The sequence below is a fragment of the Pseudomonas fildesensis genome, assembly GCF_001050345.1.
GTDB lineage: Bacteria > Pseudomonadota > Gammaproteobacteria > Pseudomonadales > Pseudomonadaceae > Aquipseudomonas > Aquipseudomonas fildesensis.
On sequence record NZ_LFMW01000009.1, the window covers coordinates 114,243 to 171,471 of the forward strand.

General features: G+C 53.7%; 54 protein-coding genes, 1 tRNA gene and 3 pseudogenes (1 of these 58 running past the window's edge). 18 read left to right on the top strand and 40 right to left on the bottom strand.

The window, feature by feature from the left end; genetic code table 11:
* Positions 1-91 precede the first annotated feature (91 nt).
* Positions 92-1,093: a GGDEF domain-containing protein gene (locus ACR52_RS14955; RefSeq protein WP_048725441.1), complete on the top strand. Its 1,002-nt coding sequence runs from the start codon at positions 92-94 to the stop codon at positions 1,091-1,093.
* Between the two features lie 97 nt (positions 1,094-1,190).
* Here the strand turns inward: ACR52_RS14955 and ACR52_RS14960 are convergent.
* From ACR52_RS14960 to gabD, 3 genes and pseudogenes are all read right to left on the bottom strand, one after another.
* Positions 1,191-1,811, bottom strand: a pseudogene (locus ACR52_RS14960) (HDOD domain-containing protein); the annotation flags it as partial.
* Between the two features lie 148 nt (positions 1,812-1,959).
* Entirely contained in the window at positions 1,960-3,237 is a 1,278-nt protein-coding gene (gene gabT, locus ACR52_RS14965; RefSeq protein WP_048725443.1) for a 4-aminobutyrate--2-oxoglutarate transaminase, read from the bottom strand.
* A 198-nt stretch (positions 3,238-3,435) separates the two neighbouring features.
* A complete protein-coding gene (gene gabD / locus ACR52_RS14970) occupies positions 3,436-4,878 on the bottom strand; it encodes an NADP-dependent succinate-semialdehyde dehydrogenase (protein ID WP_048725445.1) in 1,443 nt (480 codons plus the stop codon).
* A 371-nt stretch (positions 4,879-5,249) separates the two neighbouring features.
* Between gabD and ACR52_RS14975 the strand changes: the two genes are divergently transcribed.
* The 6 genes from ACR52_RS14975 (at position 5,250) to ACR52_RS15000 (ending at position 9,579) form a co-directional block, all read left to right on the top strand.
* Positions 5,250-5,326: transfer RNA gene (locus tag ACR52_RS14975), tRNA-Arg, on the top strand.
* Between the two features lie 105 nt (positions 5,327-5,431).
* Positions 5,432-6,514, top strand: a complete 1,083-nt coding sequence (locus ACR52_RS14980) for a site-specific integrase (RefSeq protein ID WP_236692146.1) — start codon at positions 5,432-5,434, stop codon at positions 6,512-6,514.
* Between the two features lie 255 nt (positions 6,515-6,769).
* Entirely contained in the window at positions 6,770-7,087 is a 318-nt protein-coding gene (locus ACR52_RS14985; protein WP_048725448.1) for a hypothetical protein, read from the top strand.
* Positions 7,088-7,107: 20 nt separating this feature from the next.
* On the top strand, positions 7,108-8,319 hold the full coding sequence (locus tag ACR52_RS14990) for a PfkB family carbohydrate kinase (protein WP_048725449.1): 1,212 nt from the start codon (positions 7,108-7,110) through the stop codon (positions 8,317-8,319).
* On the top strand, positions 8,316-8,921 hold the full coding sequence (locus ACR52_RS14995; protein ID WP_048725452.1) for a 7-cyano-7-deazaguanine synthase: 606 nt from the start codon (positions 8,316-8,318) through the stop codon (positions 8,919-8,921). The genes ACR52_RS14990 and ACR52_RS14995 overlap by 4 nt, the downstream gene beginning before the upstream one ends.
* Entirely contained in the window at positions 8,899-9,579 is a 681-nt protein-coding gene (locus tag ACR52_RS15000; RefSeq protein WP_048725454.1) for a nitroreductase family protein, read from the top strand. The genes ACR52_RS14995 and ACR52_RS15000 overlap by 23 nt, the downstream gene beginning before the upstream one ends.
* On the opposite strand, the gene ACR52_RS15005 is transcribed toward ACR52_RS15000, so the two are convergent.
* Positions 9,514-10,347 (bottom strand): 8-oxoguanine DNA glycosylase, encoded by an 834-nt coding sequence (locus tag ACR52_RS15005; protein ID WP_048725456.1) that lies wholly within the window; start codon positions 10,345-10,347, stop codon positions 9,514-9,516. The two genes, ACR52_RS15000 and ACR52_RS15005, sit on opposite strands and share 66 nt — an antisense overlap.
* On the bottom strand, positions 10,347-11,024 hold the full coding sequence (locus tag ACR52_RS15010; RefSeq protein ID WP_048725459.1) for a DNA adenine methylase: 678 nt from the start codon (positions 11,022-11,024) through the stop codon (positions 10,347-10,349). The genes ACR52_RS15005 and ACR52_RS15010 overlap by 1 nt, the downstream gene beginning before the upstream one ends.
* A 670-nt stretch (positions 11,025-11,694) precedes the next feature.
* Here ACR52_RS15010 and ACR52_RS15015 point away from each other — a divergent pair.
* Positions 11,695-12,477: a hypothetical protein gene (locus ACR52_RS15015; RefSeq protein WP_048725460.1), complete on the top strand. Its 783-nt coding sequence runs from the start codon at positions 11,695-11,697 to the stop codon at positions 12,475-12,477.
* A gap of 507 nt (positions 12,478-12,984) precedes the next feature.
* Here ACR52_RS15015 and ACR52_RS15025 read toward each other — a convergent pair.
* Both ACR52_RS15025 and ACR52_RS15030 read right to left on the bottom strand, forming a co-directional pair.
* Positions 12,985-13,914, bottom strand: a complete 930-nt coding sequence (locus ACR52_RS15025) for a restriction endonuclease (protein ID WP_048725465.1) — start codon at positions 13,912-13,914, stop codon at positions 12,985-12,987.
* Between the two features lie 331 nt (positions 13,915-14,245).
* Positions 14,246-14,821, bottom strand: coding sequence for a hypothetical protein (locus tag ACR52_RS15030; RefSeq protein WP_048725466.1), 576 nt, complete (start codon positions 14,819-14,821; stop codon positions 14,246-14,248).
* Between the two features lie 190 nt (positions 14,822-15,011).
* Between ACR52_RS15030 and ACR52_RS15035 the strand changes: the two genes are divergently transcribed.
* Positions 15,012-15,284 carry a hypothetical protein gene (locus ACR52_RS15035; protein WP_048725468.1) on the top strand — a complete coding sequence of 91 codons (273 nt, stop codon included), beginning with the start codon at positions 15,012-15,014 and terminating at the stop codon, positions 15,282-15,284.
* Positions 15,285-15,366: 82 nt separating this feature from the next.
* On the opposite strand, the gene ACR52_RS15040 is transcribed toward ACR52_RS15035, so the two are convergent.
* The 4 genes from ACR52_RS15040 to ACR52_RS15055 form a co-directional block, all read right to left on the bottom strand.
* Positions 15,367-15,558 (bottom strand): hypothetical protein, encoded by a 192-nt coding sequence (locus ACR52_RS15040; protein WP_048725470.1) that lies wholly within the window; start codon positions 15,556-15,558, stop codon positions 15,367-15,369.
* Positions 15,559-16,168: 610 nt separating this feature from the next.
* Positions 16,169-16,477 (bottom strand): hypothetical protein, encoded by a 309-nt coding sequence (locus ACR52_RS15045; RefSeq protein ID WP_048725472.1) that lies wholly within the window; start codon positions 16,475-16,477, stop codon positions 16,169-16,171.
* Positions 16,467-16,715 (bottom strand): hypothetical protein, encoded by a 249-nt coding sequence (locus ACR52_RS15050; RefSeq protein ID WP_082143158.1) that lies wholly within the window; start codon positions 16,713-16,715, stop codon positions 16,467-16,469. The genes ACR52_RS15045 and ACR52_RS15050 overlap by 11 nt, the downstream gene beginning before the upstream one ends.
* 41 nt (positions 16,716-16,756) lie before the next feature.
* Positions 16,757-17,296 (bottom strand): hypothetical protein, encoded by a 540-nt coding sequence (locus ACR52_RS15055; RefSeq protein ID WP_048725475.1) that lies wholly within the window; start codon positions 17,294-17,296, stop codon positions 16,757-16,759.
* A 100-nt stretch (positions 17,297-17,396) separates the two neighbouring features.
* On the opposite strand from ACR52_RS15055, the gene ACR52_RS15060 reads away from it, so the two are divergent.
* A complete protein-coding gene (locus ACR52_RS15060) occupies positions 17,397-17,642 on the top strand; it encodes a helix-turn-helix domain-containing protein (RefSeq protein ID WP_048725477.1) in 246 nt (81 codons plus the stop codon).
* 137 nt (positions 17,643-17,779) lie between these two features.
* Here ACR52_RS15060 and ACR52_RS15065 read toward each other — a convergent pair whose 3' ends face one another.
* From ACR52_RS15065 to ACR52_RS15090, 6 genes are all read right to left on the bottom strand, one after another.
* Entirely contained in the window at positions 17,780-20,878 is a 3,099-nt protein-coding gene (locus ACR52_RS15065) for a type I restriction endonuclease subunit R (protein WP_048725480.1), read from the bottom strand.
* A gap of 19 nt (positions 20,879-20,897) precedes the next feature.
* Entirely contained in the window at positions 20,898-21,236 is a 339-nt protein-coding gene (locus ACR52_RS15070; RefSeq protein WP_201778996.1) for a PDDEXK nuclease domain-containing protein, read from the bottom strand.
* Positions 21,237-21,281: 45 nt separating this feature from the next.
* A complete protein-coding gene (locus tag ACR52_RS15075; protein WP_048725482.1) occupies positions 21,282-22,436 on the bottom strand; it encodes an AAA family ATPase in 1,155 nt (384 codons plus the stop codon).
* Between the two features lies 1 nt (position 22,437).
* Entirely contained in the window at positions 22,438-23,706 is a 1,269-nt protein-coding gene (locus ACR52_RS15080; protein ID WP_048725483.1) for a restriction endonuclease subunit S, read from the bottom strand.
* Positions 23,703-25,262, bottom strand: a complete 1,560-nt coding sequence (locus ACR52_RS15085) for a type I restriction-modification system subunit M (RefSeq protein ID WP_048725485.1) — start codon at positions 25,260-25,262, stop codon at positions 23,703-23,705. The genes ACR52_RS15080 and ACR52_RS15085 overlap by 4 nt, the downstream gene beginning before the upstream one ends.
* A 204-nt stretch (positions 25,263-25,466) precedes the next feature.
* On the bottom strand, positions 25,467-25,790 hold the full coding sequence (locus tag ACR52_RS15090; RefSeq protein ID WP_048725488.1) for an HVO_A0114 family putative DNA-binding protein: 324 nt from the start codon (positions 25,788-25,790) through the stop codon (positions 25,467-25,469).
* Between the two features lie 388 nt (positions 25,791-26,178).
* On the opposite strand from ACR52_RS15090, the pseudogene ACR52_RS15095 reads away from it, so the two are divergent.
* The 3 genes and pseudogenes from ACR52_RS15095 to ACR52_RS15105 form a co-directional block, all read left to right on the top strand.
* A pseudogene (locus ACR52_RS15095) lies at positions 26,179-27,531 on the top strand (DUF927 domain-containing protein); the annotation flags it as partial.
* Between the two features lie 72 nt (positions 27,532-27,603).
* Complete coding sequence (locus ACR52_RS15100; RefSeq protein ID WP_048725493.1) at positions 27,604-28,239, top strand: hypothetical protein; 636 nt, start codon at positions 27,604-27,606, stop codon at positions 28,237-28,239.
* A 1,660-nt stretch (positions 28,240-29,899) separates the two neighbouring features.
* Positions 29,900-33,166, top strand: coding sequence for a hypothetical protein (locus ACR52_RS15105; protein ID WP_236692148.1), 3,267 nt, complete (start codon positions 29,900-29,902; stop codon positions 33,164-33,166).
* A gap of 86 nt (positions 33,167-33,252) precedes the next feature.
* Here the strand turns inward: ACR52_RS15105 and ACR52_RS15110 are convergent, their stop codons facing one another.
* The 7 genes from ACR52_RS15110 to ACR52_RS15135 all read right to left on the bottom strand — a co-directional run bounded on the left by ACR52_RS15110 (position 33,253) and on the right by ACR52_RS15135 (position 39,835).
* Positions 33,253-33,729, bottom strand: a complete 477-nt coding sequence (locus ACR52_RS15110; protein WP_048725496.1) for a hypothetical protein — start codon at positions 33,727-33,729, stop codon at positions 33,253-33,255.
* 175 nt (positions 33,730-33,904) lie between these two features.
* On the bottom strand, positions 33,905-35,119 hold the full coding sequence (locus ACR52_RS15115) for an AAA family ATPase (RefSeq protein WP_201778997.1): 1,215 nt from the start codon (positions 35,117-35,119) through the stop codon (positions 33,905-33,907).
* Between the two features lie 14 nt (positions 35,120-35,133).
* Positions 35,134-35,496 (bottom strand): AAA family ATPase, encoded by a 363-nt coding sequence (locus ACR52_RS31745; protein WP_408003341.1) that lies wholly within the window; start codon positions 35,494-35,496, stop codon positions 35,134-35,136.
* A gap of 654 nt (positions 35,497-36,150) precedes the next feature.
* A complete protein-coding gene (locus tag ACR52_RS15120) occupies positions 36,151-36,759 on the bottom strand; it encodes a hypothetical protein (protein ID WP_048725498.1) in 609 nt (202 codons plus the stop codon).
* Positions 36,756-37,328 (bottom strand): RNA polymerase sigma factor, encoded by a 573-nt coding sequence (locus ACR52_RS15125; RefSeq protein ID WP_048725500.1) that lies wholly within the window; start codon positions 37,326-37,328, stop codon positions 36,756-36,758. Before ACR52_RS15125 ends, ACR52_RS15120 begins: the two co-directional genes overlap by 4 nt.
* Before the next feature lie 166 nt (positions 37,329-37,494).
* On the bottom strand, positions 37,495-39,126 hold the full coding sequence (locus tag ACR52_RS15130) for a vWA domain-containing protein (protein WP_048725502.1): 1,632 nt from the start codon (positions 39,124-39,126) through the stop codon (positions 37,495-37,497).
* Between the two features lie 82 nt (positions 39,127-39,208).
* Complete coding sequence (locus ACR52_RS15135) at positions 39,209-39,835, bottom strand: hypothetical protein (protein WP_048725504.1); 627 nt, start codon at positions 39,833-39,835, stop codon at positions 39,209-39,211.
* Positions 39,836-39,984: 149 nt separating this feature from the next.
* Between ACR52_RS15135 and ACR52_RS15140 the strand changes: the two genes are divergently transcribed.
* Complete coding sequence (locus ACR52_RS15140; RefSeq protein WP_048725505.1) at positions 39,985-40,596, top strand: hypothetical protein; 612 nt, start codon at positions 39,985-39,987, stop codon at positions 40,594-40,596.
* Positions 40,597-40,612: 16 nt separating this feature from the next.
* On the top strand, positions 40,613-41,200 hold the full coding sequence (locus ACR52_RS15145) for a hypothetical protein (RefSeq protein ID WP_048725507.1): 588 nt from the start codon (positions 40,613-40,615) through the stop codon (positions 41,198-41,200).
* Between the two features lie 168 nt (positions 41,201-41,368).
* On the opposite strand, the gene ACR52_RS15150 is transcribed toward ACR52_RS15145, so the two are convergent.
* Positions 41,369-43,957, bottom strand: a complete 2,589-nt coding sequence (locus ACR52_RS15150; RefSeq protein ID WP_048725509.1) for an autotransporter family protein — start codon at positions 43,955-43,957, stop codon at positions 41,369-41,371.
* A gap of 640 nt (positions 43,958-44,597) precedes the next feature.
* Between ACR52_RS15150 and ACR52_RS15155 the strand changes: the two genes are divergently transcribed.
* The gene (locus ACR52_RS15155) at positions 44,598-44,855 is read left to right on the top strand and encodes a hypothetical protein (RefSeq protein WP_048725511.1); all 258 of its coding nucleotides are present in this window, start codon (positions 44,598-44,600) and stop codon (positions 44,853-44,855) included.
* 609 nt (positions 44,856-45,464) lie between these two features.
* Here ACR52_RS15155 and ACR52_RS15165 read toward each other — a convergent pair.
* The 9 genes and pseudogenes from ACR52_RS15165 to ACR52_RS31265 form a co-directional block, all read right to left on the bottom strand.
* Entirely contained in the window at positions 45,465-46,103 is a 639-nt protein-coding gene (locus tag ACR52_RS15165) for a hypothetical protein (RefSeq protein ID WP_048725515.1), read from the bottom strand.
* Positions 46,104-46,112: 9 nt separating this feature from the next.
* Positions 46,113-46,589 carry a hypothetical protein gene (locus ACR52_RS31260; protein ID WP_236692149.1) on the bottom strand — a complete coding sequence of 159 codons (477 nt, stop codon included), beginning with the start codon at positions 46,587-46,589 and terminating at the stop codon, positions 46,113-46,115.
* Between the two features lie 609 nt (positions 46,590-47,198).
* On the bottom strand, positions 47,199-47,729 hold the full coding sequence (locus ACR52_RS30390) for a hypothetical protein (protein WP_152687625.1): 531 nt from the start codon (positions 47,727-47,729) through the stop codon (positions 47,199-47,201).
* 397 nt (positions 47,730-48,126) lie between these two features.
* Positions 48,127-48,489, bottom strand: coding sequence for a hypothetical protein (locus tag ACR52_RS15175; protein WP_048725518.1), 363 nt, complete (start codon positions 48,487-48,489; stop codon positions 48,127-48,129).
* A 191-nt stretch (positions 48,490-48,680) separates the two neighbouring features.
* Positions 48,681-49,136 carry an SMI1/KNR4 family protein gene (locus tag ACR52_RS29470; RefSeq protein ID WP_082143160.1) on the bottom strand — a complete coding sequence of 152 codons (456 nt, stop codon included), beginning with the start codon at positions 49,134-49,136 and terminating at the stop codon, positions 48,681-48,683.
* Positions 49,137-49,149: 13 nt separating this feature from the next.
* The gene (locus ACR52_RS29475; protein ID WP_161799301.1) at positions 49,150-49,569 is read right to left on the bottom strand and encodes an HNH endonuclease; all 420 of its coding nucleotides are present in this window, start codon (positions 49,567-49,569) and stop codon (positions 49,150-49,152) included.
* A 110-nt stretch (positions 49,570-49,679) separates the two neighbouring features.
* Positions 49,680-50,027, bottom strand: a complete 348-nt coding sequence (locus ACR52_RS29480) for a hypothetical protein (RefSeq protein ID WP_236692150.1) — start codon at positions 50,025-50,027, stop codon at positions 49,680-49,682.
* 489 nt (positions 50,028-50,516) lie between these two features.
* A complete protein-coding gene (locus ACR52_RS15185; RefSeq protein ID WP_048725522.1) occupies positions 50,517-50,921 on the bottom strand; it encodes a hypothetical protein in 405 nt (134 codons plus the stop codon).
* Positions 50,918-53,650: pseudogene (locus ACR52_RS31265) on the bottom strand (hemagglutinin repeat-containing protein); the annotation flags it as partial. The pseudogene ACR52_RS31265 and the gene ACR52_RS15185, both read right to left, overlap by 4 nt.
* 300 nt (positions 53,651-53,950) lie before the next feature.
* Here ACR52_RS31265 and ACR52_RS15195 point away from each other — a divergent pair.
* On the top strand, positions 53,951-54,220 hold the full coding sequence (locus ACR52_RS15195) for a hypothetical protein (RefSeq protein ID WP_082143168.1): 270 nt from the start codon (positions 53,951-53,953) through the stop codon (positions 54,218-54,220).
* Positions 54,221-54,422: 202 nt separating this feature from the next.
* Complete coding sequence (locus tag ACR52_RS30395; RefSeq protein WP_152687626.1) at positions 54,423-54,602, top strand: hypothetical protein; 180 nt, start codon at positions 54,423-54,425, stop codon at positions 54,600-54,602.
* Between the two features lie 362 nt (positions 54,603-54,964).
* On the opposite strand, the gene ACR52_RS29485 is transcribed toward ACR52_RS30395, so the two are convergent.
* The 6 genes from ACR52_RS29485 to ACR52_RS15220 all read right to left on the bottom strand — a co-directional run.
* Positions 54,965-55,423, bottom strand: a complete 459-nt coding sequence (locus ACR52_RS29485) for a hypothetical protein (RefSeq protein ID WP_082143163.1) — start codon at positions 55,421-55,423, stop codon at positions 54,965-54,967.
* Positions 55,424-55,711 (bottom strand): hypothetical protein, encoded by a 288-nt coding sequence (locus tag ACR52_RS30400; protein ID WP_152687627.1) that lies wholly within the window; start codon positions 55,709-55,711, stop codon positions 55,424-55,426. It abuts the gene before it with no gap.
* 74 nt (positions 55,712-55,785) lie between these two features.
* Entirely contained in the window at positions 55,786-56,016 is a 231-nt protein-coding gene (locus ACR52_RS15205; RefSeq protein WP_048725526.1) for a hypothetical protein, read from the bottom strand.
* 358 nt (positions 56,017-56,374) lie between these two features.
* Complete coding sequence (locus tag ACR52_RS15215) at positions 56,375-56,659, bottom strand: hypothetical protein (protein WP_048725530.1); 285 nt, start codon at positions 56,657-56,659, stop codon at positions 56,375-56,377.
* Complete coding sequence (locus tag ACR52_RS32005; RefSeq protein ID WP_455430632.1) at positions 56,656-57,003, bottom strand: TreTu family toxin; 348 nt, start codon at positions 57,001-57,003, stop codon at positions 56,656-56,658. The genes ACR52_RS15215 and ACR52_RS32005 overlap by 4 nt, the downstream gene beginning before the upstream one ends.
* Before the next feature lie 102 nt (positions 57,004-57,105).
* Positions 57,106-57,229, bottom strand: partial view of a DUF6911 family protein gene (locus tag ACR52_RS15220; protein ID WP_048725531.1) — the 3' end only. Its footprint extends 281 nt past the window's final position; only the last 124 of its 405 coding nucleotides appear in the window; the start codon falls outside the window, past its right edge; its stop codon occupies positions 57,106-57,108.

A 57,229-nucleotide genomic window follows, 5' to 3' on the forward strand; every position in this document is an offset into this window, starting at 1 on the left:
TCGCCCCTCTCAAACAACACTTCGCCATCATGGTGACCCCTTGTTGTGACCGCCGCTGAACCCTGCGGCGCGCCCAGAGAGAGTTGTGCCGATGGTCCACGAAAAGCCCTTCCTGTCCGATCCCCCTAAGGCTGAGCAGCCACGGCCTGCAGCTGCGGCAACGTTGCTGGCGTTGATGCACGCCCAAGGCGAAGTCGAACGGCTGAGTGAGCGCGAGCAGTTGCTGAGTTCACTGCTGGTCAGCGTAAATGCCGTGCTGTGGGCCATCGATTGGGAGACGCGCCGCGTGCTGTACGTAAGCCCGGCGTATGAGCGCATCTTTGGACGTTCGGCCGGCCTGTTGCTCGCCGACTACCGGGAATGGCGCAACAGCATTCACCCCGAAGACCTCGACTACGCCGAACACAGCCTGGCCCGCGTGCTGGACCATAGCGCGGTGGAAGACCGTGAGTACCGCATCATCACCGCTGACGGGCAGATTCGCTGGCTGAGCGACAAGTGCTACATCAACCAGCAGGTTGAACCGGGTGAGCCGGTGATCGTGGTCGGCATGGCCGAGGACATCACCGAAAAGAAACAGATGGAGCTCGAACTGCACCGCCTGGCCACCACCGATGTGCTGACCCAGAGCAGCAACCGCCGGCACTTTTTCGAATGCGCCAACCAGGCCTTCGACAGCGCCTGCGCCCAGGGTGCGCCGTTGGCGTTCCTGCTGCTGGACATCGATGACTTCAAAGACGTCAACGATACCTACGGCCACCTGGAGGGCGATCAGGTGTTGCGGCGTATCGCCGAGAGCGGTCGAGGAGTATTGCGCCGTGGCGACCTGTTCGGGCGCATTGGTGGCGAAGAGTTTGCCGCCGTACTGCCCGGTTGCCCGCCGGAGATGGCGCTGCAGGTGGCCGAGCGCCTGGGCAAGGAAATCCAGGCACTGAATTTCAGCTACGAAGGCCGGGCGTTTACCGTGACCGTCAGCCAGGGCCTGGCCAGCCTCACCGAGGAAGATTCAACCCTGGACAGCCTCTTCGCCCGCGCCGACGCCGCCATGTATGAAGCCAAGCGCCAGGGCAAAAATCGCGTAATAGCCGGTTAACGCCGAGCAACCTGAGCCGGCTTGACGGTAATCGCGGTGCGTCAGCCACCCCCACTGTCGCTGGCAAGCCGGCGCCTACAGGGGCTGGGTGTGATCTTCAGGTGTTGCGTACCCGGGTCAGCTCCGACAACCCCACCCTGAGCAAGCGCGCGGTCTTGCTCCTGGCCAGCTCTTCCAGCCCTTCGCGCTCGGTCAAGCGCGCCATCTGCGCCGCCAGGTTCACCACCAGTGCCTCGCGCGAATACACCCCGCCCTCTAGGGAATAGATCCCAGCGATCAACTGGCGCAGCTCCAGCGGCAAGCGCCAACGCGTGCGCAGCGCCGAACCAAAGGCAGCGCCAAAGGTGTAGAGGGATTCGCCGATGGCTTCGTCATCCAGTGCACCGCCGCCCTGGCGCCAGTCTTCCAGACAGCGCAACAACGCCAAGTCACCCAGGCGATGCAGGATACCCGCGCTGTAGCAGCGCGCGTGGTCCAGCTCCAGCATGCGCGCCAGGCGCCGGGCGTAGTCGGCAGTGTCCTGGGACAATTGCCAGTGACGCTCGGCATAGGCCACCAGCGCCGGGTCACCCAACACCACATTGTGCTTGAGGGCGAGGCCCAGGATCAGGTTCATGCTTTGCCCCGGCGCCAGCTTGTGCAGCGCGGCGGACAGGGTCTGCACCGGCGTACCGTGATAGCCGGCGCTGTTGGCGGCGGCGATCAGGACGGCAGTGATTTAATGTTTGCACATAAGTCAAAGAAGCCGGCCGTGAACAAAAAAAACCGCATAAGCGGTTTTTTTGTTCACGGCCGGCTTCTTTGAGCGGCAAGTTTCAAGCTAAAAACTGCAAGCGGTTCATCACTTGCAGCTTGTAACTTGCTGCTTAAAGCTCTGCGAAGCACTCTTCAATGATCGCCAAGCCTTTGTCCAACTGCTCGTCCGGAGAAGTCAGCGGGACCAGTACACGCAACACGTTGCCGTAAGTACCGCACGACAGCAGGATCAGGCCCTTGTCACGCGCCTTGGCCACCACGGAGGCGACGGCAGCGGCGTTTGGCTTGTGGCTGTCGCCATCTTCGAACAGCTCGACGGCGATCATCGCGCCCAGGGCACGGACTTCGCCGATCACCGGGTACTTGGCTTGAATCGCTTTCAGGCCAGTCACCAGGCGCTCGCCGACAGCCTTGCAGCGGTCCAGCAGGTGCTCTTCTTCAAACACTTCCATCACCGCCAGGGCTGCGGCGCAAGCGATCGGGCTACCGGCGTAGGTGCCGCCCAGGCCACCTGGGGCGATGGCGTCCATGTACTCGGCCTTGCCGCACACACCGGCCAGCGGGAAGCCGCCGGCGATGGATTTGGCGAAGGTGGTCAGGTCGGCAGAAACGCCCATCTGCTCCATGGCGAAGAAGGTACCGGTACGGCCGGCACCGGTTTGCACTTCGTCGGCGATCAGCAGGATGCCGTGCTTGTCGCACAGTTCGCGCAGGCGCTTCATGAAGGTCTTCGGCGCGACGTAGAAACCGCCTTCGCCCTGCACCGGCTCGATGATGATGGCAGCGATGTCACGCGGCTCGGCATCGTTTTTGAAGATGCGTTCGATGCTGGCGATGGAATCGTCATCGCTCACGCCGTGCAGTTCGTTAGGAAACAGCGCGCGGAATACGCCGCCTGGCATCAGGCCCATGCCGGCCGAGTAAGGCACGACTTTGCCGGTGAGACCCAGGGTCATCATGGTGCGGCCGTGATAAGCACCGGTGAAGGCGATCACGCCAGCACGACCAGTGGCGGCACGGGCGATTTTCACGGCGTTTTCGACGGCTTCGGAACCGGTGGTGACCAGCAGGGTTTTCTTCGCGAAATCACCTGGGACCTTGGCGTTGATTTTTTCGCACAGCTCCACGTAGGGCTCGTAGGCCAGTACCTGGAAGCAGGTGTGGGTCAGCTTGTTCAGCTGCGCGGTCACGGCGGCGATGATTTTCGGGTGCACGTGGCCGGTGTTCAGCACGGCGATACCGCCGGCGAAGTCGATGAACTCGCGACCTTCAACATCGGTCACGGTGGCGTTCTTCGCGGATTCAGCGAAGATCGGGTGAATCTGGCCAACACCGCGCGGTACAGCGGCTTCGCGGCGTTTCATCAGGGAAGCGTTGGTCTTGCTCATAAAGTCCTCATTCGCCACTCATCGGGTGGCGTTGTTCAAGGAAACCGTGGCGGGGAGGCAACTACGGCAGCATGCGATGATCGACTGCCACAGCTTTCCCGGCCACTACGAATAACGTCTTGAAACACACAAAGGGACAGCGCTCTCGTGCCCTCTGTGTTTGCTGCAATCTCGTGCCGGGCTTAGCCCTAACAGCGCTTAGATGCCCAGGCAGAGGTATTTGATTTCCAGGTAATCCTCGATCCCGTACTTGGAGCCTTCACGGCCCAGGCCCGACGCCTTGATGCCGCCGAACGGCGCCACTTCGTTGGAGATCAACCCGGTGTTCACGCCGACCATGCCGTATTCCAGGGCTTCAGCCACACGGAACACACGGCCCAGGTCACGCGCATAGAAGTAGGATGCCAGGCCGAACTCGGTGTCGTTGGACATCGCGATCACTTCGGCTTCGTCTTTGAAGCGGAACAGTGGCGCCAGCGGGCCGAAGGTTTCTTCCTTCGCCACTGCGGCGTTTTTCGGCACGTTGGTGAGGATGGTCGGCTCGAAGAAGTTGCCTTCCATCACCTTGCCACCGGCCAACAGCGTGGCGCCTTTGCTCAGGGCATCAGCGATGTGCTCCTGAACCTTGGCCACGGCTTTTTCGTCGATCAGCGGGCCGGTGGTAGTGCCTTCTTCCAGACCGTTGCCGATCTTGAGCTTGGCCACAGCCACTTTGAGTTTTTCAGCGAACGCGTCGTACACCGAATCCTGGATGTACAGGCGGTTGGCGCAGACGCAGGTCTGGCCGTTGTTGCGGTATTTGGAAATGATCGCGCCTTCGACGGCCTTATCCAGATCCGCGTCGTCGAACACGATAAATGGCGCGTTGCCGCCCAACTCCAGGGACACTTTCTTGATGTCCTTGGCGCATTCGGCCATCAGCTGGCGACCGATTTCGGTCGAGCCGGTAAAGGACAATTTACGCACGATCGGGTTGCTGGTCAGCTCGCTGCCGATATCGCCGGCGCTGCCGGAGACCACGCTGAACACGCCTTTCGGAATGCCGGCACGCTGGGCCAGTTCAGCCAGGGCGAACGCGGAGAACGGGGTTTGCGAGGCAGGCTTGAGCACCATGGTGCAACCGGCGGCCAGGGCCGGGCCGGCTTTACGGGTGATCATCGCGGCCGGGAAGTTCCACGGCGTGATGGCGGCAGTCACACCGATCGGCTGCTTGATCACGATCAGGCGCTTGTCCGGCTGGTGGCCCGGAATCACGTCACCGTAGATGCGCTTGGCTTCTTCGGCGAACCACTCGATAAAGGAGGCGGCGTAGACGATTTCGCCCTTGGCTTCGGCCAGCGGCTTGCCCTGTTCCAGGGTCATCAGGCGGGCCAGGTCGTCCTGGTTCTCGATGATCAGCTCGAACCAACGGCGCAGCTTGTTGGCGCGCTCCTTGGCGGTCAGTGCACGCCAGGCCGGCAAGGCCTTGTCGGCGGCTTCGATGGCGCGGCGAGTTTCAGCGGCGCCCATCTTCGGCACGGTGCCGAGAATTTCGCCCGTGGCCGGGTTGTTGACCTTGATAGTCTGACCATTGTCCGCATCGACCCAAGCGCCATCGATATAGGCTTGTTGGCGGAACAACTGGGTATCTTTGAGCTGCATGTCGGCTTTCCTTAACAGCACCGCGCGCACGCGGAGCGAATTAGAGTTGTTGAAAGGCGCCTTGTGGGCTGCCGTCAGGGAAATCAGCCCCAGCGCGCGGAGGGAAGTGAACAGCGCACGGGAGACAGAGCGTTTGAAATCTCAAACGAATCCTAGGATCAATGGGGGTACAGGGCAATAGTCTGTTCGAAAAAAAGAACGAAAACGGCGCATTTGCCGAATCTTTCTGATCAGCGTAGCTGGGCCAGGTTCCACGGCGCTGATCCCTACCGCCCGACGCAGGGCCTCTGTGCGGCAAATTCCTACCTTTAAACGGCCAAAGACCAGCATGGACGCCCAAGGTCGACATGGGTATGATGTCGCCCGCACAAGCATCCGTAGCTCAGCTGGATAGAGTACTGCCCTCCGAAGGCAGGGGTCGTGGGTTCGAATCCCGCCGGGTGCACCACCTTCTATCCCTTGTATTACAAGGGGTTAGCTCCACTGCCAGAAACCTGTCCTAGTCCTGAAAGTCGTTTTTGCCACAAATTTGCCACACTCAAGTGTGGCGGGAATGGTCGAAATGGCAACAATCAGGAATCGCGGCGAGTATCAGTGGGAAGCGCAAATTCGCCGTAAGGGCTATCCAGCCCAGCGCAAAACTTTCGAAACCAAGTCCGACGCCCAAGCCTGGGCACGCATGATCGAAAGCGAAATCGACCGGGGCATCTTTGTCTCTCGGGTCGAGGCTGAACGCACCGCCTTTCATCAACTCATTGATCGATACATCTCCGAGATCGCCCCTAAACACAAAGGCGCGTACTCGGAAATCAAACGCCTGGAAGCGCTAAAGCGTCATCCGCTGGCGACGCGCATCGTCGCGACCCTCACCTCTTCAGATTTCGCCCGCTACCGTGACGAGCGCCTGAAGATCCGCAAGGGCAATACGGTGAAGCGTGAGCTGGCTTTGTTTCAATGCGTGATCGAGGTCGCTCGCCGCGAGTGGGGAATCCATCTGGCCGAGAATCCAGTCAGGATGGTCAGCCGCCCCAGCTACAACGACGAGCGCTCGCGACGGCTCGACCCAATTGAAGAGCAATACATGCTTGGCGCGTTAGAGCTTCGTGAGCGACGTGCTGATGGGACCTACGCCGATGCATCACACAATCCCTGGATACGGCCCATCGTCCAACTCGCGATTGAGACAGCCATGCGCCGTGGCGAGATTTTCGAGCTGCGCTGGAAGCATGTGAACCTGGAACGTAGAACCGCGCACCTGCCTGCGACGAAGAACGGACTGCCGAGAACCGTCCCGCTCTCGCCTAAGGCTATTCAGTTGCTCAAGGATTTACCGCGCTCGCTGTGCGGACGAGTCTTCCCCACCACGGCTGATGCTCTCAAGAAGGCGTTTGTGCGAGGGCTGGAGCGTGCGAGGCTGAAATACTTGGGAGATTGCGGGGCTGCGCAAGTAACACCTCAGGAGGACTTCCTGATCAATCTTCGCTTTCACGATCTGCGGCATGAAGCAACTTGTCGGCTTGCGACCAAACTGCCGAATCTGATCGAGCTTGCGAGCGTGACGGGCCATAGGGAGGTGAACATGCTCAAGCGGTACTACAACATTACTGCGGAGGAGCTGGCGGCGAAGCTGGCCTGATCGAGCCAGACCCCGTCTGAGGGTAATTGCACGGGCGGGCCATCATTTGCACTAAACTTGGCCAGTCGGTTTAATCGGACTTGAGCAGTACAGTTGAGACCTCGACCGGCAGAAGTCGATCCCTGCCACTTTGCCACCTTTGATCATTAGAGCGCGCCACTTCGAGACGACTATAAACATTGATCTCAGTGGCCTTTTGCCCCTGCTGTGTGCTAGTTATTAGGCCCTCTATACGACTAGCAAAAGGAAATGCATATGTCCGGTTCAGGCGGAAGCTATCTGGGCTCATCCACGCCCGCCAATTCATGCGACACCCTCCAGTTCGATACCCAGCTTGCATCGCCGAAAGCATCAGTGGTTAGCCAGCTAAGCGTCGGCGATACTCTTGATATCGCCTTTGCAACGACCGGCCATCAAATCGTCATAGCACTGTGGAATGGCGCCGAGGCCGGAAGTGTCATCCACTCGCTTCTCACTCAACTGCGTAACTGCATGACCCAGGGCGAGCAATATCAAGCACGTGTGCTCCAGGTTAGTGGCGGGCAAGTTCGCCTGCGGATTTTCCACATCTAAGCACGAGCAAGGAGTGCTCCATGATCATTGTTGTAGGCGGTATTTACCGAGAACGCTGCATGTGCCCGGCTTGGGACGACATTTATGGATCTGCAGGTCGAGCAGCAACGGCGATTGCACGCTTTGGCGGGCGGGCTGAATTGCATGCCTGTGTTGATAGTGATACTCAGGTCGTTGTGGAGGCACGCGCAGCCGCAGAAGGCTTCGCATTCAACCTCACAACTTCTCAGGCTGGAGTGACCTTCGAGTACATCCACGGCCTTGCTACCCCGGATATTCGCCGCGATAACCATGCCAGCTCGCAACTTCAGGTTAGTTCCGAAAAGGTACTCAGGTTTGGCATGATCAATGGAACCGCAGTAGTGCATGCTGAATATGCGGTATTTGATCCCCAGAACGCCGAAGGCCCTGAGTCCTTCCACGCCAATGGCTCCACAGCCAAACACCTGGCGCTTGTTCTGAACCGCCACGAAGCCAACCTGCTAATTCCAGAATCCAATGGATTGCTCCCTGAGGAGATAGCGGCGGCATTGGCAAAGCTGGAGCGCGCGGAGGTTGTTGTAATCAAAATGGGCCCACTTGGCGCACTTGTGTATGACAACGGGGTTATCTCAAGCGTACCGGCCTACCGCACCGAGCACGTATGGAAGATTGGCTCCGGGGACACCTTCGCCGCCCACTTTGCACTTGGCTGGTTAGACAACGGTCTATCAGCTCATGAAGCGGCCTCGATTGCATCTGTCGCGACGGCCTTTTACTGCGAGACCCAGGGTTTTCCGGACAGAACATTGCTAGCTGGATTCAAACCAAGGGCGCTGCAGCCATCCGAGCGATACCGCAATGGCTATGTCCCGAAGGTTTACCTTGCCGGCCCATTCTTTACGTTAGCTCAGCACTGGATGGTCGGGCAGGCTCGCCGAGACCTCATAGATATGGGTATGGATGTGTTCTCTCCTTACCACGATGTGGGGCTGGGTAGTGCTGAAGAAGTGGTGGAAAAGGACCTCGAAGGTGTACGCGATTGCGACGTTCTCTTCGCTATAGGCGATGGGCTCGATTCGGGCACGATATATGAAATAGGTTACGCACGAGCATTGAACAAGCCAGTCGTTTTCTACGCGGAGAATGAGTCCGATCAGGATAAAAAAATGATGGAGGGCTCCGACTGCCGCATCACCGATGACTACGTCAGTGCTGTCTATCAGATGGTTTGGGAAGCGGTAGAGCTATGAAGATAGGGTTACTGCTGTCGGGCGGCATGGACTCCTTGACGCTTGCATGGTGGAAGCGACCAGATATCGCATTCACCCTCAACTACGGCCAACTGGCGGCGCAAGCTGAGATCGAGGCTTCACGCACGATATGTAGGCAGTTGAATATTTCTCATCAGGTGATTGAGATTGACTGTCGTCAGTTAGGATCGGGGGACATGGCCGGCACCCGAGCCGACGACCTGGCTCCGGCGTCGGACTGGTGGCCATACCGCAATCAAATGTTAGTCACGCTGACGGCGATGAAGGCGATTTCGTTTGGCGTGACACACCTGTGGCTCGGCACGGTGAAGTCGGATGGCTTCCACAAAGATGGCTCACCTGAGTTTATGACTGCAATCAGCCATCTGCTCTCCCTTCAGGAGGGCGGCATAGTTGTAGAGGCCCCTGCAATAGGGCTTTCCACCGCTGAGCTAGTGCGTCTATCGGGTATCCCAGCCGACCTCCTAGCCTGGGCCCATAGCTGTCATAAGTCGCATGTGGCATGCGGCAACTGTCGAGGCTGCAATAAATACATGGAGGTTTTTCAAGAGGTCGGGTATGACCTGGATCGACCTGGGTGACCCCCTCCCCAGGGAGGCTCCCGAACCCTATGTCCCGATTAGGTGGGAGGTGTGCGAAATATGCTCACTCCCCTCTTTCTCGGAAGTGCCTGATCGATCCTTTGGCGAGGTGCTAGATGCACGCGTCTCGCACCGCGTGTTCGGTTCTGTCGACGACCATCAGTTAGGTTCGTTTCTCTGGATGGCATGCAGAACGCGCGAGATGAGAGCTTCGAATCTTGGGTTCGATCTTGAGCATCGTGCTGCGCCATCTGCCGGCGCAATTCATCCAATTCATGTTGTCGTTAAACGGCCAGGTAACGCACGATGGTGGCTTTATGAGCCTAAAACCCATCAGTTGCTAGAGCTCAAGCATGCACCCGCAAAGCTCTCAAGCCTCTACGATCTGAGCTTGCAGGTTTTGCAAGGTGATCAAGCTATTCGCTTCCTGTTTCTAGCCGAGCCCGGAAAGACTTTGGGCAAGTACCAAGATGGGGCCAGCCTCATTTGGCGCGACGCGGGGGCACTGCTTGGGGTGATGGCTCTGACGGCCACAGCCCAAGGACTCACCTTTTGCCCGTTGGGCATCACAGGTGAGCCGTGGGCCAGTACTTTAGCTGATCAGGGCAAGCTGGCTGGGGTTGGTCTTGCGCTTCTTGGGTCGGCCGCGAGTAGCTGAATCAGGATTATGGTGGCCCAAGCCCATGATGCTATGCACCGTGGCGGGGGAAGACATCATTTCCAGCCACATCAGTGCATCCAGCTCGGACGCTCTGACGCCTAGCCCTTTGCTGAAGCGGATGAACTGCTCCTCAAGCTCTAAATAGTTGCGCTCGACAGTCAGGCTGCTCTCGAAGAACTTGCCCAAGAGACCGGCACGCAGAATGTGGATATCCAGAATGGCCACGTCGTCTGCGTCCAACCAGTTGCGAGCTACCCACGAGGCGGTCTTGTAACCGATACCGGGAATGTCCAGTAGCCAGTCTCGAAGCTCCTTTCCAGAGGAGAGCGGTGGCCTTTCTGCAGAAAGCTGCTTAAGGGCCGCGCTGAGGTAGCGGGCCTTCTGCTTGGCGAACCGGTACCGCACTTGGCGCCCATCAATCAATAGGGGTTCTTGCAGCCACTCAAGTAGGGTTTCTTCTAATGGCGGCTTCTCGTCGAATGCACCACGCTTTCTCATGTGATGAAAAGCAGTAAGACCGACATTGGCAGGAATGCCATGACCGCCCAACAGGCATGCTCCGACCTCCTCTTTCAGAGTTGCGCCCAGTTTGTAATTGATTCGGTCCCCGGAAAGGCGGCGAGCATAAACTTGATAAGCCCAGTAAGCAGGGGTTGGAAACGCCTCCATTGCGCCCCAAGGAACGCCTGGAAGAACCTCTGCATCTGCTTTGGGTAGCTCAACGTTGAACACCACCTGATCCATAAAAATAGCGCCAACTTGCATCAGGCAGCCTCCTCGTTGTTGCCGTAAAGTTCCTGCATCCACTGCAGTAACTCGTGCCGCTCAATAGGATCTAAGCTCTCGATGCGAGAGCGAAGCCTGGTTTGGCGGCGCTGAATGGTCTGGCGGTCTCGAAAGTTCTCGCCCAAGTATCGGGTGTCGTGCAATCGACTTGGCGGTGCGAAGTTCATCCACACCACCTCGTCACGCATCTCTACGTGTGTTTTGGCTGGAAAACTCACTTTGCGCCACCCAACTAGCTCGCGGTTGTAGAGATCACAGTCATATCCCGACAGCATCACACTGCAAGGTAAAGCGATCAAACATTGCAACAGGCGGGTATGGTCGGCTTCAGTGTAGTCGCAGCGGTAAACCTTCTCTCTCCGGCGCGTTTCGGGGACATAAGGGGGGTCTACGTACACCAGTTCCTGGCCTTCGAACGCATACCCTTCGAGAAAGGACACAGCGTCGACCTGGTGGAGTTCGCAGGTCTCAGAAAACCCCGACTGCCAAAGCTCAATGACCTTGGCGTCGATGTCCAAGCCAATGTTCCGCTGCGCAGCTTTCTTGTTGCGCATGACAGCACCGCCACCAAGATGGGATTCAATGTATGTCTGATGCGGTGGCATCAGGTTGATCAAGCGCTGGTAGCACTTGCCTTTTCCGCCTGGATATCTCATGCGTGAAGCATCGTCAGGAATGACGATGGTGTCAACTTCTAAGCGCTGAATGGTCAGCTCAGCACAGACCGTGCGTTTTTGGCCGACTTCTGGCGGTCATCGCCACGAATCAAGTTATCCAAAGTGGATGCATACGGCGGGCTGGTCGAATGCGCAAAGATAATCACCTACTGTGCCACTGCGGACGTCTGAATAGACGTTTTCAAAAACAGGCTAAAGCCCCCGCTCCCCCCCCACAAGCCATCTGTTAAAAACATGTCCTAGCTGTTACCGCTCGACTGGGGAAATCTGTGCCGAACAGATCAATCGAGCGATAACCAGATGCCAGTAGATTACGAAACCATCCAAAAAATACAGAAGCTTGGCGACGACGTCCTGATCGGCGTGTCTGAAGTTGCTGCGTTGACGGGGTTCAGCGTGCTTACGGTCCGTCAGCGTAAGTTGCCAGGGCTTGAGCCTGTACCAGGACTCTCAAGGCTGCGATGGAGACTAGGCGACCTAAGAGCGTGGATGCGCACCGGTAATACTGAAAGCTCTCATCGCCCATCCATGCCAACTGCCTCATCAAATCCAAAACGTTCAGGGAGGCCGACCAAGAGAGCGCAGGTGGAGGCGCGGCAATGATCGTCCTTTACACTATCGCCCGACGTTTGCGGCAGGAGCCGTGAAGATGGGTAGACAACGAACCATCAGGGACCAAAATTTTTGGCGCTCACCACGCCTTTTGAATTGCAGCACCGAGGACAAGGTGGCATTGCTGCATCTGCTAACAGCCCCTGACAGCAATATCACTGGCGTGTACCCCCTCGTGCCTCGCATTGCAGGAGCTGAAATTGGCTGGACGGCAGAACAATGGTTGCAAGTCATGCATCGCCTTCAGGATGAAGGTCTCGCTAAATACGATCAGGTGAAATATGTCGTTTGGGTGCGTATATGGTGGGATCACCACACCGCCACGCAGGTGACAGGGCCGAAGCTAAGGGCAAGAGCGGTTGAGGAAATTCGCCGCATCCCCAGCGAATGGCTTGATGATTTCCTGCACGATTTCAACGACAGACTGGACGATGGCCAGCAACGCTTGATCAATGATGCCCTCCTCCCGCGCTCAAACCCAGCGGTAGGAGATGTATCGGTACCACAGGCATGCGGTATCGATACCGTATCGGACCAAGTTCGGCATAACTCCAAACCTCAACCTAAACCATCAACTGAAACCAAAACGACCAGTCGCTCTTCTTATGAGCTGGACATGTCTGGAATCCCCACCGAATATCAGTCCGATGTTTACAGAGCGCTGGTGAAGGCAAAGACCATAGGAAAGCTTCGAAATGGGGGGCAGCTTGTCGTCAGCGCAATGGCAGAAAGGTTTCGTTCCGCATCGGGTAAACCGCAGGACGCCGTTGCCCTAACTATGTATCTGGCTGAACATCTGAATAGACTCGATCCACCGTGAGCATCAGGTATAGGGTTATGGCAGAAGTCAGTCCAGTCCGAGAGGAAGAATGTTATGGCTGGTCGAAGCCGTGCAGCCATTGATCGAATAACCGTACAAGCCCGGATATGGGGATGGGATATGTCGTGGTCCTTTGGCATGGCCACGCATGCCGATACCAGGCTAATCGGTGACCATTATTCAGAGCATGCTTCGATGAAGCTGCACGGCTCCATCCGATATCCCGAAGCGTTCAAATATCCGACATTGGAATGCTACCTATACGTTGACCCGCTACTCCTAGACGGGAAGGCAGCACCTCGCTGCATCGGCTCAATGCAGGCGTCTGGCAAGAGACTGGTTGCGTATGTAGCTATTCACAACGAGCGATTCAACAGTCTAGTGGTCGCTGCAAATCGTCTCGTTGCCTTGGAGATCAGTACAGAGCCGTTGAGGTACCGTAAGGCCAGGATCATGGGCATTCATCTCAGCACAGAGCTGGAGCCTGATTGGTAATGGCATTCCCCATCAAAATCCTCTCTCTTCGTCGAAGTAATCGCTATCCAGTTTTGGAAGCTTGAGAAGCCTAGACGTTACGCCTACCTCGTGGTCCATCATCAGGTTGACCAGACGGATCCCATCAACCAGCACCATACCCTCCACTGAGCGGGCAAAGTCGATACCTTGCGCAGTGAATCCAGAGGTGGTGATAAATACCCCTCGCTTGGCCTTCTGGCCAGCAAGTGCGCCGTAGAACGCTTGCAGCTCAGGACGGCCGACAGTACCCTGCCAGCGCTTGGCCTGGACATACACTTTTTCCAGACCGAGTTTATCGAGGGAAATTACTCCGTCAATTCCGCCATCTCCGCTACCACCTACACGCTGCAAATCTGTTCGGCTAGCTCCGTAACCAAGGCTGTGTAATACGTCGAGCACAATAACTTCAAAGCGGTTTGGACTGACTTGAAGTAGGTTATCCAATAGGTCTGTCGCGGTTGCATCACGCAGCTCGCGCAAAGCCTGATCCAACCGATCATCTGGGCTAACGGTCGCTGATACTGGCGCGTCTTGGCCTTGCTCTGCCCCGTCAAGCGGTACGGCATCACTAGGGCTCCTTAGCCTCACGTCCATAAAACCGATGGCAAGTTTTTCCACCTGATCGGCTGTAAGCGGTGACGGGTGCTGTGTGGAATAGGCAATCCCAGCTTCGGTAAGCTTCCAGTAGCCTCGTTTGGCGCTGGAGGATAATCCGGCACGCTTTAGCCGGTCGTGGGCCCATCCGGCGCGGTTTTTATAAGTCGCCTGTCCACTCGCAATTAGCTCTTGGAGTTGTGACTCGGATAAATCCAAACCCCGGGCCGCAGCTTCATGGGTATCGCGTGCTGTGGCGCCCTCAGGATTAGCTGCCAGGTAGCGCAGGATCGGCTCGATGAATTTGTCGTATGTTGGAACGGACATCTGACTTCCCTTCACAAGTGGCGGCGCATACCTAGATAAAAATCTTTCGTCAAAAAATAGCGCTCCAGAGCAAACACGAAATACAGCGCATGTCAGGCGAATACCTCCAGGCCACTGATTCTGCTTTCTCGCGAGCTTCTCAATCCAGTTGAAAACCGCCAAGCAGTGCTTGCTCCCGATCCCTCACTACGGCTTGAAACGACCTGTCAGCACGCTACCAAGCTGCCGAATTTTATCGAGCTTGCCAGTGACACCGGGCACCGCGAGGTAAACATGCTGAACCGCCACTACAACGCCACCGCCGAAGCGCTGTCGGCAAGCTCGCCTGAGGCTAATCAGCTATATCTAATCCCAGGGCGCGTGCGAGCTCCCTCGCTTCATCTTGTCGTCGAATAGAGATGATTGCTTCTGCCTCTCGCTCCAAGTCCCGGAGTGAGAGGTTCTCATAAAAGCGCTTAACCATTTCCTCTCTGTGTATTTCAGTCGCTGATAAAAGGCGCTTACGTTCGTTCAATAGCTCGCGTGCACTGATTTGAGCGACCTCGCATAGATGGGCTTTTGACATCAAATCACGGCACATCCACGTGCTGATCCACCGCTGCCCCAGCGCCCAGAGAACCAATCGCTGAAACGTCCTCCATGGCATACGGGTATGACCGCTGATGTAACGGCGAAATGTCCTAGCTTCGACAGCAAATTCTAAGTCCGCTATGGCACATTCAAGCTGAATTTTCGGCAATCGTGATTTCCGCAAAATCCCAGTGAACAAATAGCTCACTAAATCTAGGGGCACTCGCACCGCAAAATTTTTTCGCGAGCTTAAAAAATGGGCGTGGAGCTCCCGAGCCATAAGCTCGAATGCTTCATACTCCTCAACACCCAAGGTTTCAGATTCTGTTTTTTGCATGCAGCCATTCTTCAGCTAACAGCAGCGCCTGTCAAAAACGTATTCTCGATCGCGGGATGCTCCCAGCTAATAGTCGACGCAGTCCACAACAGCCGAGCGACAGTTACGATGAGCATCGATTACGAAGCATTCCAAAAATCCAGAAACTACCACGCAACGTACTGATACTGATTGGCAGGAGGTCTCAACGATGATGCAACCATCAGGTGCTCATAGACTGGAAATCGCCCAGGACGTCTTGGGTTGCTTGATAGCGCTCCGTTCCGAGTCGATATTCTACGAGCGAAAGAAAGCCCAGCCGAATGCTGAAATCATCAGCCTGTGGAAGGCCGAGCGAAACACCCTTTTCGACCTGACCCGCAGTTTGAATTGTAATGATTGGGATACCATCGAAAATGTCATCGCCACCTACGGCCCTTCTGCCAGAGCTCTGTTTGATTCAGAAGGTAGTGTGAGCAGCTAGCCCTGCGCACCTGCTATGCAAGGTGCGTATCAACGCGGTCCACTTTTACTGACATGCGCTCAACCGCCCTGAGATGCCGCGCTCAATCAGAATCGGGCGGCGTGGAGCGTCTGGCAGGTTTTGACTCGGGAATGAGCTCAGGTATCAGCTTGAGCTCTCCCGAATAGACCATGAGGGTTCCGCACCTGGTAAACGGCTTACCACCGATCATCGCTTCTACAGATTTCCGTCGCAGTGCAAGCGACCACATTTTCTTCATCCAGCTTTCACTCATAGCGTTTACTCCAGATATGGATGACGTACCCAGATTTGCATACCGAATGCTTTCCTCTGCATCACCAGATCTACCTTTCCCTGTGCTGCCAGATGTTTTCCTCTTCTTTACCCGAGTGATCCAGGCACAGTCACCAACGGCAAATGAGCGCACTTCACAATACCGACACCATCACAGCCAACGCCCTGCTTTGTACAGCGTCGTGCTGCGGTATTTTCTGAAAATTACTGCGCTCACTTCGCAAAATATTTTGATGATCAATTTTGTTAGGCCGATGGCGTCTGATTCTTGTGTTTATCGAGTCATGGGGCGATTCCCCTGCCCCCTCCCCAACGATGCTTTTATTCATCAAAGGCCAAGAAATCCAGCACCTACGTTACAGACAACTTTTCTGACCAAAATCGTCCACAACAGCTGCAATCATTTGGTGGATAAGAACTGGGACAGGGTAGGGTTTGTACTACCGCCATGAATGGCGTACGTACAACCGGCAACGCGGCAGTCGTTTCACTTCTTTGCTTTGCCTACCGCCCCTGCTCAGGGAAAGCCCCGAGACCCCACTGCGGCCAATGGCCGGAAAGTTTTGGTAGAGCGCGCTGTCGTCGATGGCTCACAACTCGGTAGAGATGCCTGACAGCGCAAGAACCTCATGGTCTGCAAGCCCTTGCCTCCGCTGCGCCAATCCGAGGGGCGAAATAAGCGCCTCATGCTCGACGACTTGCTGTTCGAGCAACCGACCTAAAAGCAGCAGCTCTCCCTGCGCTTCGAGTGCGCGAAGCCGCTCGGGAAAATTAAACGCCCAGCGGTCAAGAATCTGCCAGCCGCATGCATGATATGAAGTGGATCGGCGGACAGACTCGATGGTCGTAGCCGCCAGGACGCCAGACGCGATTCCCAATGGCATGTGATCAATCAGCATGTGCAGGTTCCCTTTTTTGTAGGCAATTGATCAATCGTGTGTTCTGCGCAATGGAAGATGGTCTGAAGCCACCTTTGCGCCTCAGTTCTCCAATGTGAGCGAGCGAAAACCCGAGAGCGGACAGGACGGCAACATCGTCAGAAGCCAGCGCTTGATTGGCTAAAAGCATGGTGGCGTTAGCTAGCTTCAGTTGAGCGATATCTACCTGCCAAACACTGCCTGCGGTTACGTCGGTCATCGGGCTACTCCGAATGGGTGAATGAAGACTCTATCAACCTGCTAAGTGCTGAAGATTGCATGCAGCCGTGCTTCCGTGTTGGTTATGTCCGACGTTTTAAGCGCTAGGCTGAACGTCGGAATAGCCAAATCGCTGGTCAACAGTTCCAATCGGTGGTTGCTCTTGCCGACTGGAAGGATGCGCCAGGACCGAATCTCATCCAAACGGAAGAGATGACCATCCTGACCTACGGGGTAGGCGAGCAAAATTTTGGATTCCAGGTCGACACCAAGGTAGGCGTCATTGATCTTCGCATACACCTCGACCTGCGGACGGAACCCTTCAGTTTGGTAGACAGCGACCATTCTTCTCAGCTTCGAGGCATAGCACCGGTTGACTCGGGAGAACAGCCATCCGCCCCCGACGAAGTAAAGAACCAAGACCCAGAACAGCCAACGAATTGCCGGGTCTTCGCTACTGGTCAAACCCAAAAAGAATGGCAGGTTGAAGCCAGAAAAAACCACCACAACTAGCAAGAACGCGCCGACAGGGAAACACCCGACGGCCCATGCCACGCGAAACAACTCCCAGACCAGTCTCATGCATCCTCCGGAACCAAACCAATACAGACAAAATAACTGAAAATCAGATATCCCAAAAGCAGATATAGCTTGATCAGCCATTCCTTGCCAGGAAACGGCCATGACCAAGGCTATTTATCGACGCGAACACATGATCTTTCTGCAGGAGCTAAAGCGTATGCGTGTTAAGTCAGGGATGACTCAGGCCCAGTGCTCTGCCGCGCTGGGGAGACCGCAATCGTTCATGAGTGATGTGGAGAGGGGGGTGAGGCGGCTGGATATGGTCCAGCTTCGTGATCTGTGTCAGGTTTTGGGTAGTGACCTTGTCGGGTTCACCAAATCTTTCGAGGCCGCACTCAACAATTAAAAAAGCGCAGGTATATACGCATCGTCGATCCCAAGGCAGCAACGCTCCAGGCGAATTGTCACTCAAGCTGCACCTTAGCGCAGGGCAAACTGTCTGAAAGCACTTGGTGCGATATATACACTAGCCCTGCTGCTGCATTATAAATTTCCACCTACACCTTTGAATTTTTCAACAAAAGCAGCGATCTTTTGGAAGGCATCTTGCTTCTTTTGGAGATATTTCGGATTAAGCGGACTCATTTTTGGCAAGATGGCATTAAGCTCAGTTCCATTATCGCTAGCAAATTCCCTTTTTAGCGAAGTGGCGATGTAGCGTTTAGCTGCCCCTTCATTCAGTTCCTCATCGCTGATCAGCTCTTGCGCCTCGCGCCGCTGTTCTGATTGGGCAAAAGTGTAAAAAGCGTCGATCACACTAGCCTTGTCAGCAATCCCATCAAGCTCGGTCTGGTTGATAAAGTCCACCACCAGGCTTTCTTTGGCGCGATTGCCCAGGCTGGCGCGAATCACCCGGCGCATCTCCTCGACCAGCGCTGCCTTGCCCTTGACCTTCTTGTTCTTTTCGAAGATCAGCTCGAGGATGTAATCCAGGTTAATTTCCTGGGACTTGAGCAGGTCCACCTCGAACACCACATCGTCCCAGTCAATGGTGGACTTACCTACTTCGTTACCTGCTTTCTCACGCCGCAGCCAATCTCGGATGTCATTGTAGGTGGAACGATAGTCCTGAACCTTGCGCTCGGCAGGGAGACGGATGGTCTGCAGCTCGGCTAGCTTCTGGTCATCCAAGTGATGTTCAAGCTTAAATGCTTCCACGGCCTGAGGGTCGCCGATATCGATCGTTTGCAGCGCCTTGAGCGCGGCAAACTCGTCGTAGTTCTGCAGCACGTTTTCCACGCGCAGGTAATCGCCGAACAACTTGGCGAAGGCTTTTTTCTCCGATTCCTTGATGATGTTGGCCGGGTCGGGGAAACGCTGCTCCAGCTCCGTCACCACATCCATGAAGCCACGCCGCGCCTCACCGGTCATCGTGTCGGTGAAGCCATCCATGTACTCCTTATAACTTTTTTCCAGCACCACGTTGCGCGTATTCTTGTCGCCGAACAGTGTGATGGCGTCGACCGTGGCCTGTTCCAGATCGCGGAAGGTGACGATATTACCGAAAGTTTTGGTGGCATCGAAGATGCGGTTGGTACGTGAATAGGCTTGGATCAGGCCGTGATAGCGCAAGTTTTTGTCGACGAACAGCGTGTTGAGCGTAGGTGCATCGAAGCCGGTCAGGAACATGCCTACCACGATCAGCAGGTCGATATCCTGATCCTTCACACGCTTTGCCAGGTCGCGGTAATAGTTCTGGAAGCCCTTGCCGTCCACGCCGAAACTGCTTTTGAACAACGCGTTGTAGTCAGCAATCGCCGCGCTCAGGAACTCTTTAGCGGTGCTATCCATTGCCGACACTTCGAAGCTTTCATCGACAATGTCGCCAATGGCGTCCTGTTCTTCATTGGGGGCGAAGGAGAAGATGGTGGCGATGCGCAGCGGCTTGTCGCTGCCTTCCTGCAGCTTCTGCAACGTCTCGTAGTACGCCTTGGCGGCATCAACGCTGCTTACCGCGAACATGGCGTTGAAGCCCTTGTTTGCGCCCTGCAAACGATGGGTCTTCTGGCGAAAATGCGTGAGCAGATACTGCGAGATTTCGCGAATGCGCGTGGGGTGGAGCAAAGCCTGACGGTTCTCCGCAGCGCTGAGCTTTTTCTCGTCCTGCTCGGCTTCCAGAGCCTTGAACTGTGGACGGACATCGTTGTAGTCCACCTTGAACTTGAGCACCTTCTCGTCACGGATGGCATCGGTGATCACATAGGAATGTAGCTCGCGGCCAAATACGCTGGCGGTTGTATCGGCGCCCAGGGCATTTTTTGGGAAGATCGGCGTGCCGGTGAAGCCGAACTGGTAGAAGCGCTTGAACTTCTTCTTCAGATTCTTCTGTGCCTCGCCAAACTGACTGCGGTGGCACTCGTCGAAGATGAACACCACCTGCTGCTGGTACACCGGCAGGTCGCCTTCGGTCTTCATCAGGTTGTTGAGCTTCTGGATGGTAGTGACGATGATCTTATTGTCGTCCTTGTCCAAGTTGCGCTTGAGGCCTGCGGTGCTCTCCGAGCCATTGACGCTGTCGGGTGAAAAACGCTGGTACTCCTTCATGGTCTGGTAATCCAGATCCTTGCGATCCACCACGAAGAATACCTTGTCGATAAACTCCAGCTCGGTGGCAAGGCGCGCAGCCTTGAAGCTGGTCAACGTCTTGCCCGAGCCGGTAGTGTGCCAGATATAACCGCCGCCCTCGGTGCTGTTCCAGCGCTTGGCCTGCATAGCACTGCGAATCTTCCACAAGATGCGCTCGGTGGCGGCAATTTGGTACGGGCGCATCACGAGCAGGGTGTTGCTGACGTCGAACACCGAATAGGTGAGCAATACATTGAGCAGGATGCGCTTCTGGAAAAAGGTCGCGGTGAAGTCCTTCAGATCCTTGATCGGGCTGTTGTCGGCCTGCGCCCAGTTCATGGTGAAGTCGAAACTGTGCTTGTTGCGCCGCGTGGTGTTAGCGAAGTAGCGCGTATCGGTGCCATTGGAGATCACGAACAGCTGCAGATATCTGAACAGCGAATGCTCGGTATTGAAGCTCTCCTTGCTATAGCGATGCACCTGATTGAAGGCTTCGCGGATCGCCACACCACGCTTCTTCAACTCCACCTGCACTAGCGGCAGGCCATTGACCAGAATAGTCACGTCGTAGCGGTTGGCGTGGCTGCCCGCCTGCTCGAACTGCTTGATAACCTGCATCTTGTTGCGGGCCAAGTTCTTCTTGTCCAGCAGGTGAATATTCTGGATGCGCCCGTCATCGAACACGAAGTCATGTACATGGTCGTCGTGAACCTTGCGGGTCTTGTCGAGGATGCTATCGCTGGACTTGTCCAGCCAGCTTTCCAGGAAGCGCGCCCACTCGGAGTCGGAAAATTCGACGCCGTTCAGCGCCTGCAACTGCATGCGCACATTGGCCAGCAGCGCCGGCATCGTCTTCAGCTCGGTGGAATGCTCATAGCCCTGATTGACCAGATCCTGGATGAACTCGCGCTCCAGGTCGCCTTCGCTCTGGTAGCTCTCGGCAACTTTCCATTCTCTGGCGTACCTGTCGAGTACGATGAAGGTGTTGGACTCGGCGATGGTCTTGTAATCAGTCATTGCTTGGGGTCTCCCAATGTCACTGTGCGAGTTCGCTTTCAATTTCCTCCACTGTGGGCAACTGCGACTGCCCGGCCAGTGAAATGTCCTTGGTGATGAATGAGCTAACGCCCATGGATTTGTGGATATCACGCAACGCGTACTTCACATCCAGTTTGTCCTTGTCTTTACACAGGATCAGGCCAATGGTCGGCTGGTGGTCTGCGGCACGCAACTGGTCGTCCACGGCGGACAGGTAGAAATTGAGCTTGCCGATGTACTCCGGCTTGAACCCACCTGCCTTCTGCGAGCTTTGAATGTTCTGCTTGATGGTATCCAGCGGCTGTCGGTAATCGCTGGTGCGGGTGATTTCGCGCACGCGTTGTTCCTCTCCAACGTCACGACAACAGATCCCGCCAAGCGATCAGGCGCCCGGCGCCTCTTCCTGTTGCCAATAGCCGTAGTTGGCCACCAGATGATCCAGCAGGAATTTGACCGTCTGCTTCTCCTGTAAGGTTGGCTCGGTGACGCTCTCGTTGGACAGCGTGCTGTGACTGGTGAATTGAATAATGCGGTTCAGGTAGGCCAGCTTGTTGTCAGGCAAAAGTCCTGACCACTGCGGGTACCCCAGAAAACTGGCGGTTTTCTCATAGAGATTACGCAGCAGGGTGAAGTGATAGCGTTGTACCTGATCAGAAGCAATCGCGTGTTCAAGGACTTGCCGCAGATGGAGGTGATAAGAAAAGCTCTTATTAGAATCGCCATACTTGACGCTTAGATCAAAGGTGCCGTCTTCAAGACGATGCAGCAAATAGCAGCCCTCTTTCTTGCCACCTTTTTTGAGATCAAGCTCATTGTGCAGCACGTTGTAGAAAAGCGGGCTGTGGGTGGTGATAACGAACTTCAAATCGGCAGGACTGGCCTTGATCAGCCCTGACAGATTGACCGCCAATTCGATGAGATGGTTTTCATCCAGCGAGCTCACCGGATCATCAATGAATACATATTCCAACTGATCGAACTCCCGCGTTTCGCGGTCTTCCGGCTCTGGCACATTGCGTGTGCTAATGACCTGATCAAGTAGCGTATAAAAGATGCTCCAGATGAAATTGCTCTCTTCGCCCTTGGAGATCTTGAGGTTTCCAGAGGTTTCGTCATTCCCCCGTTCAAGCGAAAAAGTGACCTCCGAAAAGTCCTCGCTGAAATGCGGGGTCAGCTTGTCACTAGTGTAGTGCTGGAAATAGCGGACGATACTGCCGTCCTGTCCCAGGTCCCGGAGTATCGCGAGCAGCCAGTCCGTGAAGGAGTTGGGCTGGATCCGTAGTCTAGGCTGCGCATCCAGCGCCAAGTCGTTATCCCAATAGAACAAGTCTTCGGTAAAAGCGTTGAAGTATAGGATTTTGCTGCGCGGCAACGCTGGTGGATCAGCCGCCTCCTCGCCCTCCCCCTTGGGTGCGACCAACTGCTTGAACTCGCGCGACAGGCGCGTCTTGCCCGTGCCGTTGAAGGCATAGATCAGTTGCACCTTCCTGTTGGCGTCTTTCAGTTGCCGGGCGATCTCGGTCAGCGTCTTGCTCATATTAAGCCGCCACCTCTTCCGGTTTGGGGAAGCCCAGCAGCAGGTCGCGATAGTACTCGTATTGCTTCTGGCGCAGTTCGATCTCGCGGGGCAAGCCATCACTGATGGAGTTGGCGAGGGTGTCAAACTTGTCCAGAATAGCGACGATGCGAGCCTGTTCCGCAAGCGATCTTTCATGATCGTCGGGGTATGGAACAGGGATTCGTACTTCTTTTTTTATACCCTCGATGAGTATGCGTTTTACTTTCCCGCTAGACACATGCTTCGTCTTCTGGGAATTGAATGAAGCTGTTTGCATCGCGTAGGAGATGTACTTTGGATTCATTGAGTGACGAAAAGCATAGCTATCGTCGTGAATGGCCACACTCTGGGTTCCTAGCCACGCAACAGCCTTGCCTACATCTTCCACAGTTTCACCAACGCCGGCCATGACAACATCACCCGGCTCCGCATAGCGCAGCGAACCAGCCATGTCATCTCGAACCTCTGAAAATGTCTGGTCCGCCCACACGCCATATCGGGTATAAATTTCACCGTAGTGGATGACGCGGATGCCTTCTTCGACGTAATCAGCCTTGGTAAATCGCTTCCCACGAATGAACTCGCCGATATCCCCCAGCGCCTTCCACTCCACCTCCCCTTCCATATCGTTAAAACTCAGCAACTGTTCACGATAGTAGTTGTACTGTCTTTTGCGCGTGGCCAGCTCGGCAGTCAGCTCGGCAGTCAGCTCGGTAAATGTGTCCAGTATACGGACGATTTCGGCCTGGATTTCGAGCGATTTTTTTGGGTTACCTGGGCAAGGAACAGGGATAGCGTAATTCATGATTGCAGCCTTGCTTCCGCGCGGCATTTTGGCGCCTCTGGCATGCTGCATGTTGTACGCGAAGAACTCGTCTGACGACAGAAAGTAGTAGAGGAAGCTTGGTTCAATTATTTCTTTGAATCTATCTGATATTCTTATCGCCAGGACATCACCACTACAGCCACCCGAATTAACTGCCTTCCAGACCTTCTTAAGATATGGGCGGATATTCCCCAAGAGAATATCCCCAGGTTCGTACGCCGCCAAACGCTCGGTATTGGGTAAATAACTCGCGTCAATACGACCACCTTTTTCTGAAACAAGATTGTCTACCCCTACGAATGAGGAGGCATCAAGCTCTGCAGCATTGATGCGCGTCGACGAATATTCTGCAATCTGTGCAAGCGTTTTCCACTCCACGCCCCCGCCATCCAGCAGCGTATCCAACAGACTTACTCTGCTCATACCTCAAGCCCCTCACCCTCAATCTCAGCGACGATGGCATCGATATCAGCCCTAAGCTGGTTAATCCGGACAACTGTATTTTTCAGTTCAGCATTGAGCTGGGCAATGTTCACAACTTCACGGGTGTCCCTGGCCTCCACATAACTGCTGACAGATAGGTTGTAATCGTTGGCGGCCACCTTTTCCAACAGCACGGATCTGGCGAAGTGATCAACATTTTCCTTGCTGTCGAACACCTGCATGATCCGCTCGATATGCGCGTCTTCCAACAGGTTGTTGTTGGTGCTCTTCTTGAACAGAGCGCTGGCGTCAATGAACTGTGTGGTGGTGTCCAGCTTGTGCTTGGACAGTACTAGGATGTTGACGGCGATGGTGGTGCCGAAGAAAAGGTTGGGCGCCAGCGAGATCACCGTTTCCACGTAGTTGTTGTCCACCAGATATTGACGGATCTTCTGCTCGGCGCCGCCGCGGTAGAAAATCCCGGGAAAGCAAACGATGGCAGCGCGTCCTTTAGCGGAAAGGTAGCTGAGCGCATGCAGCACGAAGGCGAAGTCCGCCTTGGATTTGGGCGCCAGCACGCCGGCCGACGCAAAGCGGTCGTCGTTGATCAGCGTGGGGTCGTCGCTGCCGATCCACTTCACCGAATACGGCGGATTGGAAACGATGGCGTCGAAGGGTTTGTCGTCCCCGAAGTGCGGGGCGCGCAGCGTGTCGCCGAGCTGGATGTTGAACTTGTCATAGTTGATGTTGTGCAGAAACATGTTCATCCGCGCCAGGTTGTAGGTGGTATGGTTCACCTCTTGGCCGAAGAACCCATCCTCGATGACATGGGCGTCGAAATGCTTTTTCGCCTGCAGCAGAAGCGAGCCGGAGCCGCACGCCGGGTCGTAGATTTTGTTGACGCTTGTCTGCTTGTGCATTGCCAACTGGGCGATCAGCTTGGACACATGCTGCGGGGTAAAGAATTCGCCGCCGGATTTGCCGGCATTGGCCGCATAGTTGGAGATGAGGAACTCGTAGGCGTCGCCGAACAAGTCGATATGACTGGCATCGAAGCTGCCGAACTCCAGCTTGCTCACACCCTTGAGTACATCCGCCAAACGCTTGTTTTTGTCGGCAACGGTATTGCCCAGGCGGTTGCTAGTGGTGTCAAAGTCAGCAAACAGGCCTTTGATGTACTGCTCGGAGGCGTAACCATTGGCGGAACTCTCGATGGCGGCAAAGATGCGTGCCAAATCGGTGTTCAGACTATCGTTAGTGCTGGCCTTGGCGACGACGTTACTAAACAACTGGCTGGGCGCAATGAAATAGCCCTTGGTCTTGATTGCGTCGTCCTTGGCGGCGGTGATCAGCGGGTTGTCATCTTCCATGGCAGCATAATCGACCGAGCCATCACCACCGGTGATGTAGTCAACGAAGTTCTCGCTGATGAAGCGATAGAACAAGGTGCCTAGCACGTATTGCTTGAAATCCCAGCCGTCGACTGCGCCACGCACGTCATTGGCGATGGCCCAGATTTGACGTTGCAGGGCGACACGTTGTTGGGCACTGGTCATACGGTTTTCCTAGTTCAAAGAGCCTGGCTCAGATGGGAGTACGGGCCAGAGGAAATTATGGGTATAGCGTCAAGCAGGCCAATACAGCCGCTTCAACGGAACGACTCGTTTGGTCTCGGCGTCGGTGGCGTCGCAGTGTTCGATCAGTGCGCAGACCACATGGTCCAGCGTCCACATCGCCAGCGGTATGGAGGCGCGGTCGGCTTAATCCAACACGACCAAGAACTCGATCGCGAGTGCGGTCGGTTGGACATCCCGAACATTGCGCTGCAACGAAACCAGACCGTAATCAGCCATCAGTCGTAAGGTGCGTGACAGATTCGGGACCTTGCGGCCGCTGAGCTCAGCCAGCTCTGTTAATGACTTTGGATGCTTCTCATGGATTAAGCGCAGCAAACGTCGGTTGTCGTCTGAGAGCACAGCAGCAAGCGACGCAAACGAACTAAACCAAATCTGCGGCGTCTCGCTCCGCAGGCGATGAGGATCCGCGCCATCTGGTCGATGAATATCAACGATGTACCGCTTCATATTCAGTCCCGAGATGTATTTTTGGTCGAATATATCAGTATGTGATAATCATCGTCGACTTCAAGTCTCACACCTACCCTTGCTACCGCATGACAGTGGCAACCTCCCAATGCCACAAATTTGCCACACTCGCCCCGCTAAACGAGGCGAAAATCCGCTAACCCCAGCTAACACAACCCATTGATTTCCCAGCTAATCCCAGCTAACGTATTGATTCTAAACGTCGACTTTTAGGACTCCGAAGGCAGGGGTCGTGGGTTCGAATCCCGCCGGGTGCACCATATAGCAGTCTCGGGCTGTCTCAGACAGTCTACGAAACACCCCAAGAAGCCCGCCCCGTGCGGGCTTTCTTGTTTCTGGCTGTTTACCTCTGTCCACCCCTATAACAGAGCAGCTGCATTTCTACGATGCGGGCGCTCAACTTCCGCCCATCAGTCAGTCCGGAACGCTCGAACAATGGCAGCGGCATATCGGTTCCCTATGCATTGGCAACCACCGCCTAACGTTCGTCGTGCGTGCGGCTTTCGCTGGGCCACTACTGCACATGCTGGGCCATGAGTCAGGAGGCTTTCACCTTTACGGCGACAGCTCCGGAGGGAAGACCACACATTTGCAGGTGGCCGCATCGATCTACGGTAGTCCACGTTGCGTGCGCTCCTGGCGTTCGACTGACAACGCCCTCGAGTCCATCGCCGCCGCGCACTCAGACGGCTTATTGGTTCTCGATGAAATCGGCATGTGCGATCCGCGCATCATTGGCGAAACGGTTTACATGCTGGGCAATGGCAGTGGCAAAGCACGCGCCAATGATCGAGGCCAGGCTGGTCGTCACGTTCAGGAATGGCGTTTGTTGTTTCTCTCGACCGGGGAAAAGACGTTGGCGCAGCACATGGCAGAGGCAAACAAAGATCTTAAAGCGGGCATGGAAGTACGCATGCTTGCGGTGCCTGCCGATGCCAGCAAAGGGCTTGGAATGTTCGACATGCTCAATGGCTTTGAGGACGCGGCTGCACTTTCAGACGCTCTAAAAGCGCGGGTGACCAAATACTACGGCACCCCGCTGACTGCCTTCCTTTCCGCCCTGTGTGAGCCCGGAAAGATGCTGGGGTGGTCGACCATTTTGCGCCACACCATTGAGCGGTTTGTCTCGACCTCACTACCCAAGTCAGCGAGCGGACAGGCCCAACGTGCTGCCACTCGTTTTGGATTGGCCGCTGCTGCTGGAGAGTTGGCCACCGCCTTGGGGATAACAGGTTGGCCTGAGGGTGGAGCGACCACGGCGGCAAAGGTTTGTCTCAACGCCTGGCTGAATGAGCGAGGCGGCGCCGGAAACTTCGAAAGTGACGCCATCGTCGCGCGCCTTCGCCAAGTGATCGAGCGTTTCGGAGAGAGCCGTTTCACCCGCTGGGAATCCGCCGTCGCCAAGATCGACGAGCACGGCCCTCGCACCATTGATCGCCTGGGCTTTCGCAAGACGTTGGAGCATGGCCTGGGTGATGCGTTGCACACCACCACTACCTACTACGTACTGCCCGAGGCTTGGTGCTCCGAAGTTTTCAAAGGCATGAACCTAAACGCCGTTAACAAAGAGCTATTGAGCCGGGCCATTTTAGAGCCTGGCAGCGATGGCAAAGCGGCTCAATCGGTAAGGCTGCCAGGCATGTCTAAAGCCCGCGCCTACGTTTTCAACTCATCCGCACTCATGGCGGATGACAGCGGGCACTCCTTCGAGGCCGCATAAATTAGTTATCCATTTTGGCCTGCCATTCCGGCAAGTCTTTCGCAGCACCATATGTAAATGGAGATACCCCCCATGCTTAAAAGAAACACGCTTTCAACCCCCGAAATCAAAGCGGCTCAGAACAAATACGCTGCTCACCTAAAAACGCTCCAAGAACTGGAGAGGACCAAGGAACAGCTAACCCAAAATTTAACGTCCCTGGTCGCTGAGGACACTCTGGACAAGGAAGCCAAAGCATCGGCGCATGACAAGGCGCTCAAGGCCTACAGTGCGGCTATTGCTGCTGGTGATACGGCTGCTGAAGCCGAAGCAGACACAGCTCTGCAATCAATCCTTGGTGAGTCGGACAGAAGCCGTGGCAAGCACCTGGCTCGAACTGCTGCTATCGCTAAACTTGAACAGGAAGTCACTGAGATCGACCAACGACTTGAAGAGGGTAACCAAGCGTTGGAGGCTTCACAAAAAGAGCTCTTGAGAGCAATTCTGTACAAACGAGCGGAGCAAATAAGAAGCAGCGCTAATGAGTTGGTGGCAGTAGCCAAACGATACCAACAGGTCGCTTATCTCATGGGCCTGCAAGGCTCTTTGCAGGACATTCGGATTCCCTTACCTCCCACTCACCGGGAGGATCGGTTTGACTACGTCGGCCCTCATACAATCAGGACAGGCCCAACGAGACCGACAGTTGAGGAACTGCTGTTGGACTGAATTGACACAGCATCAAAGTGGAACACCTTTTTCCGTTGGAACACCCGGTATTCCAGCTCAAATAAAAAGGTGTTCCAGCCTGAAGGCCACGTAATACGTGGCTTTCAGCTTTAGTGGAACACCTGGAACACCGTTTTTTGAGGGGTATCGGTTTTTAACCCCCATCACCCCGTCGCATTGGGCGCCTTCAGCGAGCATCAGAGGGTCGCCACACGCCTGCCGCCCCCCTCCTCCAAGCGTCTAAACAGCAGGCAAAACAACGCCTTTCCGCGCTGCTCATGGGTCCTTTGGGAGGTTATTTGGATTGGGGTAATTTGAACCCCGATGTTTTTACAGATTCAAGCGGCTATGGGGGGTTCCGTCTCCGGTTGCGCATTAGATTAGTAGGCGGCCAAGCCCTCCACCCAACTCTGCGAGCTCTAACTAATCCTGCTGAGATGTCAGGCGGAAAATGGCCGCCTGCGACCACCACTCCGACCCGCTGTGGGCGCCCCAGATAGAGGGGGTCGGGATGAGTGAATATATACCCCTACAGAATACGGTGTTCCACGTATTCCAGGTGTTCCGGAACTTTGAGAGCTACGGAGTACGTGGCCTTCAGAAATGGAACACCGAGTAAAGATAGGCGCAAAACCTAGCGTTTCAGGCATAAATGGTGTTCCAGTATGATGGAACAATGGAATCCGCCAAGACTTCAAAAGCACTCGTAATGAATGACATTCGTACGATCCAGGTTGCTTGCTGCTGGAAGCATCAGGCTCGAATCGTAAGGCGGTTAGCGAGAAGGGTATCGCTGCCTGGATCCACGTAATCAGCGATTCGGGGGAGCAGCCAATACATCAGCCTAGATCCCACCCCACGGATTCGTGGCCTACCTGCTTCTCGCGGGTTACTTCAAGAGATTTGGGCAGACGCACTACCATCATCACCTACCTCTCTATGATTGACAGTCTGAAGCAGTGCCGTGTGGCGCCAGTGATGATCTGTAGCGCCCCCAAAGGTAGAGACAGCCTACAAGACTCAATAGAGTCTTGAGCCCATGTAGAGCTACAGACGGCGTTAAAGCGTCCCTCATTCATACGTCGAACTAAACACAATTTCCTCAGCTATCATCGCCTAACGAGTTTTAACCAGGGCATCGCCACTAGATATGTTCGAGATAACAGGGTCTGACATCGCAAACCTAAGCGACGGCAATTTACGCACTCTCGTTGCTCGCTTAGCGTTATCTGAGTTACGCGCACAAGGGTGCCCTCTTTCCTCCGTTACCGCAGGTGGAAACCAAGACGCCGCGGATGGCGGACTCGACGTCCGTGTTGAGTGTATTGGCTCACTTACGAAACCCGATTTCGTACCACGAAGACTCACCGGTTTTCAGGTAAAAAAACCCGACATGCCGGCAAGCGCGATTCGCGAGGAAATGCGCCCCAAAGGTGTACTGCGACCTGTGATTAGCGAGCTCGCAGCAGCATCCGGCTCTTACATAATCGTAAGCGCCCAAGGATCAGTCGCGGACAAGCCACTATCAGATCGACGTAAGGCGATCCGTGAGCAGCTTCGGGGAAATATAGATGCTCGAAAGCTTCACACGGACTTCTACGATAGGGACCGGTTGGCCACGTGGGTCAACGAGTACCCAGGCATCGTAGCGTGGGTTCGTATGCAAATCGGTCTGCGTATCGCTGGATGGAGCAGCATCGGCAACTGGGCGGGGACGGCAGTAGCAGAGCCAAGCTCATATCTCGTTGACGATAACGCATGCTTAACGGATGAGAAGTCGCGAGATTCATTACAACTGACTATCAACGAAGGAATAGAGAAGCTACGCGAGACTTTACGAGTCCCAGGACGATGCGTCCGATTAGTCGGTTTGTCAGGGCTAGGCAAGACACGACTTGTACAAGCCTTATTCGAAAGTGGAGTAGGGGTCGAGTCACTGGATCCTAGCCTTGCTGTTTACACGGATTATTCTGTAGAGACCGATCCAACAGCTAGAGATATGGCGCGTCAACTTATAATGAAAAGGCATCGCGCCATTTTGGTGGTAGATAATCGCAATCCGGCCACACATAGCGAACTCGCGCGTATTTGTGCTGATAGTGCAAGTACCGTGAGTCTGCTGACTGTCGAATATGATGTAGGCGATGATGAGCCAGAACAAACTGAAGTTTTTAGGCTGCGCTCAGCATCAAACGAGTTAGTTTCACAATGGCTAAAGCAGACCTTTCCTAATGTGTCACAGGTCGACCGGAGTAGGATTGCAGAATTCAGCGACGGCAATTTCCGTGTAGCTCGCGCAATATCCGACACACTTAGAAAAGGCGAAACACTAGGTAAGCTTAAGAGTCGCGACTTGTTTGAGCGTATCTTTCAACAACGTAACGAGCCCGACCTAAGCCTGCTCCATGCGGCTGAAGATCTCTCACTTCTCTATTCAGTAGATGGTGAAGACAGTTCGAACGAGGGCGAGTTGGCAAAAATTGGACGCATTCGTACAGTGAGTACGCATATCATGTATGCCACGCTTATTAGGTTGGGGCAGCGCGGTATTGCGCAGTCTCGCGGCCGATGGAGGGCGATATTACCCCACGCAATCTCTAACTCTCTAGCGGCATCAGCACTGGCAAGAATTCCGCCAGCAGAGTTCAATTTGTTTTGCGCGAGCCTGGCACCGAGAATGCTGAAATCACTCTCACGGCGGTTAGGTTTCCTTCATGACAGCCCTGAGGCTCGGTCGATGGTGACCAACTGGCTCTCTCTCAACAGTTCCCTAGGAGATTTGTTCTCGATGGGCGCAGATGGACTACAGATCATCAGCAATATCGCCCCTGTTGCTCCTGATGCAGTTTTAGCAAAAATTGAGCGAGAGCTGAGTGGTGCCAACGCAGAACTAATACTAGCGCCTACTTTTTCCGGTCGCTGGCAGTGGATCCGGCTTATCAAGACGCTTGCATACGACCCAAAAATGTTCCACCGCTCAGCGATTTTGCTTGCTCGATTTGTGTCATTCGAGCTTGAAGGCAATAAGGGTAATTCCGCGCGCGACACGTTTGCAGAGCTTTTTCACTTGTACCTCTCAGGCACTCAGGCAACGCCGACTCAAAGATGCGAAGTCATCCGGCAATTGGCAACGTCAATTGACCCAGAGCAACGTCGCTGTGCACCAATTGCTCTCGACGCACTGCTTATGACAGGTCGTTTCACTTCATCAAGCAACTTCGAATTCGGCGCTCGGCCGCGTGATTGGGGCTGGTCCCCAAAAATCAATAGAGATGTTTGGGACTGGTATAACGGCGCTATTTCGCTCGTCGCAGATCTTTCATCAGTCATTGAGGAAACACCCAAAATTTTCGCGCGCAGAGTTCGTGAACTCTGGGCCATAGAGGCATGCCAAGACTCACTAGAAAGCATCGCAGTCTCTTTATCAAGAAGGCAACCTTGGATAGAGGGTTGGCTTGCATTTCGAGCAGCACTTCGTTACGGCGGTAACTCTATGCGCTCAGAGGTGAAGGAAAAACTGCTGAAAATCATTGAGCAATTGAAGCCATCGGACCTTCTCCATCAGGCGCGCGCTGTAATTCTGAGTGGAGCCAGCAGTGGTTGGGACATCGTGGATGGGGATCCTGACGATGATGACGTGATGAAGCCGTGGGAGCGAGCTTCTAAGATGGCTCAGAATGTAGGGCGCTTTCTCGCACAAGACCATGAGACACGTAAGCAATTTTTATCTGAGCTGATACCAGCGCAGAATCAGCAGCGTGCTTTTGAATGTGGGCGGGGCCTCGCTGAAGGGGCGACAGATCTACACTCAATGTGGTGCGAACTAGTCGGTGAGTTCGCATTGGCTAACCCAAATAAGCGCGATGCATCAGTTCTCGGCGGTTTTATCAATCTTGCCCACCAACGGAATACCACGCTCACATTATCCATGCTGGATTCCACTATAGGTGATGCCGATCTGGGCTCGTACCTGCCTTTCCTGCAAGCCCGCATCGGAATTGACAGCGCAGGTATAGAACGGTTAAGACGTGCAGTCGCTAAAGGTGCATTGCGCGCAGAGGACTTCTACAGTATCGCAAACGGCATCGTCACAGACTCCCCGTCACAGGAACTTAGTGAGCTTCTGCTCGACATTGCCGAGTTGGAAAATGGAGTAGAGATTGCACTCGGCATTTTAAATATGCACTTCTTTCGAGATAGGCTTACCGACCACGTATGGGACACTTCACTAGTTGAAGTCGGTAGAAATCTTTTATCCCGTATGGACATTCACAAAAAAGGGCAAGCCCACGACTACGGAATGCAGACAGTAGCGAGTATATGCTGCTCCGGCATTGACGGTGAAAAAACTGCAAGGGAGCTATGTGCTAACTTACGCACCGCCATTGAGTCGTATCAGCTATCACCGCACGATGTGAATTACTTGCTTAAAGGGTTATTCGAGACCCAAACTTTCACCGCACTAGACGTATTTTTGCTCGACGAAGCAACGTCAAGAGCAAGTCGACTATTTGAAATGCATTTTAGCTTTGACACCCCCATAGAGAAAATTGAAACCGAATTACTTCGCGAATGGGCAGATATCGATCCCAATTTACGATACGAGCTACTGGGTCAAAACCTCCCTATGTTTAAGCGCAATGCCGGGGAAGAAGGTAATGACTTGGACCCACTTATCTTGGAGCTATTAGAATTCGCCCCGGATAAACACGCATTCCTCGGAGACTACTTCACACGCTTGCATCCCAAGAGCTGGATGGGGTCCTTAGCTGAAACTCTAGTCCGACGCCGCGTGAATGTACTAAAGCTGAGAGAAAACCCGGACTCAGAAGTGCAACGCTGGATTAATGAGTTACTACCCAACCTTGACCTCTGGATCGAGCAAGAACAAAACAAGAACCGGGAAAAGGAAGAAAGTTTTGAGTAATAATCCGACTCCAGAGCTTGCCTATTACTAAATAGCGCAACGGGCCAACTAAACTGCAGCAAGATTATATATTTAAAAACTCAAGATCATCGAGATTTTTTGTAAGACTCACTTACTTCTAACTGCGCAAGCTTCTGAAAATAAGATAATTTCTCCCTAGCCAACGCAAGCATTCCATCAACCAACTTAAGTTCCTGTTGATTCTTGTTAAGAGATGCGAAAGATTGAACATCCGCCACCAAACTGTAGGCTGCTACACGTATGGCATCGCCTGATATTATCTGAACCTCATTGAATGCGCGAAAATACTTTTTATAGATATCTGCACTTGCTGAACAACTAGAATACAAATGATCTTGAATCAATTCCTGAGATAAAACCAGCAACTCAACATATTTAGCTTTCTTTTCTTCCTGCAATTTATAAAAGACCGTCCGTAATTCTTTTTCACGTTCGTAAGAATGATTTTTAATCACAGTAATATAAGCCGCAAGTGTAGCTATAAACGCACCAAGCCCAATCTTTACAGCTGTATCAACGACATTCACCCATGTTAAATCCATTTTAAATCACCAAATACTCGAAATAACATATTAACCAATAGGCGGGTTCAATCCCTCATACACGTCACTAACTGAACGCCAGCTTAAGTGAAATCAGAATGTTGTTAGCATATAGTGTATACGTCTCCCATTACATACACCATCCAACCACAAGCGTGAAAACCGACAGAGCATTTCAATTTAAAAACGATTCGATTCGCTCCTTTAAAGGAGTTATCTCTTCTTGGAACGCTAGCTTTATGATGTGACAAAGATGCTGAAGTGTGTGATTTTTTTCCAACCCTATATGTGCCGATATCTCAAAAAATTCATTATGCTTCCCTGCTTGAAGGCCATACTCTAATACTTCTGAAACTCTATCCTCCTCCAGCCCAAGAGCAACTTCTACAAGCTTAGGGACTTCTACGCATTTTTGTACTATCCAAGCCTCCGGCCAAGTATCCCCAGGTAAGTAGGCAGTCCTATCTGAAAACCATTGATCAAAATCTTTAGAGGGATTTTCAGCCATTTTTCGGGCGTGATTCAAGTTGTCTTTTTTGAGTGCTCGTTGATCCCCGTCAAAAATGGCAAGCGTCGGACGATCCTCACCTCGAATGTGGAGTGCAGCCAGTTGCTTAGCTATGGCAGTAGCAGAACCAATCACTATGATTTTCACCCGTGATCTAAGCGCAGAAGGTAAAAATGCTTGAATCAACACACGAGCAACTTCATCTTCAACGAATAGATCAAGTTCAGTCGTATCTTTTGCGCCAAGTTTAGAAAAAGCGAAATCTGGAGAAATCCCAGGTGTCACCTTTGTTTTACCACCAACTGACTCTATGAAGTACCTCGCTTCATCCGGCAGACATTGAAAAATCTCTTTTGAATGAGTTGTGCAAATTACTTGTGTACCGGTTTCTTTGCATAACTCCTTTAGTTTTGTCATGAACAATCTTTGTGCTTTTGCGTGTAACCCTAGCTCAATTTCATCCAACACGAGGATCGTATTACCATTACAAGAGTAAATTGTTGAAAAGATCTCAAATAATGCGTTTTCGCCAGCGCCCATATTAAACCCCGAATAAGTTAGCTCTCCGACTGTAACAACGGGCAAGCTGTATCGAGCGTGTTCGAGGTGTAAGTAAGAGTCGTACTTCTTGCCAAGCACGTAACCGACAGCATCTTTTACTTTATCTTCCCATCCTTTAAGTGCAACATTTTTGAATGATTTTGAATAAGATCGAGATTGACTTCTTTCAGAATGGGGAACAATCCGTTCGATCCCAAGAAAAACCACATTCTTAGGCATTCGAGAGTCGTAATTATTCCACTTTCCCCCTTGGCTTTTTTTGCGAGTTTGAAAACCTAAACCTTTTCCGTCGGGAAATACCGTTTTCGAAAAGTTGTCCATTGCAAACCAGTATTCTATTTCAATACCTTGAGGAGGGATTTCATCAGTATGCTGTAAAAAGAAGTCCGAATAAGTGTAATAGCTATTTTTCCGCTTTGGTAGTTTGAAGCCTTTTTAGTATTGTGATAAGCACAGCATGCTAATGCTAAAATAGTGGACTTCCCTGACCCGTTAACACCGGCAAAAGCAGTTATCGGATAATCGAACGAGACATCGAGGTGATTGAGCCCTCGTATAGATCCTTCAGTAATTTTAATCCGCCGAAGTAGCCTTTTAGAGTAATCGTTAAAAAACCACTGCCGGAGTTCTTTATCTAACTTGCTATCCCGATACTTCATAGACTTCCTTGCTCTAAATAAGGCGTGGCGCTTTGCCATCCATAGGCACACGCTAGATGCTAACTACCATTTTGTCTATACGCCTTTCTCTCCCCCTGCCGCTGCCCGCCACCGGTCCAGGCTGTGTAAAATCTTAAGTGCTATATTTAGATTTGACTTGACGCGTAAAATATGAACGCCACTCATCTAAATCAGAAGACCTACACAGTTAAATACTGTGTACCGGTCGAGAGCATTTTCACGCAGCCTAGGCCAGAGGCGGATGCATGAGACATTCGTTCGGCATGAACGATTACCCCTCCTCGCACTTAAACTCACTATGGAGGCCACGATGGGAGGGCATGGATACCATTCAACGCCAAACGCCGTGTATCCCCACTTGTATCCCAAATTCATGCACATCGTTAAATAACTAACAAAATCATAAGCTTATTAACTAGGTTCAAACGACGCCGGGGCACCAGACACAGCTGAAAAAGCCACAGGCCTTTCGGCCTGGGGCTTTTTTTTGTTTTTGATGTCACACAGAGATAATCGCGAAAAAACCGTAGAAGTCGACGTTGCGGGTAACTTGTCGCGAGCCTTCGGTTTGAACTATCCGGAATTCCCGGATAGTTGCCTCTCGTTTGACCCCTCGGGTCTAAAAGATATTTTTCAGGCTCTCGTCAACCAGCAGTGGTTTCCGCCTTCATACTATTTTCGCAACGCCTCCAACCGCGCCGGCAAGTCCTCCTTGGGAAAGCGGTCATGCAACGCCAGCAGCTTCTCATCCGCCGCTTTGGCTTCCCCCGCCTCACGCAACCTCACAATCTCCTCTAACCCCTGCTCCAAGGTTGGCACCGCCACCGGCGCTCGCTTGCTGAGTTTCGCCGTCGACTCATCCGCCAGCGCACCGGCGATTTCAGCCTGTACCGGCGCACTCTCAGCCTTGGGCGCAACGGCCATCCGGGCCATGGGTGCCGGCGCGGGTGCCGAGAAGGCTTGCGGCGCCGGGCGGGCGGCTTCTTCGTGGAGGGCGGAGAAGGTAGCGGTGGAGATTTCGGGTTGCGGCACGGGCGAGCGCGTGACCACGCCGATCATCAGCGCTAAACCTGCCACGGTGGCGAATGCCATTTGCCAGCGCGGGCGTTGGCAGGCTTGCAGCCAGCGTTGCCACAGGTTGGGTTGCGGGGCCGGGGCTTCGCGGCGGGCGGCGTTGAGGATGAAGGCGTCGAGGGACGCGGGCGGTTCACCGGTGCTGTGTTGACGGAAATGCTGGAGGAGCATGTCGTCGGGGTCCGGGGTGTGTCGGGAGTCGGTCATGCGGGTATCTCCTCGGCCAGCAGGCGGCGCAGTTTCTGCTGGGCGTAACGCAGGCGGCTTTTGACGGTTTCCAGCGGGCTGCCGGTGAGGGCGGCGATTTGCGGCACTTCGAGGTCGCCGTGCAGGCGCAGCAGGAAGACTTCGCGCTGGTCTTCGGGCAGGTCTTGCAACGCAGCGTCGAGTCGGGCCTGGTCGCGGCTCAGGCTCAGTTGCTGCTCGGGGCCGGCGGTGTCGTCGGGTTGGGCGTGCAGTTGCTCATCGTAGCTGTCGTGCAACGGGTTGTGGATGCCGTGCTTGCGCCAATGGTCGATCAGGCGGTTGCGGGCAATCTGGAACAGCCACGTACGAAAACTCGCCCGGCCTTGTGGCTGGGTGGTGCTGCGGATCAGGCTGAGCCAGGTGTCCTGGTAGATTTCCTCGGCCAGTTCGGCCTTGTTGCTCAGGGACACGAGGAAGCGGTAGAGGCCCTGGCGGTGCCGCGCGTACAAGGCCTCGAATGCGGCAGCGTCACCGGTTCGGTAGCGGGCCAGCAGCGCTTCGTCGCTGGGTGAGTCATCTGGAACGGCCATGTAGGTGGCGAACTCCTTTTTTGGTCTTCGAATGCTGCTTTCTGCAGGAGCGAGCTTGCTCGCGAAGGTTGTCAACGATGACACGGGCTTGCTGGTTTACCGCGTCGCTCTTCGTTTTTCGCGAGCAAGGACCAGGCGTCCCCCTCGCGCCTACAGTGGACGGTTGTCAGGGCTTGAGGCTTTGGGCCAGCTCTACCAGTTGCACAAATTCGTTGCGCAGGCCGAACGGGTCATCGCCTCGGGCCGAGCGTGCCAGTGCGGCGGTGTCCTGCAAGTTCATGCTGCCAGTGTAGCGGCCATCGCCCTTGAGCTGTTGGGCGAAGGCGGCCACGGCGGCTGAGAATCGCAGGTCTTCGCTGGCCTTACCCGACGTGTTGCTCACAGGACGCTCGATCATGCGACTCTCACCGCCAGCCGCAGGCTTATAGCGCACACGCAGCATCGCTAGCTCAGCGGATTTTCCGTCAACCGCAGGTACGGACGCATAGCGCAGCGGCTCCAACCACCCCTTCTCGCCCTTCGGCACAATTTCGTACAACGCGGTCACCGTATGGCCTGCACCCATCTCACCGGCATCCACCTTGTCGTTGTTGAAATCCTCACGCTTCAAGGCGCGGTTTTCATAGCCCAGCAAGCGGTATTCGCTGACCTGGGCCGGGTTGAATTCCACCTGCAATTTCACATCCCGCGCCACCACTGCCAGGGTCGAGCTGAGTTGGTCCACCAGCACCTTGCGGGCTTCGCGCAGGTTGTCGATGTAGGCGTAGTTACCGTCGCCCGCATCGGCCAGTTGTTCCATCAGGTGTTCGTTGTAGTTGTCCACACCGAAACCGAGGGTGGTCAGCGAAACACCGCTTTTGCGCTGGTCGACGGCCATCTGCTTGAGGCTGTCGAAATCGCTGATGCCCACGTTGAAGTCACCGTCCGTGGCCAGCAGGATGCGATTGATGCCCTTATCGATAAAGCCTTCGCGGGCCATCTGGTAGGCCAGTTCGATGCCGGATGCGCCCGCAGTGGAGCCACCGGCGGTGAGTTGGTCGATGGCGTTGCGGATCTTCACCTTGTCGCGGCCAGAGGTCGGCTTGAGCACCACGCGCGATTCACCGGCGTAGACCACCAGCGACACGCGGTCCTGGTCGCGCAACTGATCCACCAGCAATTTCAGGGTGCTTTTCACCAGCGGCAAGCCTTCGCGGCGGTCCATAGAGCCGGACACATCCACCAGAAACACCAGATTTGCCGGCGCGAGGTCGGCCACGGCGCGGTCGGAAGCCTTGATGCCGATGCGCAGCAATTTAGTGCGAGGGTTCCACGGGGTCGCGGCGACTTCGCTGGTCACGCCAAACGGCGAGCCATCGGTGGGCAGGGCGTAGTTGTAGGGGAAGTAATTGACCATTTCCTCGAGTCGCACAGCGCCTTCGGGCGGTAGGCTGCCTTGGTTGAGGAAACGTCGTACGTTGGCATAGCTGCCGGTGTCGACATCGACGCTAAACGTCGAGACAGGTGTTTGGGCGACGCTGTGCACCGGGTTGTCCGGCAGGTTTTCGTACTGCTCGCGGGGTTCACTGACGTAGTCCATCGCGGCGGACTCCTGCCCCCTCAAGCGCGAGGTCATCGGCGCAGGCATGGCCATGCGTTTGACCAACGCCGGCTCGCTTTTCAGCTCAGCCACAGGTGCCGCCTCGGCAGGCTTGGCTGCATCGCGGGACGAAGACAGCCCACACCCGGCCAGCGCCACCAGCAAGGTGACGGCAAAGCCCTGGGCAGCAGGACGCAAGAAGAGCAAATGACGGGACATGGGCTGAACCTCGTGAATGAATAATCCGTTCACAAGGTCAGACGCAGGGTGCGGGCGATTCGGGTTAAACCGTTAAAACGACTTACGGGCAGGCACGATCCGCAGCCGGCACCGACGGCATCGCCCTGGGGATCGATGCGTTCAGCGCCTGCAACTCGTAGACAAAAAACGGGCAGCGCATGCCCATTTTGCCGTCTGCATCGCCACCGTAAACCATGCCGACGTAGGCCTCGTACTGGCGGCCCTTTTCAAAGGTATACACCCGCGAAAGCGCCGGGCACTTGCTATAGGTGCTGCCGTAGCTACCCACCGACAGCTCCTCGCGCACCAACAAAAACGGCGCGCCCGCCGGCACCTGGTATTCGGCAACGATCTCGGTGTACTCACCTTCTGCCATCCTGACCCCGCCCAGGTACGCGGGCATCTTCGGCAACACGCGCGGCGCCATGCCTAACTGCGCCGGCACCAGCGGTGACTGTGGGTAATTGATGCTCGGCTTGTCACCGTCATAAAAGCGTCCGGCCTTGGCCAAACCCTGTTCATTACCCACACAACCGCTGTAGCGGGCGCCGCGCACTTCGCCGTTGGTGATGACGCGTAACTTGGCAGTATCGGTGCCGGGCGTGGGCTCCACGTAGGGAACCCACGGTTGGTGATTGCAAGCGCTCAGCAACAACGTGCAGAACAGGGCAAGTGGCTTCAGATCCATCAGGAGGCGTCCATGCAAAAAAGGCGGGAGTAACGCAATACGGGCGGCGACTTTACTCTGCCACCTCGTGGACCGGAAGCCACTGCCCTAAAGTTATGCGTGCTCCGGTCGAGACCCTGAGTTGATTCGTTCATTTATAGGGAAATTGTGTGTTGAAAACTCTCTACCGCGCTGCCGTCCTGGCCGCCGCGCTGTCGATGACCGGCTGCGTGTCCTACACCGTCACCGGCCCTATCGGCGCCCCACTTCACCCGGCACCTGTCAGCAGCCCGCGCAGCGCGCAAGTCGCGGATGTCACCGTCACTGCGACCGACGTCAACGACGCTAATAAGACGGCCATCAGCCGCTCGCTCACGGCCCAGCTCAACCAGTACGTGCGCACGGCGGGCTACTTCAAACAGGTCACCGAGTACCCGGTACGCCTGGGCGAGCAGGATGTGTCGCTCAAGTTCAACATGACCTCCCTCAAGGGCCACCGTGGCGTGCACCCGGCCTATGTCCCCGGCGCCTTGCTGACGTTGACGATCTGGATTTGGGTCAACGGCCCGATCTTCGTCGACACCTTCGACGTGGCCGGCGACCTGGTGATCGTCGATCGCGACGGCAAGGAACTGGCGAGTGCCAAGCAAGAGGTCAAGTTCGAGCGCAACGTGGGCCTGTACGGTCGCGAATACTGGGCCCCGACCATGGGCGCCAAACAGCTGAACGAACTGGTCGCGCAACTGCTCGACAGCGCCACCGCCAAACTGGCCAAGCCGTAATTTCAAGGAGCAACACATGAAGGGATTGATCAAGCACAGCCTGGTCCTCGCCGCCGTCTTGCTGAGCGGTTGCGTGTCTTACTCGCAACACGAACTGCCGCCGGTACAAACCTGGCCGCCGACCGCTAACGCGCCGGCGCAAAAACCGACAGCGTTCGTGCGCACCACGGCGCTGAACCAGGTCAACGGCGGCGCCGGCAACACCGCGCCCGGCGCGCCTGCCGCGTTGTGGGAAAAATCCGTGGCCGACGCGTTCCGCCAGTCCAACCGCTTCTCGCGGGTGAGCACCGACAAGGTCGACTCGGATATCTATGCCGATGCGACGCTGCACAACAACGAAGAGTACAGTCCGGTCTCGGCGTTCATCACCGGCTTCACGTTCTTCGTCATCCCGACCACGGCAAAGAACATTTTTACCCTGGAGACGGTGTTCAAGGACAAGGACGGCAAGGAACTGGGCCGCGTCAAAAAGAGTGAATCGGTGCGCACGTGGGTGCATCTGGTGCTGATCGTGGGCATCCCGTTCCAGACGGACACGCGGGAAGTGGTCGAGGCGTTGACGCGCAGCACGCTGGATGAGGCCGTGCAGCGCAAGTTGTTCTGAGGTCCGGCGGGCACTGCCCTAATGCCGGTCCGAAAGAGCAAACAGTAAACTGTGGCGAGGGTGCTTGCTCCCGTTGGACTGCGTAGCAGTCCCATGTTTGGGGCCGCTTCGCAGCCCAACGGGAGCAAGCTCCCTCGCCACAGGTCTAGCGTACTTACTTAGCTGAGCTTAAAACGCGTAGCGCGCTTTGAGCATCACGCCATCCGCATCAAACCCACTGCGAGCCTGGCGGGTGTAGCTGGCGCCGACCGAGAAGTCCCACACCTGGTAGTTCACGCCCACACTGGCTTCGTAGCTGTCACGTGCGACTGATGCACCGGTGACCGTGAACGCCGAACCGCCCAGCATATAGCTGGAGGTTTGCGCCACGCGGTCGCCCATCAGGTCGTGGTACGCCATCAACGTCGCTTCCGGCTGCAAGCTGCCGGCGCCCATTGGCAGGTTGCCGGCCAAACGCACGCCAGCGCCCAACTCACCCACTTCATAACGCTGCGAGCGGGTGCTCAGAGCTGCCGAAGAACCTTTCTCATCATAGCCATCCATGCGCACGTTGGAGTAGCGCGCGGCCACACGAGGCTCGATCACCACCGCCTGCGACGGCTTGAAGCTGTAGCCGCCGATCACGCTGGCCGACAACACATTGCTGTCGTAACTGCCCTTGGCCGTGGTGCCGGCGATGTGGCGTTTGCTGTCGTTCTCGTTGTGGCCGTAGCTGAGGCTGCCGTCGACAAACCAGTTCTGCAGCGACCAGTTACCGTACAGCGACAGCGCGTGGCCCTCGACGTCGGTCTTGTTGCCCAGGTCGGAATGGATGTTGGAGTTGAGGTAGCTGTACGCCACGCCCAGGATGGTGGTGTCGTTCAAGCGACCGTCCACACCCACCGCCATGCCGCTGCTGTTGGCCGAGTAGCCGTTGTCACCGCCACGGCCGTCCTGGTCCATATTGCTGCTCAGGCCCTGCACCCACACGCCGCCGGTTTGATGGGTTTCACGCTGGTCGGTGAGGCGATTGAAGATCGCGCCGTTGACCACGGTTTGCCCCGACAACGCCACGTCGAGGGCGCCACGATTCACGTCTGGCTTGAGCTGGTCGCCGATCTGCGCCAGTTGCTGCGCCGTGCCGGCGTTGGCCAGGGCCTGGAAGACCTGGTCGTCTGTGCTGAGTTGGCTCAGTACGCCATTCTTGAAGCTGTTGACCGCCGTGGCCGACGCCGCGCTGGCGCCTACACCGGCGAGGTCTTGCTGCACTTGCTGGTTGTCTTTGACCGCCACCACCGCCTTGACCGTTTGTGCATCAGCCGAGTAGCTGAGCACGTTCAACAGCGACGAAGAACTGGCCACAGACAGGCCGTTGTCTTGCACGCTGGTGGCTTGCAGCAGGGTGTACTGGGTGCCGTTGTTGGTGCTGGCGAAGTCGCCCGGGTTGGCGCTCACAGTCAGCTTCGACGCCTGGGCGAAGTTGGCGGCACCGTTGACGGTCAGGTACGGCGTGGTCGGCACGACGCTGTCAGACAGGTGCATATCGATGCCGGCGCCGCTGGCCACGTTGAGGTCGCCGGTGATGGCGGTGCCTGGGGCCGAGAGGTTCAGGGAACCTGAGTTGATCGACACCGGGGCAATGATGCGGTTGCCGGTGAAACCGGCCTGGCCGTCGATGTTCACCGCGTTAAGGTTCAGCACGTCGCCGATGATGTTGCCGCCGGTCCAGTTCAGCGAAGCCAGGTTGGCGGCGTTGATGGCGGTGCCGGAATTGCTGCGGATTTCGCCGGCTTGTTGGTTGATTTCAAAGGGCGAGGTCTGGTCGGCGGTATCGACGGTAATCGCGATGCCATCCGCCGTAATAGTGCCCCGGTTGACGATGCCGCGCGCGCCCGTGGCGCTGGTCTGTGCGAACGTCGCACCAGAAAACTCAAAGGCGTTGGCGTCTGTGCCCTTGGCTTCGATGGTGCCGGTGTTGAGGATGTAATCGACGGTGCCGTTATAGAAAAACAGCCCCTTCGCTTCATTGCCATTGGCGGAAATCAGGCCACTGTTTTCGATCCGCAAAGGGCTGGTGTCGGTTTCCACCTCAATACCCCAAGCGCCTTCACCGGTCGCAGTAATCGAGCCCGAGTTGAGGAGCTTGCCGCCGATGGTAGTAGGCGTGCCGCCATTGACGTCCAGGATCAAGCCAATCGCATCCCGGCCAACCATGTCGATCACACCGGTATTGGAAACGTCCCCGGCAATGGTAGTGCCATGCAGGTAAATGCCTTCGCCACCGCCCAGGTAAAACGGCGCCGGCGCAGGGCCCGGCGGCGGCGTCGAACGGATCGTGCCGGAGTTGATGACGCTACCGCCAATGGTCGTGGCGCCGATCTCCAGCCCTTCATAGCCACCGTTTTTCATCAGGATATTGCCCGCCTGAACCACATCCCCGGTGATAGTGCCGGGGTTCAGATTGGGCGGGCCGGACCAGAACAACGGATCGATGGCTATCGCTCTGATCGTTTTGCCTTGTGAATCCAGCGTGATGTCTGCGCGATTGATCAACGAGCCTTGAATACTGGTGTTGGCAAAGCCCAGACCGGCGGGAAGGGTGGTGTTGGAATCGACCACCTGAGAGAACTGGCCAGTGATGGTCACCGGCTCGTTGAAGGCCTCATTGATCCAAATATTCTTGCCCTGGCCCAGGTCGAACTCCACTGCCAGCACTTGAGTGCTGATTGCGCCAACCATGATTGCCAACAGGCTTTTTTGGAACTGCTTACGCTTCATTTCTAACTCCATGAACTACAGGTAAAAGCCGCCAAGAGGCCCGGCGGCCGTAGGTGTACTGAGCGAAGGATCACAAGATCCGAATGCATGCCCCCGACGCGCTTGCCTGATACGCAGGCACGACAATTCGCACCGCGAGAGGCAGTGGCGAAGAAGGCAATAGGGGGAAAAGGCTCACATTAATCCTTAATGTTTTTGAAAACGTTGCAGTCCATGCAGCCCGACCGGTTATGAGTGGGCGCGGTAAAGACACTGGAATGTAGGAAAAGGTTCGGAATTGTGTCGGAAAGTTGTGTAGTCGATCACACTGAGGGGGCGTTTGAGAGGTGTGGGGCTTGAGGGAGTGGCGGGGTGCTATGCCTTGCATGGTTTTGGGCGGGGGGCTTATAGTCCGGCCGTCGCTCAAAAGGCGATTCAGGTTTGGCGACCTGACAACAGAATGCAAAAGCAGCCGCTTTCATGCAGGTGTTTTTGCACCCGCAAAGCCGCGCCTTTTATGGCGGCTGTGCGCGGGAGACCTTCGGGTCTGCCGGTTTTCTGTTGCCGGTTCGCCAACCTGCGTACAGCTGCCACCCATTCGTTTGGCGACGAATGAGTGGTGGCCTCAACCACTAACAGAGTGTCAATTATGAATCGATACATGCCCCTAACCGGCGGCGAAAGCACCCTCCCCGCCCTAATCATCGACACCCAGGCGCCCCTCGACGTCCTCCACGACGCCGCCGTGCACCGCATTCAAGCCGTCACCCAGTTGCTGGAAAACCTGGCCTTCCGCGATCAACTCAGCAGCGATGCCGTGGTGCTGCAAGACTTTGCTCATCTGCTGGCGATTCCGCTGCGCGATGGGTGTGATTTGTTGGATGTGATCAGCCGCAGGCTCAACGCCGATCCGGCCTGAGTGAAACCGGGCGGCCTCGGTGCCGCTCGGTTCAGGAATTTAGGGCCCGGTAACAAAGAGGGAAAGATCTCCCCTGCTCTCACTTCATCCAATTAGTGATGCGTTTTTAAACGCAGTAACCATTATCGAAATCAATATAAAAGGCAAAACTGCCAATCCCGAAAAAATGGCATAGAAGGAACGCAAAAAACTTTTACTCCACGATAGGCGTCGAACGTCATGGAGCAACCTCTTCGACAAATGGGGACGGATTTATTTAGAATAAGCAGCACTAAATTATTTTAAATAAATCCGTCCCCTTTATCGTCATGGCGGAACCGATGGACCTATAGCGCCGTCCGGCTTTACACCGGTCTTTGCCCTGACCATCAGGTCTCCGTCAGTAACGTTACCACCGTGAACACCCAGTGAATGTGCGTTCGGATGACTTGTGAGCAACTCAAGTTTTTGTTGATCAATTTCACTTGAGGTATTTTTTGGGCCGTCGAAATTTGCATCCTTAGCTGCAGTTTTACCTGTCCCCACAACTCCTGCGTCTCCAGGAACCAAACCCGACGCACTACCTTTTGCACCAGAGCCGACCTGATCCCTGCCTCCCGCTTACTGGCGTCAACCCTGTACTGTTGGTCTGAAATCATCAATCGTCTTGTTTTTTTCTTTCAACAGAGACATGACAAACTCAGGATCAAAATCCATCAACAATTCGATAGCATCATAAATTTTCCAGCTATGCACTTCGGGATGATCAATTATGGCGGCAAGATGCTCTTCAACAAGAGGCACATACTCTGAGTAGTTCTTCCTCTTCACGAAATCAAAAATCTTGGCTATTTCGAACGGTTTACTACTCGCCAAAGTAATAATCTTCGATAGCGGAGAATAGATCTGGACTCTAGCCGCCTCGACTTCCCCACGATCAGCCACATTGGCAAAATACCGAGTAACAGCCAAGAGTATTTGACGATAAGTGTCGTCGTACCCATATAGTCGATGGGAATAGGTTCCTTCGATGCCTTCGGGTTTTTCCATACTCCCTTCCAAAGCGATCAAGCCTTCATAGACGCCCCAACTGGTCAGTAGTTTCGCAGCCAAGAATTGCTCCTCATCGTTACTCGCATGACGGAGCAAATCCAGCACAGCGTCAATTCTTTCCTGTGGGATATCCTCTGGATCCAAATCTCCTGCCGTCACGGCATAATCTGCATGCTCTGGAATGCTATTCAACAGTTCGTATGTTTTCGGCTCCATAAAAAATACCTATTTTTTTACTCTTTTAATATAGTCGGCTGGCACACAGCCCATAATCAAACATTCACCATCGCGCTTAGCGTTCCCCAGATCTCTCTCCGCGTTAATCAACGAATCGCTGTTATTCTCAGATGGGTTTCTTGTATACCTTGCACGGGCTGCATCCACTTTCGATTGCAATTCCGCTGTCACCTGTTGATTCGTCAAAAATTTGGTATCTGGCAGTGCGCCGGAATCAATGTCCTGCTGCAAGCGCTTAACGTCGATCTCAATTTTATCAGTACCATAGTTTTTCGGGTTCGACGTTGCAATTGGATCAGTAACAGATATATAGGGCGAATTCTCAGAATTGCCACCACGCACGTGCGTTTGGACACTGCCAGTCCCGTTGACGTTGGGTGGAACCAAATCGCCGTTTTCATTGATATACGCTTTGGGTTTGCCGTTTCCGTTGACCGTTGCGCTGAATTCGTTATCGCTGCGCACAACGATCTGACCTGGCCCTTTTGGACCATTGGATGAGCAAGATCACTCTAAGGAGTCGAGCTTCTCGATGTCTTTCCAATCCGGTGCGAGCCCAAGTGATTGCATGTGCCTGTCAAAAACCGTTCCTACCAGATCGGAAACGGGCTGATCTTCAAGCCATACTGAATCGCACTCGAAGCACATTAAGAAACGGTGCTCGGGCATAGTTTTAAGTCGAACGCGCCAAACAACATCTTGCAGACAGAAGGGACAGAGTTTCATTTCGGGAAAGCCGTAATAACTTGCGTTGTTCCATCGCGAACCACAATCTGAATCGAGGCTTGTCCGCTCGTTCCGACTTGTCGCCCCATGTCGACAACCCATACACGGTTGCCGTTGGCTTGTAGCGTACCAGGCCCAACCCGCGAGGCCCACGCTTGATCAACAAGTCCAATAACCTGTTTTCGGTCCACGCTGAAAAGTGAGTGAACCGGCTTGGAGGGATTGGGAACAGTATGATCCAGAACGTGCAACACTCGGTTCCCGTGTGCCGAGCCTTGACCATAAACTAACCCGCCAGGCGAGACCCAAGATTTGGTTGCGGCATTATTTTAAATAAATCCGTCCCCTTTATCCCCCTTTATCCTTTAACTGCATCCAGTAGTCATATGTTTCTCGAAGTCGACCGGTTTTTTTTGATCCATCAGCAATAGCGGATGCGAATGCGTGAGCAACCCTGATTGGATTGGTAGGCGACGTGCCAGATGCCGATATAACAGGCTGCCCGTAATCTGCCTGTTTTCTACTGCCTTTTAACTGACTCCAGCTCAGCTCAGGGTTACATCGGACCGCCACTTCACCATAATACATTCCGACTAAAACAGCCAAAGACATTGCATCTTCGGATAGAACAGGTGTGTTCAAATCAGCCGTGCCGGCAATTGAATCATTTCCTGTTTCGTTAACCGTTGATGGCAGTTGCTCTTTATGAATCCGTGAAGCTAACCACTCAGCCACACCATCTAAAGATTCCGGGGAAAAATCCGCGTTCCAGCTTTCATATCCCGGCGTCTGCCAAACAGCTTGAATCAACTCATCTAAACAGTAGGGTTTATTAAGCATAAAGAGCTCATAAAAACTATTTAGCTCTTTCGAATTCATAGATGAAAAAAATCTGTGACTGGCGTATAGGCGGTTGTAAACTCCATAATCAATGCACCTTAATTTTGATTCCCGCGTCGGACAAAGCTTTTTCAAGGGCTGGCGCAGGTCCAACGCGTCCTGTGACGGGGCTCCTATAAAAATTCCATGTTACCCCATTAACCATACCGCGGCTCAGGAGCTCCGTATCCTTCATCACTTGAAGGGCTGTATTGGCGTCGAGTGAAGTGTATCCAACCTTGGACTCATGAGCCAAAGCACCTGGAGCTAGCTGGTCGACGACACGCACGCCTTGTAGCGAAAAGGGGACGGATTTATTTAGAATAAGCAGCACTGAATTATTTTAAATAAATCCGTCCCCTTTACCTGCTGGTTCCGGCTACTTCTTTTGCACCAACTAATCCATGCAGTAGTAACTGTAAAGATCCGCATCAGGCCAAAGTTCGTCATATGCGGTTAACGTGCTTCGCAGGGCCTCGCTACGAGGGTCCTCGGAAGGATTCATATTTGAAATTACAAATTCTTTAATTTCGGGCCACTGAAGCTCACGCATACAAAATGCCACAACTTCAAATGGCGAGTTTCCAGACATTAAAATCAATTTAAATTTATCTATAAAATCTTCTTTATAGCCAGGATGCTTTTTTACAAACTCCAAAATATTTAACAAGGACATCTCGTAGGAAATGTCTAGTTCTTCACCAAAAGCGGCTATAGCCATATCGCAAAGCTCATCAAACTCTTTAATTACGTCATTCATTTCGGCACCCAGGCACCTTTTCTTGGGGGAAATGGGGACGGATTTATTTAGAATAAGCAGCACTAAATTATTTTAAATAAATCCGTCCCCTTTATCCTAAATAAATCCGTCCCCTTTATCCCAAAGAGCGTAATGTTCCAGGCTTGCCCACAGAAACTAAAACAAAAATTTTGTCTGACCCTGATTACCTCCTATAAATTAAGCTCATATAGCGCGTTCAAAAAATCAGAAAAGTTTCTCGACACCAGTGTCATATTTGAATCGTCAGGCTTTGCTCCATCACACTTTTCTAATTCATGATCCCAAAAATAGACCTTGCCTCTGCCCTCCCCTTTAATACCCAAGCAAATTTGGTTGCCTCCAGGGTCGCATGCAATTGCTATAAACCCTTCAGGGATACGCCCTCTATACAAGTTTAAATTTCTGACAAAATCATATGTATCACTCCTATTCAAACCGTAAAAACGTTGAACCGATGACCCATCCTCATTATCCATAAAACGGAAACTATCTGGTTCAGGGTAACCTCCTCCGTTATGAGATAAGAATAGATAATATTCTCTAGGCAGAGTCACCCCAATAAAACTCTCTAGCAATTTCATCGCGTCATCTGAGATGGAATTTCCAGGTTCTATTATTTCAATCATATCAATAAAACTCCTATTTATACGGTTTTATTCCAGAGGTTGCTACACCACCAGTATGGCGCACAGCATCATGTAAATCTGAAGGAATTAATTGCATCAAGCCAGACTCTTGATGATGATGCCAAGTAAAATTATCAGGTGTACGTTTATAACCGGAAGATTGATTAGCCAACTTAAAGTCTCGATCGCGGTTCCCTGTCAAATCGATCCGTACTTTCTTCACGGCATAGGGGGCGAAATCAGGATACCCAGCTCCAGAAAAATGAACACTATTCGGGTATTTTTGAGCAATTTCCGCAGGCAAATCGCCTAAAGGAATTGTGGTGTTTGCATACCTCTGTGAATTTATCGGGCTACGACCATTAACAGGTCGAATACGATCAATATTTAGTTGTCCTGCATCAGCATCGCCTAAATTCCTGATACCAGACACTTCCTCAGCAACCGTAGTTCCGTGCGGCCCTTTCGCCCCGTTGATTACAGCGGAGTAAAAAGCTATACCCTCGGCAGTGCCGGGGATATTTTAGCACTTCAAATGACCAACTAAAGCCCCATAACAAAATTTCTAATTAACTGTCTGTCCGAGTCATTTTCAGCCGCCCCATTTAAAGTTGGAATCAAATAATAAAGCAATAATTCAACCCTTGACGCCTCTGCCGGAATAGCTTCCGCAACACAACCAAGTAATAATTTTATAGACATAATGGCCGCAAAGGACTCATACCCCCTCGGCCCAGAAAAAGGTAATTTTCTAAAGTAATATTTTGCTAATCGCTTCTGATCAGAACGCTTCCACGTACGATGGGGAATAAGTAGCAACGCTTCTCCCCAATCAGCAGACTCTATCGGATACTTAGTTATTAGCCAATCAGCAGCTTGATCAGAACTCATGTTAACAAGCTGTGCGCATAGCGCTCTCTGTCGCTCATCCATATTAAACCTACTTCGGACTAAATAAATTTTCTGGCAGCCCGGAGTTACTACTCAACGATGCTGGCGGCTTGTAATGCCCAGAACTATTAGTCCACTGACTTATTGTTCCTCGACTTGGACCATCATTATTCCCAAAGCGTATAGAACCTGCATATTTGACGTCCCCTCCACCGCTAAGTCCAAGGTGAGTCGAAAAATCCTCATTAACATTTGGTCTACTGACTCGAACTGCGCCATCAGGCATTGTTACAAAATCATATGATCCTGATGGCGTTATCTTGCTGCCACCTGGAGTTTGCAACCAGTAACGACCAGATGAGTCTTGAACAAGAGTCCTTATTGGTCGCTGCGCAATAGCAGGGTCATTTGGGAAAACATTCGTTAACGTACCGCGCTCAGTAAGGTTCGGAACAGCCCCAGGTCCTTTTGCACCGCTTTACTTTGTGTTCAACAACCTATATTTTCAACCACAATTCCGTGCGCAGCTTTCATATAAAAGCAATATTCTTCCCCTGCACGAATCAATACACCTCTCTCCCACCATTTCTCACCCGCCCTTATAAAAAGGTCGGGCTGCAGCAGACTTTTAAACATATCATCAAGGCAAGCCAGCTCATAAAAAATCTCTTTAAACTCATCTGCGCTAACAATTTTTGGCTCTTCTAGCAAGCGCTGCAGCAAGGACCTACATCTAATATCATTAAGGTATTCAGAATAATCCCAACGATATCCATCTTTGCACTCCTCAATAAAAAACCTCCACTTCTGAATTAAAGACACCAGACTTTCACCACCAAACCCAAGGCGCGTTAAAACACTCGCACATAGTTCAAATATACTTTCATCTTTCATAACTGATCCTTAAAGTATTTTAGCTGTGCGGCAGCATCACCGCCTGGCCTAAAGAAGGTATTTATTTTTCCTCCTCTCATAACACCAAAGTATCCAGTCGACGGTTCGAATCTAAGCATGGAGCCATCTGCCCGAGTTCCTTGCATTACTCCTCCGCGAGCAGCGGGAGACCAAAAAGATCGTGCGGCACTAACGTAAGAGTCTAACGAAGTAAATTCTGGTACATCCGCACCATCTGGCTTCGCTGTTGCTTTACCCTTTCCGCCCAGTATGACCCCTTGAGAATGTTTGGCATAATGCTCAAATGTTTTTCGCCCATTTGAAAAATCAGGTAATAACTGAAGTTCTTTAGGTCCTTGGCTGGCAACAACATCTACACCTTTAGCAGTACTTGGGCCGACTTCGCCTGTCGCTTTTGCACCGAAGTTTGCGTCATTGGCCGCCGATTCACCAGAACCTACGACCTTCGTTTCCCCTGACACCAAACCCGATGGTGTCGCTTTTGGACCAGGTATCACGTCCTTTGGTAATGAAGTCGTCAACCCGCCCTTGAGGCCGTATGCGCTGGCAAATGCCACCATAATGGCATGCATCGCCATAACGGTATCATACTGTTCCTCGACTTCCGCCCGCGTCTTGTCCGAGTCTTTTGCCAGATTGTTTATCGTGATGTCGTGAAGAATGCTACCGGCGTCCAATCCCCGCAGAGCGGCTTCCGCATTCGCCGCATCAACACGGTAGAGGTCTTTATAAAGTAAGTTGTACGCGACATTTTCCCCGTATTCAGCGAGGGCTTTTTGAGCAGGGGCAATCAAGTTGCTACACGCTGTACTGGATAAATTCCCGGCGGTGCACACTCCACGAATCGCTTCATCTCGATCTTTATCGGTAACGTTTATATACGCGAGTTCATCTTTTTCTTTGTCAGTGATGGTGCCCAGCATTTGTTTGCGTGAAAGCACAAACTTACGGGTAGCTTCCGGCACGCTGAGATAGTTATTCTCAACCGCATTTTTCCCAACCTGCGCGGCTGCCACCGCATTCAGCGCGTCCTTGCCAACCAACGATCCGGAGAGCCCAGCCGCCAACGTCGAGAGACTGGAAATCGTCTGCTTTTGCCCTTCGGACAGGTTTTCGTTACTGACTCCGCCATACAGACTTTCTTTGATCAGCTGTGCGGTTTTCTCCGCCGCCACGGCCCCGGCTGCCCCTGCCAGCGCGGAGTTACCACCGGCCCGCGCCAACACCGCACCCAATACCGCATGGGCCATCAGGTTGGCCTTGGGGTCACCATCGGTCATCTTCTTGACCGTCTGCGCCAGATACGGCGCCGCCGCACCCGCCAATGCCCCCCCTACACTGCCGCCCATGGCCGCTTGCACCACAGCCGTCACTGCCTGGCTGGCCTTCTGGAAGCTGCTGCCAACGCCATAATCCTGCTGGGCACGCTGGCTGATCTGAGCCTGTGTCGGATTGGCGATACCCTCATCAATCAACTTCAGGCGCGTGGCTTTGCTCACATCGCTGTCTGAGTCGTTGGCGGCCCTGATCCTGGCTGCAGCAATCGCATCGCCAATGCCCTTGGTCAACTCCATCGAGCTTTTGACCAACTCCATGCGCTCTTGCATGGCCTTTTCATCAGGCTTGTCGAGGCGCTGGTTAGCATTAGCCGTGTCGCGGTTCAAACCGACGAGGTCGTTGGCGCCTTCGGGGTTGCGCACTACGATCGTGCCTTCGCTGACAGCGCTGCGCGTATAGCTGTGATCCGAATCATTAAGCGCCATGCCATACAGAGCGCCAGGTGTGAGGGTGCTCGCGCCGCTGCTGTAAGAACCGGAGACACTCATGCCCGCGGACTTGCTCTCGATCTCGCTCTTGTTCTTGATGTCACTAACCAGCAACCGATCGGTGAGCAGCAGGTTTTTGTCGGCCGTGGCTTCACTGGCAATCACCGCACCTTGCAAGGTGGTGTTCTTGGCCACGTCGATGGTGTAGCCGCCCTTACCGGCGAAGAAGCCGCTCTGGTCGGTGACGGCCTGGTAGTCGCTGTTCATTTTCGACGCCGCCAGGTTCGCGGACGCTGTCACCGGGGAGCCATAACAGATCGGCGGAATGCAGATGCTCGCACCGAAGCCCGCGCTGTTCTGCTTGCTCTTGGACGTTTCGGTGTCTTGGCGCGACAGAATGTTGAGGTTGCCGCCGACGTCGGCATCAATGCGATCAGCGCGTACCTGCGCGCCGATCAGGCTGGTGTCCTGGCCACTGCGCAGCACCAGCGAGCCGGTGTCCAGCGTGGTGTTGACTTGGGTAACCGAGCCGCCCGAACCCAGGTTCTTGGCGGTTTGTGCACCGAGGTCGATGGTGAAACCGTTTTGCTCGCCTATGTTGAAGCTGGCACCGATAGCGGTCCTGTTGCGTGAGCCGTCGTTTTTGCGGTCGGTAGTGTTCTGTGCGCTTTGCATCAGGATGTTGTTTTTCGCGGACAGCAACGTGCTGTCGGCTTTCAACGTACTGCCGGTAATCGTCAAGTCACCCACAGTGCCCGGCGCATCGCCCGCAGCGATGATCGACAGTTTGCCCCCGGCGTTGAGGTTGCTCTGGTGAGCGGTCTGCGCCGTGTATTCGCTGCTGCTTTTGGTACGGGTGTTGGCCAGTTCGGTGCCGATCTTGATGAACGAACCGTTGCCGACGGAGCCACCGGTTTTGTCCTTGAAGCCGGTGCTTTGCTTACAGGACGAGGTGTTGGCTTTTTGATGCCTTGCGCGTTTTTACGCTGAGGACTTATAGTCCGCCGGTCGTCCACATGGCGATTCAGGTTTGGCGACCTGACGGTAGAGAATGCGCAAGCCGGGGGCTTTTTTGCAGCCACTTGCGCGCCTGCAAAGTCGTTTTATGACGGCTGTGCGCGGGAGACCTTCGGGTCTGCCGGTTTTCTCTACTGCCGGTTCGCCAACCTGCGTACAGCTGTCACCCATTCGTTTGGCGACGTTTGAGTGATGGTATTCATCACTAAAGTAGAGAGTCCAAAAATGAACAGATACATGCCCCTTACAGGCCACGATTCAACCATCCCCGCGCTGGTGATCGACACTCAAGCGCCCCTCGATGTTCTCTATGACGCCGCCGCTTACCGCATTCGTGCGGTGACTCAGTTTTTGGAGAACCTCGCGTTTCGGGAGGAGATCAGCAGTGATGCGATAGTGCTTCACGACTTTGCACTGTTGCTGGCAATTCCGCTGAGAGATGGGTGTGACTTACTCGATGTAATTGGGCGGAAGCTGAACTCACAAAACATATAAATAACAAATGGGCGGTTATTTTTATAACCGCCTTGTTTGACCATTTCAAACAGATGAAAACGAAAATCTATTTTTTAAAGAACGTAATATTTCCAGGCCAGTTCCACAGACACTCAAACAAAAAAACGTTGTCTGACCCCGATTACCCTTAGAAGCCCTCATCCGGCTTGCTCAAGCGCTGCACGTCAGCCTGGATGATTTGGTGTTTGCAGAAGGAGAACGCGGACCGTCAGACGATTTGCGCCTGCGTTTCGAGGCCGTCAGTCATATGCCCGAAGCCGAGAAATCAGTGATCAAGGCACTGCTCGATGGGATGATTCTCAAGTACCAGGCATCAAAAATCATGGGGACGGATAACAGCAGCCGACCACCCAGTGCGTAACCAGAAAAAAGGGCCGATCTGAAAGAGTGAACCGGCCCACATGCTTCGCTGCTGCGTATAGCAAAAGCTATACGCCATACGTCAGTGTTTATTGGGTGAAACCATTTCGTATTACAAATGTATAGCAGCACCTTGAAGGCATAAACTTGATAACCAATTGAAACATATAGAAAATATCCACCTCGCAAGAGGTGCGTGTTGTGTATTGAGATTTTGCTCCTGTTAAGGAGCGAAAAATCATGCTCAAAAAGTGCGTATTGGTTAGGTAGACCGAAGGTCGTCAGGGTGGGTGCAGATCGGGTGAAAAACACCGGCGCAAGGCCGGTGTCGAGAGTGTCAGATCAAATTGAAACTTCTACAACTCACCAGACCTCATGAGTCTCAGCTCTGTAATTCTTTTCAATACGCTCAACAAGCAATGGCGCACTGATAATCCCTTCTGTCGGATACTCCAGCTCATTAGGCCTAAATTCTCTTTCAAGTCGAAATGACTCTTTACCATCCCACAGCCAAAGGGAACCACCCGGTCCACCATTCCTGGAGCGAAATGTAGGAAATACTTGTAGCCTTTCGGGCACCGGAACATTTTTCACAACTGATAGGAGGCCTTGATTTACCGCACTTTGAACAACAAAGAACGCAGAAAATTGTGGTTCTCCCTCAACCACCGCTGAAAAATCTATTGGTTGTTCATTATGAAATCCGGGGAAAACACGAATTAAAAAACCGAACTCCGGGTGCTTATGAGTAACTTGCGCATATGCGACACCTTGCGAGGTCAGCACCTGCAAAATGTCGCCCAGCTTTACTTTCTTAGCCATTTAAAATCCTTCATATCCAGCTTTTTTCAGCAGCTCAGCACCGCGAATCAAACCCTGTTCATACTTGGTCGGGTTTTTGACAGACGATATGGAGTTGATTTTATTGATTAACGTGCCGCCATCTTTACCAAGACCATGGTAATCGATCAGTGTCTGCTCAACTGCCCGAGCGTCAGTACGAGAAATATTGTCAAGCCCTCTGATTTTTGAAACCACTATACCTTTTTGTCTGAGGTGAGCTTGACCACGCTTAACTATGTCGTCGGTTATTCCAACATAACGAGTCACGCCATCAACAACGCAGTTATAAACGCAGGTCTTTCCGCCTATAGAGGCAACCTCACCTGCGCCTTTTGCACCATCTACATAGCTTTAATCTCTGCAATCAGAGCCAAAAGCTCAGACTCAGTCAACTCAAACTCCTCACCTTCCTCCATTGCCATCAATGTGAGGAGTGTTCGATCCATGGGAGCAGTGATTTCTAAGCCATGGTTTTGATAGATTTCAAATGCCACTTTAGAAATCCTAAAGACATCGAAACCATTAACCAGTGCTTTTTCTAAATCCATAGCGAGATCGACTTGTGAGTACATTATTCCCAACTCTTCAATTCTGCACCTGTAGGAGGATAATGTTGTGCACTAACTGGCTGCCCATTAATGCTTTTAGGGTGAACCCGTATGACACTCCCTGAATGATCATAGCTTTCCATCCACTGTCTAGTGGAGCCAGTCGTAGGATTGTACTCCGTAGCAAAGGGAGCACCACGAGTAGCCCCCTCAGTTCGAGCAGGAACTTCCTGTGTGTAATAACGAATTCGTCCATCCGGAAGTGTTTTTGTAACCGCCGCTGTCTCTTGTGCTTTCTGTAGGCCTGAAAGCTTCGCCCTCAAAGCAGCTTGGGCATTAACACTTGCGGCTCCACTTGAGATTACTGCGGTTTCTTTTGGACCTAATCAGTATTTATGCCTACTTTAAATTTACACCACATTGGAAACTCGCCAGAAAACACAAAAAAATCATCAACGTATTGCAAGCCTACCGCCTCTAAGCGCCGAGTAAGTTCATCCGTCGCCTCTCCTCCAAAACAGGGCCCAAAGGAAATCAAATCAGCACTCATATCAAGTGGCGCATCAAACTCAAGCACCGCTGACAGCCTATCAATATCTATAAATTTAGATAACAACGCTTGCCGACGAATAACGATTCCACATTCAACAATATTAATAAAATTCATGGTTTCACCCCTGGAATTTTTATGCCATCAGGCACATTAATCTTAACGTTATAAATAGGTGAACTCTGATTTGGCTGAAAAATTTGCCCCCACTCCGGCTTCCCACCCTGACTGATAGCCTTTTCTGGAACGGCAAAGTCTATACGAATAGGACCTGTCCCGCCTGGCTTAGCCGCACCCGGAGTTGTTACGTAAACACGTCCACCAGCTCCGACGCCATTGGGAATAGCCGTCCCTCCATTTTGCATCCACTGAGAAACCTCTTCAGGGGAGACCCAGCGAGATACTGGTGTATATCCAGGGGGTAATGGTCCTTCTGCGGCACCCGGATCACGGGGCGTCATAACTCTGTAATTTGACCCGAGATCACTAATTAGTGGCGCTGGCTGAGGTGAACTAGGAAGTGCTGCTTTTGCACCAACTAGTCAGACGATATTTAGTGAAACTTACGCCATGATATCCACAGACACATTTCCTGAACGAGCAAACTCGATAAAAATAGCACAAACAATTTCCACATCATGTGTGACGGCTCTAGCAGGATACATCTCCCCTAAAATGCTGACGAGT

Excerpts from the sequence above, each read along its gene's own strand:
- ACR52_RS14955 (WP_048725441.1), top strand. The coding sequence starts at position 92 with ATGGTCCACGAAAAGCCCTTCCTGTCCGATCCCCCTAAGGCTGAGCAG.
- gabT (WP_048725443.1), bottom strand. The coding sequence starts at position 3,237 with ATGAGCAAGACCAACGCTTCCCTGATGAAACGCCGCGAAGCCGCTGTA.
- gabD (WP_048725445.1), bottom strand. The coding sequence starts at position 4,878 with ATGCAGCTCAAAGATACCCAGTTGTTCCGCCAACAAGCCTATATCGAT.
- ACR52_RS14980 (WP_236692146.1), top strand. The coding sequence starts at position 5,432 with ATGGTCGAAATGGCAACAATCAGGAATCGCGGCGAGTATCAGTGGGAA.
- ACR52_RS14985 (WP_048725448.1), top strand. The coding sequence starts at position 6,770 with ATGTCCGGTTCAGGCGGAAGCTATCTGGGCTCATCCACGCCCGCCAAT.
- ACR52_RS14990 (WP_048725449.1), top strand. The coding sequence starts at position 7,108 with ATGATCATTGTTGTAGGCGGTATTTACCGAGAACGCTGCATGTGCCCG.
- ACR52_RS14995 (WP_048725452.1), top strand. The coding sequence starts at position 8,316 with ATGAAGATAGGGTTACTGCTGTCGGGCGGCATGGACTCCTTGACGCTT.
- ACR52_RS15000 (WP_048725454.1), top strand. The coding sequence starts at position 8,899 with ATGACCTGGATCGACCTGGGTGACCCCCTCCCCAGGGAGGCTCCCGAA.
- ACR52_RS15005 (WP_048725456.1), bottom strand. The coding sequence starts at position 10,347 with ATGCAAGTTGGCGCTATTTTTATGGATCAGGTGGTGTTCAACGTTGAG.
- ACR52_RS15010 (WP_048725459.1), bottom strand. The coding sequence starts at position 11,024 with ATGAGATATCCAGGCGGAAAAGGCAAGTGCTACCAGCGCTTGATCAAC.
- ACR52_RS15015 (WP_048725460.1), top strand. The coding sequence starts at position 11,695 with ATGGGTAGACAACGAACCATCAGGGACCAAAATTTTTGGCGCTCACCA.
- ACR52_RS15025 (WP_048725465.1), bottom strand. The coding sequence starts at position 13,914 with ATGTCCGTTCCAACATACGACAAATTCATCGAGCCGATCCTGCGCTAC.
- ACR52_RS15030 (WP_048725466.1), bottom strand. The coding sequence starts at position 14,821 with ATGCAAAAAACAGAATCTGAAACCTTGGGTGTTGAGGAGTATGAAGCA.
- ACR52_RS15035 (WP_048725468.1), top strand. The coding sequence starts at position 15,012 with ATGATGCAACCATCAGGTGCTCATAGACTGGAAATCGCCCAGGACGTC.
- ACR52_RS15040 (WP_048725470.1), bottom strand. The coding sequence starts at position 15,558 with ATGAGTGAAAGCTGGATGAAGAAAATGTGGTCGCTTGCACTGCGACGG.
- ACR52_RS15045 (WP_048725472.1), bottom strand. The coding sequence starts at position 16,477 with ATGCTGATTGATCACATGCCATTGGGAATCGCGTCTGGCGTCCTGGCG.
- ACR52_RS15050 (WP_082143158.1), bottom strand. The coding sequence starts at position 16,715 with ATGACCGACGTAACCGCAGGCAGTGTTTGGCAGGTAGATATCGCTCAA.
- ACR52_RS15055 (WP_048725475.1), bottom strand. The coding sequence starts at position 17,296 with ATGAGACTGGTCTGGGAGTTGTTTCGCGTGGCATGGGCCGTCGGGTGT.
- ACR52_RS15060 (WP_048725477.1), top strand. The coding sequence starts at position 17,397 with ATGACCAAGGCTATTTATCGACGCGAACACATGATCTTTCTGCAGGAG.
- ACR52_RS15065 (WP_048725480.1), bottom strand. The coding sequence starts at position 20,878 with ATGACTGATTACAAGACCATCGCCGAGTCCAACACCTTCATCGTACTC.
- ACR52_RS15075 (WP_048725482.1), bottom strand. The coding sequence starts at position 22,436 with ATGAGCAAGACGCTGACCGAGATCGCCCGGCAACTGAAAGACGCCAAC.
- ACR52_RS15080 (WP_048725483.1), bottom strand. The coding sequence starts at position 23,706 with ATGAGCAGAGTAAGTCTGTTGGATACGCTGCTGGATGGCGGGGGCGTG.
- ACR52_RS15085 (WP_048725485.1), bottom strand. The coding sequence starts at position 25,262 with ATGACCAGTGCCCAACAACGTGTCGCCCTGCAACGTCAAATCTGGGCC.
- ACR52_RS15090 (WP_048725488.1), bottom strand. The coding sequence starts at position 25,790 with ATGAAGCGGTACATCGTTGATATTCATCGACCAGATGGCGCGGATCCT.
- ACR52_RS15100 (WP_048725493.1), top strand. The coding sequence starts at position 27,604 with ATGCTTAAAAGAAACACGCTTTCAACCCCCGAAATCAAAGCGGCTCAG.
- ACR52_RS15105 (WP_236692148.1), top strand. The coding sequence starts at position 29,900 with ATGCAAATCGGTCTGCGTATCGCTGGATGGAGCAGCATCGGCAACTGG.
- ACR52_RS15110 (WP_048725496.1), bottom strand. The coding sequence starts at position 33,729 with ATGGATTTAACATGGGTGAATGTCGTTGATACAGCTGTAAAGATTGGG.
- ACR52_RS15115 (WP_201778997.1), bottom strand. The coding sequence starts at position 35,119 with ATGGACAACTTTTCGAAAACGGTATTTCCCGACGGAAAAGGTTTAGGT.
- ACR52_RS31745 (WP_408003341.1), bottom strand. The coding sequence starts at position 35,496 with ATGGCAAAGCGCCACGCCTTATTTAGAGCAAGGAAGTCTATGAAGTAT.
- ACR52_RS15120 (WP_048725498.1), bottom strand. The coding sequence starts at position 36,759 with ATGACCGACTCCCGACACACCCCGGACCCCGACGACATGCTCCTCCAG.
- ACR52_RS15125 (WP_048725500.1), bottom strand. The coding sequence starts at position 37,328 with ATGGCCGTTCCAGATGACTCACCCAGCGACGAAGCGCTGCTGGCCCGC.
- ACR52_RS15130 (WP_048725502.1), bottom strand. The coding sequence starts at position 39,126 with ATGTCCCGTCATTTGCTCTTCTTGCGTCCTGCTGCCCAGGGCTTTGCC.
- ACR52_RS15135 (WP_048725504.1), bottom strand. The coding sequence starts at position 39,835 with ATGGATCTGAAGCCACTTGCCCTGTTCTGCACGTTGTTGCTGAGCGCT.
- ACR52_RS15145 (WP_048725507.1), top strand. The coding sequence starts at position 40,613 with ATGAAGGGATTGATCAAGCACAGCCTGGTCCTCGCCGCCGTCTTGCTG.
- ACR52_RS15150 (WP_048725509.1), bottom strand. The coding sequence starts at position 43,957 with ATGAAGCGTAAGCAGTTCCAAAAAAGCCTGTTGGCAATCATGGTTGGC.
- ACR52_RS15155 (WP_048725511.1), top strand. The coding sequence starts at position 44,598 with ATGCCCCTAACCGGCGGCGAAAGCACCCTCCCCGCCCTAATCATCGAC.
- ACR52_RS15165 (WP_048725515.1), bottom strand. The coding sequence starts at position 46,103 with ATGGAGCCGAAAACATACGAACTGTTGAATAGCATTCCAGAGCATGCA.
- ACR52_RS30390 (WP_152687625.1), bottom strand. The coding sequence starts at position 47,729 with ATGAATTCGAAAGAGCTAAATAGTTTTTATGAGCTCTTTATGCTTAAT.
- ACR52_RS15175 (WP_048725518.1), bottom strand. The coding sequence starts at position 48,489 with ATGAATGACGTAATTAAAGAGTTTGATGAGCTTTGCGATATGGCTATA.
- ACR52_RS29470 (WP_082143160.1), bottom strand. The coding sequence starts at position 49,136 with ATGATTGAAATAATAGAACCTGGAAATTCCATCTCAGATGACGCGATG.
- ACR52_RS29480 (WP_236692150.1), bottom strand. The coding sequence starts at position 50,027 with ATGAGTTCTGATCAAGCTGCTGATTGGCTAATAACTAAGTATCCGATA.
- ACR52_RS15185 (WP_048725522.1), bottom strand. The coding sequence starts at position 50,921 with ATGAAAGATGAAAGTATATTTGAACTATGTGCGAGTGTTTTAACGCGC.
- ACR52_RS15195 (WP_082143168.1), top strand. The coding sequence starts at position 53,951 with ATGAACAGATACATGCCCCTTACAGGCCACGATTCAACCATCCCCGCG.
- ACR52_RS29485 (WP_082143163.1), bottom strand. The coding sequence starts at position 55,423 with ATGGCTAAGAAAGTAAAGCTGGGCGACATTTTGCAGGTGCTGACCTCG.
- ACR52_RS15205 (WP_048725526.1), bottom strand. The coding sequence starts at position 56,016 with ATGTACTCACAAGTCGATCTCGCTATGGATTTAGAAAAAGCACTGGTT.
- ACR52_RS15215 (WP_048725530.1), bottom strand. The coding sequence starts at position 56,659 with ATGAATTTTATTAATATTGTTGAATGTGGAATCGTTATTCGTCGGCAA.
- ACR52_RS32005 (WP_455430632.1), bottom strand. The coding sequence starts at position 57,003 with ATGACGCCCCGTGATCCGGGTGCCGCAGAAGGACCATTACCCCCTGGA.